The sequence below is a fragment of the Paenibacillus sp. MSJ-34 genome, assembly GCF_018918005.1.
Lineage (GTDB): Bacteria > Bacillota > Bacilli > Paenibacillales > Paenibacillaceae > MSJ-34.
In genome coordinates this window covers 56,017-113,687 of sequence record NZ_JAHLPR010000011.1, presented here as the reverse complement: position 1 = coordinate 113,687, position 57,671 = coordinate 56,017, and the positions used below count along the sequence as shown (strand labels likewise).

Genomic DNA, 57,671 nt, shown 5'->3' with positions numbered 1-57,671 from the left:
GAGGATATCGGCGAATAATACACTTTACTTTTGGTGACGACGATGGATTTCGCTTCTTCTTCTCCGATCATTTCCGCGTGTTTATGTTGATGCGCATGCGCTAAATATTGTTTCGTCAATTTAGACGATTTCTCAATCGTAATATCGAAAATGGCGATAAGCTCCGAGCTGCGAATGACTTTTTCTCCGCCTAAATGTATATACACCGCGCTTCACTCCTAACGCATCACATGCCCTTGCCGGACATGATAAATATTGGCATCCTTCAACTTGCTCGCGTTAATGCTTTCTATGCCGGTCGTCGTAATGAAAGTTTGCACTTTGTTCTGAAACGTCTCGATAAGCTGCGTTTGCCGATATTGATCCAGCTCCGACAGAACATCGTCCAAGAGCAAAATCGGATATTCGCCGATTTCCTCGTTAATCAGCTCGATCTCCGCCAATTTCAACGATAAGGCCGTCGTCCGCTGTTGGCCTTGCGAACCGTACGTCTGGACTTCTTTATCGTTAATATAAAAGGACATGTCGTCGCGATGCGGCCCAACAAGCGTCATTCCGCGCCTCATCTCTTGTTCCTTCATTTGTGATAACTTTAACATAAAATGATCAAATAGAACAGTTTCATCTTCCTCTTCCGCGCGAAAGGACGGCAAATAAGCCATCGAAAACGATTCTGCCCCGTTCGTAATCCCATGGTGTATCGTCGTTGCCCAATGTTGCAGTTTTTTTATAAATTGTTTCCTTTTCAACATGATTTTAACACCGTTTGCCGCAAGCTGTTCGTTCCAAACGGCGAGCAATTCCGATTGATGCCCGCCGTTTTGTTTCAGCATGTTGTTGCGCTGAATCAATATTTTCTGATATTGCTGCAAATGGTACAAATAACTGGGCTGCACTTGCCCGATCTCCATATCGAGAAAACGCCGCCTTATCCCCGGGCTGCCTTTCACGATCTCCAAATCTTCGGGAGCGAACATGACGACGTTGAGCGCGCCGATAAAATTGCTCAGCTTCTTTTGTTCCAGCCCGTTGATTTTCGCTTTTTTCCCTTGCTGCGAAATGGACAGATCCAATGCGACAGCTCCGTATTTTTTGTCGATCGCCGCATGCAGTTTGGCTGCGTCCGCCTCAAACCGGATCAGTTCCTTGTCTTTGCCGGTGCGATGCGATTTCGTCAACGCCAGCACGTAAATCGCTTCCAGCAGATTCGTTTTGCCTTGCGCATTTTGCCCGATAAATATATTCACTTTCTGATCGGTATGAAGTTCCACTCGCTCAAAATTGCGATATTGCTGTAAGTCGATCTGTTTTAAAAACACAACCCGGCCTCCTGCAGTTCAAGTCCGACCGTCCTTTACCCTTGCACGACCTGAAACTCGCCGCATCCTTCCACATGCACGATATCGGACGGATACAGCTTTCGTCCCCGCCGATTTTCCGGCTCTCCGTTCACGCGAACGGTACCTTCCTGCAAGAACGCTTTGGCATGGCCCCCGGTAGCGATACAGTCGGCCAGCTTGAGAAACTGTCCTAACGTAATATATTCGGTTTGAATTTCAACCTGGTTCATCTCGGCAATTCCTTTCCGACCGCAGCCGCCGATCTAGTTCGTCGTACGGTACGGCAATATTAAATGCAAGCTGTCGCTATGTTCCTTCGGAATAATAATAATCGGACTCATCGCCCCCGTGAAGCCTAGAAATATATATTCGCTGTCGATGACTTTTAATACGTCGAGCATATATTTGGAGTTGAACGAAATTTTGAGCGGTTCTCCGGTAAATTCCTTGACATCAAGCTGCTCCGTAACTTTGCCGAGCTCCGACGAGCTGGACGAAATTTCGATCGTACCGTCTTCTTTCGTCATCAGGCGGACGATATTCGTTTTCTCTTCGCGCGACAATAAATAAGCGCGGTCGATCGCATCCGTCAATTTTTTTGTATCCAAAGTTAGTTCTGTTTTGTAGTTTTGCGGAATAACTTTAGAAACATCGGGGTATACTCCGTCCAATATGCGCGAATAGAACAATACGCGATCGATTTTGAACAAAACTTGATTATCGGAAACGACAATTTCAACCAACGTATTTTGATCCGGCACGATTTTGCTTAACTCGTTTAACGTTTTACCCGAAATGACGACATTGTTGAATTGCACGTCCTCATTCGTGTCGAGCCGGACGGAACGGCTGGCTAGCCGAACGCGGTCCGTTGCCATAAACTTCAATTCATTGTCTTTCAGCGTCCATAATATGCCTGTCAGTATCGGCGTGCTTTCATTGGTCGAAATGGCAAACACCGTTTGCTTAATTACCGTTTTCAATAAATCCCCATTAATGGTAATCGTTTGATTTCCTTCAATCGTCGGCAAGACGGGGAATTCTTCCGGATCGAGCCCGACCATTTGAATATCGGTGGAGCCGGAGCGAATAAACGTTTGAAAATGTTCTTTTACTTCGATTTCGACATCTTCCAAAGGAAGCTTCTTAATAATGTCGACAAAAAACTTGGCCGGTAAAACAACGCTTCCCGTTTTTTCGATCCGGGCGATCGTCCGTTTCCCGTCTTCAAGCGGTATGAAGCTTTGAATCGAAATATCGGTATCGCTGGCGGTTAATGTTACGCCTTGATGCGTGACATCGATTTTGATTCCATGCAGGATCGGGATTGTCGTACGGCTCGTAATCGCTTTGGAAACATGCTGTATCGCTTCGTTTAATTCGTTTTTGTAGATCGTTAATTTCATAAAATTCACTCCTCGGTTCCTGTTGTGAGTATCAGTCACACTCAACTCCCGTATATAGTAGATGATTCTTTTAAAATCTTATTAGTAATAGCAGTAGGCACACTGAATATGTGGATAAGCCCTTGAAGCATTCATAAAGGAAGCCTATCCACATGTGTATAGATTGTGCATAGGCTTTTTATTTGTTCACCGTCGTTTCAAGTTGTCGGATTCTTAATTTTTTCGGTTAAATTGTTAATAATTTTATATAAGTTCTCGTCCGTCTCCAGCGTTTGGCTAATTTTCTCATGCGCGTGAATGACGGTCGTATGGTCGCGGCCGCCGAACGCTTCGCCGATTTTCGGCAACGAGTAATCGGTCAGCTCCCTGGATAAGTACATGGCGATTTGACGCGGGAACGCGATGGCTCTCGTTCGTTTCCTCGCCTTGAAATCTTCCAGCTTCAGATTGTAATACTCTCCGACCTTCTGCTGGATATGTTGGATCGTGATCATTTTCGGCCGGCCGGAAGGGATAATGTCCTTGAGCGCTTCCGCCGCGAGATGGGATGTAATGTCTTCGTTAATTAGAGACGAATAGGCGACGACACGGATTAAAGCGCCTTCCAACTCACGGATGTTCGTATCGATTTGATTGGCGATGTACATCATCGCCTCGTTCGGGATATCGAGGTTTTCCGCTTTCGCTTTTTTGCGAAGAATGGCGATTCTCGTCTCCAAATCGGGCGGTTGAATGTCGGTAATGAGCCCCCATTCGAACCGGGAACGCAGCCGCTCCTCGAGCGTCGGTATTTCTTTAGGCGGCCGGTCGCTTGAGATGACGATTTGCTTCCGCGCTTCGTGCAAGGCGTTGAACGTATGGAAAAATTCCTCCTGCGTCTGCTCTTTCCCGGCCAAAAATTGAATGTCGTCGATCAGCAAAATGTCGATATTGCGATATTTGTTGCGGAAACTTTCCCCTTGGTTGTCGCGGATCGCGTTAATAAATTCGTTGGTGAACTTCTCCGAAGAAATGTAGAGCACTTTCGAATTAGGGTTATGTTCCAAAATATAATGTCCGATCGCATGCATTAAGTGCGTCTTCCCCAATCCGACGCCTCCGTACAAAAACAGCGGATTATACGCTTTGGCCGGCGCTTCCGCGACCGCGAGCGACGCGGCATGGGCAAAACGGTTTCCGGCTCCGATGACGAATGTGTCGAATAAATATCTTGGGTTCAACATATGGCCTGCCGGCTCGTCGTGGACGACAGGTTTCGCAGGAGGCGCTTGCGACGGCGCTGCGGCCGGCTCGGCATGCTTCGGCTCGTCAATGACAAAGAAGACCTCGACTTGATTCCCTGTGTACTCCATAATCGTCGAGGCGACCAACTTGGTATAACGGCTTTCGAGCCATTCCACGGCAAATGTTGTCGGTGCGGAGATCGTAACGGAGGAATCGGTAAATTCGACGGCCTTCGTCGCTTTAAACCAAGTATCGAAACTCGGTTTGCTTAATTTGGTTTGAATGCCAGATAAGATCTGTTGCCATAGTTCGTTCGTATGGCTGCTATCCACAGATTGTCAACTCCTTTAATATTCAAATGTGGCGTAGCCATGGGCGATCATTGTCGAAAATCTGAAGAACGATGCGGTATATATCCACATAATTCAACTTTCGAAAAAGTGAATTATCGAGATGGATCGAATTTTGTTCACAAAGTTATCCACAGGTTGTTAATAAGTTTGGGGATTAATCTATCTATTCACAACGAAAAGTAATCTAATCATAGCAAAAGAAGGCTTGTTTTTCAACGGAAATGCGCATATTATCCACAAATTCAATAGGTTGTGTATAAGAAATATCTACACCACAAGATATTGTTTATAACTTGTTGAAATTTCGACAATGATCGCCATTCTTCACTTTTTTTTATTCACAGGCTCTTTTTTGTGGATGAATTTACATGTTTTTTTGCGAGAGAGCGGGAGGATCATTTCGGTTGACTTTTTAAGGCCGGCGTGATTTAATGTAAAAAGGTGTTTTATGCAGAAGTATGAATGGGATTCCCCTTTGAGGAGGTGCAAGATAGATGAAACCGACTTTCAAACCGAATGTGAGCAAGCGTAAAAAGGTTCATGGTTTCCGTAAAAGAATGAGCACGAAAAACGGCCGCAAGGTGTTGGCTGCTCGTCGTCAAAAAGGCAGAAAAGTATTGAGCGCGTAAGCCGAAGAATAACCTTCGAACTTTTAGACGGCTTTATAGACCACTGAAGTGGTCTTTTTTCATATTCTCTTTAGAGATCCACCATTTTTAAGGTTATTTTGTTTATCGCGCAATTCGCTTGCGTATACTTGAAGTATGGTCGTCTTGCGTGTCCATTCCATCATCGGGTTGGGGAGTTTGTCGTGCAAAAAAAGTTGCGTTTGCGGAATAGGGCCGATTTTACCCGGGTATACCGTCACGGGAAATCTTTTGCGAATTACCAGTTTGTCGTTTACTGGTTTCATAAGCCGGAAATCGAACGGTTTCGCGTCGGCATTTCGGCCAGCAAAAAAATAGGTAATGCCGTCGTTCGCAATCGGATGCGGCGTCTGGTGAAAGAAATCGTGCGCGCGCACGAGGCGAAGATCGCCGATCATGTCGACCTTGTCTTTATTGTAAGAAAAGGGGCGGTCGGACTGTCTTACGCGGAGCTGGAAAAGAGCGTGCTGCATGTCTTGAAAAAAGCGGCGTTGACGAAGCGCCGGGAAAGTCGAAATTAGGCGGTTTATTTTTTGGACAACCTCTTGGGCGGACTGTTTCTTTGTTCTGCCAAATATGATATATTTACATTGGAATCGTGACGGATAAGAGAGGAGTTTTGAAATTTGTTCCTGGACAAGCAACGGAATCGGAAATGGATACTGATCATCGCGCTTGTCGTCCTGGCGGCTGTCGCATTGGCGGGCTGTACGCCTACGACGACAACGACGACGACGGAAGATATGAAACAGGGCGGATTCTGGCAAGCAAACGTCGTGTATTATTTCTCGCTTGCTTTGGACACGTTTGCAAAATGGTTCGGCGGTGAATACGGATTATCCATTCTATTACTAACCATTATCGTTCGATTGATCATATTGCCTTTGACAATCAAACAAGTACGCAGTTCCAAAGCGATGCAGGCGATTCAGCCGGAAATCAAGAAACTGCAGGATAAATACAAAAACGATCAACAGAAGCTTCAGGAAGAAACGATGAAGCTGTTTCAGAAACATCAGGTCAATCCGCTCGCAGGATGTTTGCCGCTGGTGGTGCAAATGCCGATTTTCATCGCTTTGTATAACGCGATCTATATGAATTCGGAAATTCGCGATCATACCTTCTTATGGATGCAATTGGGCACGCCGGATCATCTGTTCATTTTGCCGGTCATCGCCGCGATTACGACGTTCATTCAATCGAAAATGATGCCGACGCAAGCAACCGGCCCGATGCAAGTGATGTTCTTTATATTCCCGGTGCTCATCTTCATTATGTCGATGCAGTTTCCGGCCGCGCTTCCATTATATTGGGTATACAGCAACATCTTTACGATCGTTCAGAACTATTTTCTATATAGAAAAGGGTCGAATGATAAGGAGGTACTCCCGGCGAAATGAGAAAAGTCGTTGTATCAGGAAAATCGATCGAGGATGCGGTAAGGAACGGTTTAGCCCAATTGAATACGACAAGAGATCGCGTTACCGTCGAAGTATTGGAACAGCCTTCGAAAGGGTTGTTCGGATTGATCGGTTCGCGAGAGGCGAAGGTCGAAGTTGCATTGCTGCCTGACCCGGAACCGATTCCGGAACCGGCGCCCGAAGATTCATCGGCCGCTGAGCGTCGTCCGGTGGACGAAGCCATCCGGTTTGTGAAAGAAGTGGCGCAATCGATGAAGGTAGACATCGCGATTGAAGAGCAGACGGAGAAGGAAGGGACGATCCTTAATATATCCGGATCCAATCTCGGATTGTTGATCGGACGTCGCGGACAAACGCTGGACTCTTTGCAGTATTTAACGAACATTGTCGCAAATCGTTATTCCAAAAACCATCTACGAATCATTCTTGATGCAGAACAATTTCGCGCTCGCCGCAGGAAGACGCTTGAATCGTTATCGGATCGTTTGGCGGGACAGGTGATCAAGAACCGGAAAGATGTCGTTCTTGAACCGATGTCGCCGCAAGAACGGAAAATTATACACTCCAAGCTGCAGGATCACCCGAAGGTGAAAACGTACAGCGTCGGAGAAGAACCAAACCGCAAAGTTGTAATTACGTTGAAATAATATAGAATGCAATGACTCTAATGATTAGTGCGAGTTCAAAAAGTCACCTTCCAGGCATGCATCGTGATCCAAAGGGGACTTTAGGACAACCTCTACGAGAGTCATTGCTTTTTTTCTAGATGAGAGGTGTATGATATGACACATGATACGATTGCCGCCATCTCTACGGCTGTAGGGGAAGGGGGCATTGCTGTAATTCGGGTCAGCGGTCCGGAATCGGTGCCGCAGGTGGAACGCATATTCAAATCGAAAACGAAATTGACCGATGCGGCGACGCATACGGTCCATTACGGGTTTATCGTCGATCCCGATTCGGGCGAACGAATCGAGGAAGTGCTCGTTACGGTGATGAGAGCTCCGCGTTCGTTCACGATGGAAGATGTGGTCGAGATCAGTTCGCATGGCGGCGTCATTTCCGTGAAAAAAATAATGGATTTGCTGCTGCAGTTGGAAATTCGTTTGGCCGAGCCGGGCGAATTTACGAAGAGGGCGTTCTTGAACGGGCGCATCGATCTGTCGCAGGCGGAAGCGGTCATCGATTTGATTCGTTCGAAATCGGACCGCGCTTTTTCGATTGCGCTCAAGCAGGTGGGGGGGACGCTGTCGAGACGGATTCGCGAATTGCGTCATACGTTGATCGAAACGATGGCGCACATCGAAGTGAATATCGATTATCCGGAGCATGACGTGGAATCGCTCACCAGCGCCTTTATCCGCGAGAAGTGCCAGGCGGTGATGGCCGAGATCGAGCATTTGTTAAAAACGGCGAATGAAGGCAGAATATTAAGAGAAGGAATTGTGACGGCCATCGTCGGGCGTCCGAATGTCGGCAAATCCTCCCTGTTGAACGCGCTGGCCCAAGAGAGCCGGGCGATTGTGACGGATATACCGGGGACGACGCGCGACGTCATCGAAGAGTTCGTGACGATTAACGGGATTCCCCTGAAACTGCTCGATACGGCCGGCATTCGGGAAACGGCGGATGTCGTGGAACAAATCGGAGTGGAGCGATCGCGCTCGGCGCTGCAAGAGGCGGACTTGATTTTGTTGGTGCTCAATCATAACGAGCCGCTGAATGAAGATGAGATAAAATTGATCGAACAAATCGGCAGTAGACAAGTGATTGTCATTATTAATAAAATGGATTTACCGCAAAAATTAGATCTGGATACGGTTCGCGCCCATTTCAACGACGACCGGATCGTGCAGATGACCATTGCCGAACAGAAGGGGATGGACGATTTGGAGAGAGCGATCTCCTCGATCTTCTTCAGCGGTAAAGTGGAATCGAACGATCTGACATATGTCAGCAATGTTCGCCATATTGCGCTATTGAAAAAAGCGCATCGTTCGTTGCAAGATGCTTATGAGGCGACGGAACAGCATATCCCGATCGATATGATTCAAATCGATGTTCGTTCCGCGTGGGAGTCGCTTGGCGAAATTATCGGCGACGCGGTCGGCGATTCATTGATCGATCAAATCTTTTCGCAATTTTGTTTGGGCAAATAATCGACATGCCGTATCGAACATGTCGATATCATTGATTAAAGCGAGTTGAAAAAGTCGACTTTTTGAACAACCTCTATAGAAAAATGGCAAAGGAGGCAATGGAATGAAAGAATATGCAGCCGGTGAGTATGAAGTAATCGTGATCGGCGCCGGCCACGCAGGCTGCGAGTCGGCGCTTGCGGCAGCCCGCATGGGCTGCAATACGCTTCTGCTCACAATAAATTTGGATATGGTGGCGTTCATGCCGTGCAATCCTTCGATCGGCGGACCGGCGAAGGGGCATGTCGTACGCGAAATTGACGCTTTGGGCGGCGAGATGGGCCGCAATATCGATAAAACGTTTATCCAAATGCGAATGCTGAACACGGGGAAAGGCCCGGCCGTTCATGCGCTTCGTGCGCAAGCGGATAAATTTCTGTACCAGCATACGATGAAAGAAACGCTCGAGAAGACGGATAATCTTACGCTCCGCCAGGGGATGGTGGAGGAATTGATCGTTGAAGACGGACATTGCGTCGGCGTTCGCACGAAGACGGGCGCGGAATACCGCGGCAAAGCGGTCGTGCTCACAACGGGCACCTATTTGCGCGGCAAAATTATTATGGGAGAGCTGAAGTACGAGAGCGGCCCCAACAATCAGCAGCCGTCGATTAAACTGTCCGATTCGCTTCGCAATCTTGGATTCGAACTGGTTCGTTTCAAAACGGGGACGCCGCCGCGGGTGCATCGGGATACGATCGATTTCTCCAAGACGGAGATTCAGCCAGGAGATGAAAATCCGAAATTTTTCTCTTATGAAACGAAATCATCCGATAACGAGCAATTGCCATGCTGGCTGACCTATACATCGGAAGAAACGCATCGCATCATTAACGAAAACTTGCATCGGGCGCCGATGTTTTCCGGATTGATCGAAGGGACGGGCGCGCGCTATTGCCCATCGATCGAAGATAAAATCGTCCGGTTCAGCGACAAGCCGAAGCATCAAATTTTCTTGGAGCCGGAAGGGAAGACGACGGCGGAATATTATGTGCAAGGGCTGTCGACCAGTATGCCGGAAGATGTCCAATTGCGCATGCTTCGTTCCGTCCCGGGTCTGGAAAACGTCGAAATGATGCGTACCGGCTATGCGATCGAGTACGATGTCATCGTACCGTCCCAATTGTGGCCGTCGTTGGAAACGAAGCTGGTACCCGGGTTGTTTACGGCGGGGCAAATTAACGGAACGTCCGGGTATGAAGAAGCCGGAGCGCAAGGCATTATGGCGGGAATTAACGCGGCACGCAAAGTACAAGGGAAAGAACCGGTTATTCTGGACCGTTCCCAAGGATATATCGGCGTGCTCATCGACGATCTCGTGACGAAAGGAACGAACGAACCGTACCGGCTATTGACGTCGCGGGCGGAATACCGTTTGCTGCTTAGACATGACAATGCCGACCTGCGGCTCACCCCGATCGGATACGAAATCGGATTAATATCTGAAGAACGGTATGCTGCATTTATCGATAAGAAGAACCGGGTGGAGCTTGAAATCGAACGATTGAAATCGACGAAAATTCAACCGTCCGAAGTCCAAGCGCTGCTTGCCGAACTCGGGTCCGCACCGCTGCAAAACACGAGCGACGCGATGTCGTTATTGCGGCGTCCCGAGATCACATACGCTCATCTGGAGTCCATTTCGTCTTCTCCTTACGAATTAAACGATGAGATGAAGGAACAAGTCGAAATTCAAATTAAATATTCGGGATATATCGAAAAACAGTTATTGCAAGTGGAACGGTTGAAAAAGATGGAGAAAAAACGGATTCCGGAAGATATCAATTACGACGATATCCACGGCATTGCGACGGAAGGAAAACAAAGGCTCGCCAAAATTCGCCCGATTTCGATTGGGCAAGCGTCCCGTATATCCGGCGTTAATCCGGCCGACATATCCATTCTGCTCGTTTACTTGGAGCATTATAACCGCGTGACCGCAGCGAAAGGATCGTAAGATGGACCAGATACAATTGCAATTCCAGCAACGTTTGCACGAACAGGGGATCGACGTAAGTAACGAGCAATTGGAACAATTCGAAACGTATTACCGCGAGTTGGTCTTGTGGAACGAAAAAATGAATTTAACCGGCATCACGGAAAGAGAGCAAGTGTACACGAAGCATTTCTTCGACTCTGTCTCTCTTTCCTTCTTCATCGATATGAACGAAGTGAAGTCCATAGCGGATATTGGATCGGGAGCCGGTTTTCCGAGCTTCCCTTTGAAAATTTGCTTTCCTCATCTCCAGGTAACCATCGTCGACTCTTTAAATAAACGAATTCAATTTTTGCAGCATATTGCGTCTCAGCTTACATTGCACGATGTGGAATGCATTCATGGAAGGGCGGAAGACGTAGCGCGTAACGACGCTTATCGCGATCGTTTCGATCTTGTGACCGCCCGCGCAGTTGCGCGTTTGTCGGTATTGAACGAATTTTGCCTTCCTTTTGCTCGAAAAGGGGGACAATTTGCCGCAATGAAAGGCTCCGATCCAACGGATGAAATTCGAGAAGCGAAACGAAGTTTCAAAGAATTAAAGGGAGAGTTGAAGGGAGTTTATCCTTTCACATTGCCGGTGGAACAATCGGATCGCCATATCATCTTGATCACGAAAACGGAGAAAACGCCCGCAAAATATCCCCGCAAAGCAGGTATGCCGCTTAAATCGCCAATCGTATGACGGCGATAGCGGACATACCTTTATGTTTCACGTGGAACATTCCATCTCATGAAATATTTATTTTTCACGATTTGTTCGGCAGGAAAATGGGGATAGATTGGAGAATATATAATAGTAATAGGTAGAGCGGAACTAGCCCGTGTACCGTGGCAAATCGCGACCGCAATGAGAAAACCTCTATCGAGGCCTTTCGAAGATGAGCGACCGCGTTCAGCGGCAGGTTTTATCGCCAAATAGAATTTGGTATCTCCTCAGGTTTGGGAAACTTATAAATTCTATTGTGGTTGAAAAAGCCGCTTTGGCAACCTTTTGCTAAGCATAACAACGGCGTAAGCTTGCAGCTTTGAATGCGTTTATTGCCGTCGATTGGAATGCCGATTGAAAGCGGAATGATAGATACATAGAGTCTCAAACTAACGGATAACGTCACAGTTTTAGAATTTTTTTCTTGTTGTGCATGTTTAAAAAGTTGGCGTATTCTATAAATGCGACGAGTTCATTGACATCAATTGAACACTCTCGGTCTGTGAATCGAAGAATCGTTTTCTAAAAGATTACGCTTTTTTTAACACGCATTCCAGTACTTTAAGGTGGTATAATACGGAATGAAAGAACAATTTTCAAGATTGTTTGGTTTGCAGGAACGAAACAACCAAGAAGAAGTGAAACAAATCTCCGTTGATGAAATCGTTACCAGTCCTTATCAACCGAGAACGGTATTTGACGATGAGAAAATTGATGAACTATGTCAAACGATTAAGACGCATGGCATTATTCAACCGATTGTCGTTCGCGTTCGAAATGGCAAGCATGAGATCATAGCGGGGGAAAGACGTTGGAGAGCGGTGAAAAAGCTCGGCCTGACGACGATTCCCGCGATTATACGCGAAATTAACGATTCGCAAGCCGCATCCATTGCATTGATCGAAAATTTGCAGCGGGAAGGATTAACCTCGATCGAAGAAGCGATCGCCTATCAAAAATTGATCGACTTGCATCAATTGACGCAAGAAAGTTTGGCGCAGCGATTAGGGAAGAGCCAGTCCACTATTGCCAACAAAATTCGGTTATTGCAATTGCCGGAGCAAGTCAAAGTCGCTCTTATGGAACGCAAAATAACAGAACGGCATGCCCGCGCGTTGTTGTCGCTCGATTCGGAAGAGCTGCAGTTAAAAATATTGAACGATATCATCGCGAAAGACTTGAATGTGAAGCAAACGGAGGCGAGAGTCGCCTTTTATAAAGAGTCGGTCAAAACAAAGAAAGCGAAAAGAATCTCTTTTACGAAAGACGTCAGGCTTGCCGTAAATACGATTCGCCAATCAATCGAGATGGTAACGGGATCGGGATTGAACATTAAAACAGACGAGAAAGATCATGAAGACCACTACGAGATTGTTATTAAAATCCCAAAAAGATAACAGCAACTTACGCTCAAGGGCGGCTGAGTGAAGCCGCTCTTGAATAACCTAAAAAGCAAAAACAGTACGTCAATAGACGTTTTTTTTGCGCCTTTTTAAAAGATTGAGGTGAATTGATTTGTCTAAAATAATTGCAATAGCCAATCAAAAGGGTGGCGTCGGAAAAACAACGACTTCCGTTAATTTGGGCGCAGGGCTTGCAACTCTTGGAAAACGCGTTCTGTTGGTCGATATCGATCCCCAAGGAAATACGACTAGTGGAATCGGGATCAACAAAGCGGATGTCGTTAATTGCATTTACGATGTAATCATTAACGACGTACATCCCAAAGACGCGTTGCAAGAGACGAATATAGAAGGACTGCATATTATCCCGGCAACGATTCAATTGGCCGGCGCGGAAATTGAGCTTGTTCCTACGATTTCCAGAGAAGTTCGGTTAAAAAAATCGCTGCAGTTAATCAAGCATATGTACGATTATATATTGATCGATTGTCCGCCTTCGCTCGCCATACTGACGATCAACTCATTGACGGCGGCGGATTCGGTTCTAATACCGATTCAATGCGAGTACTACGCGTTGGAAGGGCTCAGCCAATTGTTGAACACGGTTCGTCTTGTTCAGAAACATTTGAACACATCGTTGCAAATTGAAGGCGTGCTGTTAACGATGTTTGACGCGAGAACGAATTTGGGCATTCAAGTGATTGAAGAAGTGAAAAAATATTTCCAGCAAAAGGTGTACCAAACGGTGATTCCGCGTAATATTCGGTTGAGCGAAGCTCCGTCGCACGGCCAATCGATTATTACGTACGATCCGAAATCGAAGGGTGCGGAAGTCTATTTGGAGCTTGCAAAGGAAGTGATTTCTTATGAGTAAACGTTTAGGCAAAGGGTTAGACGCATTAATTCCTTCGTTGGCGATTAACGATGACGACAAAGTCGTAGAAATCCCCTTGAGTCAGTTGCGCGCCAATCCTTATCAACCGCGTAAATCGTTTGACGACGAATCGATCCGCGAATTGGCGGAATCGATCAAACAACATGGCGTCATCCAACCTATTATCGTGCGGAGCATTTTGAAAGGCTTTGAGATTATTGCCGGAGAACGGCGTTTCCGCGCTTCCCAATATTGCGGGAATGCTACGATTCCGGCGGTCGTTCGAAATTTCACCGATCAGCAAGTGATGGAGATTGCATTAATCGAAAACTTGCAGCGCGAGAATTTGAACGCCATTGAAATTGCCGTCGCCTATCAAGGTTTGATGGACCAGTTTTCATTAACGCAGGAAGAATTGTCGATGAAAGTCGGTAAATCGCGTTCGCATATCGCAAACTTTTTACGATTATTGCAATTGCCCGAGGAAGTGAAGGATAATGTTTCACGTGGAACATTGTCGATGGGACATGCGCGTGCGATTGCCGGAGTGAAAGATACGGCTACCGTAAAAGAGTTGGCGAAACTAACGATCGAGAACGAGTGGAGCGTACGGGAGTTGGAAGAGGCGATCCAAAAGCTTGACACGAAAGGGAAAGACCGTGCGAAACCGAAAACGAAGAAAAAAGACCCTTATATCGACGGCGTGGAAGAATTGTTGAGAGAACGTTTTAAAACGACCGTTAAAATTAAACATAATAAAGATAAAGGGAGAATTGAGCTGCTGTATTACAGTAAGCAAGATTTGGAACGGTTGCTCGAAATGTTGCAATAACTTTTCTTATCTGAATTGTAATGTAGCGATCTCGCATCCATGGATGCGAGATTTTATGTATCTGCCAATCGTTTGGTTTCATGCATAGAGGACGGTGCAAGATTTGGGATGTAGAAAGAACAGGGGGGTGGGAGAATGGGGCATGAAGTTATTCGTTATTTCGACCATGCGGCGACGTCCTGGCCAAAACCGCCGCAAGTCATCGAAGCGATGCAAAAGGCGATGCTCGATTATGGAGCGAATCCGGGCAGAGGAAGTCATGCGATGGCGGTGCAGGCGAGCAGGGTGATCTATGAAACGCGCCGTCATTTGTCCCAATTGTTCGGCGTTCGCAATCCGATGGATGTTATATTTACACTCAATACGACGATGGCGTTGAATTTGGCGATTAAAGGCATCGTCAGGCCGGGCGATCACATCGTTGTTACCGGGATTGAGCATAATTCGGTTCGCAGGCCTGTCGAATATTTGCGACGGATTTGGAATTTGGACGTAACCTATATTAAAGCGAATCGCCAAGGTGTCGTAGATCTGCGCGAATTGGAACAATCGTTTCGCCCGCATACCAAATTGGTCGCCTGCTCCCATAGTTCGAATTTGTTGGGGACGATTTTGCCGGTTGGCGAAGTTGGAGAAATGACAAGAAAACGCGGCGTAAAATTATTGGTCGATGCGGCGCAGACGGCGGGAACGATCCCGATCGATGTGGCGTCGATGGGCATTGATATGCTGGCTTTTCCGGGTCATAAAGGCTTGTTGGGGCCTCAAGGTACAGGCGGATTATACATTGCGCCCGATATGGAATTGGAGCCGTTGTTGCACGGAGGAACAGGGAGCCAATCGGATGCGGTTGAACAGCCAGGCGTTCGTCCGGACCGATACGAAGCGGGAACGCCGAACACGGTCGGCCTGGCCGGATTGAACGAAGGCGTGAAGTTCATTCTGAATGAGACCGTTGAAAAAATTCATACTAAAGAATGGAAGTTGACGCAGCGGATGATGGATCAATTGCGTCAACTTCCAGGTATCGAATTGTTAGGTCCCGATCTGGGGGAAGATAAAACGGGAATCGTCTCCTTTACCGTAAAAGGAGCGGATAACGCGGAAATCGCGTTCCGATTGGATCGCGAATACGGCATAGCCGTTCGAGCAGGTTATCACTGTACTCCGCTGGCGCATGATGCTGCCGGTACGACGCGAACGGGAGCGGTACGGGCGAGCGTAGGGTATACGACAACGGAAGAGGACGTGAATGCGTTTCTTGACGCGATGCGTGATATTCAAACACATTCGAAATAGGGCGGGGGAGAGTTCGTTAACGTGAATGAATTAATATTGGAACAGATGCAGTGGATCGTCGCCGGGTTTGTCGTCATATTGATTGTGATGTTGGTCTTGATCATCGCACAAGGCGTGAAGTTATCCAAACTTCGGCGAAGTTATCATCAAATGATGGAAAATAGCGGCGTACCGAATTTGGAAAATGTAATTATTTCAATGAAAGAAAATATAGCCGAAATGCAGAAAGGGCAATCGACCCTAGTTTCGGAAATGCGGGGCATCACGGAAAGATTGTTGAAGATGAAGGCGAAAATCGGCATTATTCGTTATAATGCCTTTAGCGATACCGGAAGCGATTTGAGCTTTTCCTTGGCGATTTTAAATGAAAAACAAGACGGCATCGTTTTGTCTGCACTACATAGCAGAGATAATTCCTATGTGTATGCAAAGCCCGTCCAAGGAGGCAGCTCCAATTATTCTCTTTCTCCAGAAGAGAAGACGGCGATTAGTCTCGCCGCCGAGCAGGAGTAGCGCCGGCAAGATGCCATCGCTTTACGGCAATATATAAACTGTTCGCAATAATGTCGGACAATTTCATGACCAGGCTTAACCGGGTGTTTTGCAACACGAAGTATTCCATAAAACCGCCGACGTTTACGATGCCCGTAATGTGGATATCGCCGACCGGCGGTAATTCTTTATGTACGCCCGCGCCCGGCCGTACCGGACCGAAACCGACTTGAATATTGCCGACGCTTGACGTTTGGCCGAGACAAGCATCGATCCCGACGATAAAAGGGTCGGTAAAGTTGTTATGGATATGTTGAAGCGTGTCTTTTAAATTGACGGCATGGACGGGTTCGTCCAATGTGCCGAATAAGTGAAACAAAGGGCTGTTATATTTGGACAATGCGGTTCCGACGAGCGGGCCGAGACAGTCTCCGGTCGAACGGTCGGTGCCGACGCATACGACGACCAAACGTTGCTCGGGCTCGATGAATTGAAAATGTTCTACCAATCGGTTCGTGACGGCGGTATGAATATGAGGTTCGGTATGAGACAATTTTAGAGAAGGCAAAGCTTTTAATACATGATGATCAATGGAAGATGGCATGACATTCAACCTCCGTCTATGATTTGTATTCCTAGTATATGGATGTTGAAACCAATTTATACTTGCGAGATTCATATTTTGTGGAAGTTGCGCGGAAAGTTCGCGCAGCGGATCAAAATGATCTGCCAGCGAAGGAAGGACCGAAAGCGGATGGATTCGGATATGTTGCTTATTGCATTCGATTCGACACAACAAGCTTTACGCGCGGAGATGCTCTTGGAGTATGCCGGCATCGAAATCGATATTTGCCCTACGCCGAAGGAAATTACGGCCGGTTGCGCTCTATCGATCGAATTCCCTGCCGCAAGCTTGGATCGGGTGAGGGAGATGATACAAAGCGAGCGGGTTGAGATTAGAGGGATCTATTTTAAAAATGAAAAAGAATATGTTACCATCGAATCATGACCGAACCGCACGACTGGAGGGTTGATTCGTGTACAAGTTTCATGAAATGCCATTGGCCGAATCGTCGAATATAGAAGCGGAAATTCAAGAGAAGCTGAACGTGTTTCAACAATTTTGGAATTATGTGACGAGTTCGGAGACGTGGGGAGGATATTTATGGAGCTTGATTGATATTGTCATCATATTTATCGTAACCCGCGCAGTCATAGCGATCGTACATCGCATCATCGATCATACGATGAGCAAAAAGGAAAAGATGCGCCTAAACGTCAATTCGAGAAGAATGGTTACGGTCGCCAAGCTGCTCAAAAACGTGACTTCCTATACATTGAATTTTATTATGTTATTGCTGGTGCTGGCCGAATTCAATATTAATTTGGGTCCGCTGCTGGCGGGAGCCGGCGTCGTAGGGCTGGCGATCGGTTTTGGCGCCCAAAGCTTGGTAAAAGATGTGATCACCGGTTTCTTCATCATCTTCGAAGACCAATTCGCCGTCGGAGATATCATCGAGACCGGGAAATTCAGAGGTACGGTGGAAGTGATCGGTTTACGGTCGACGCGCATTAAAAACTGGACGGGAGAAGTCCATATTATTCCGAATGGAATGATTAATGAAGTGACAAATTTTTCGTTGGAAAATTCGATCGCGGTAATCGATATAGCGGTCGCGTACGAAGAGGATGCGGAGCGAACGATTCAAATCATTAAAGAAACCGTCGAGCCGATGGTTGCTGAAATAGAAGATTTGTTGAAAGTGCCGGAAGTGTTAGGGGTACAAACGTTTGGTTCGACGGGAGTAACGATTCGCGTAATTGCCGAATGCAAACCATACACGCATTATGGAGTGACACGGATCATCAATGCGAGATTGAAAAAAGCGCTCGATGCGAAAGGGATCGATATTCCATATCCGCGGCTCGTCACGTATCAAAGAGCGGGTAAAGGGGGGATGAACGATGGAACGTAAACAATTCGAACTTGGGGATGTCGTACAAATGAAAAAGCCGCATCCTTGCGGCTCTAATGAAATGGAAATCATACGTATGGGGATGGACATCCGGATTAAATGCGTCGGCTGTCAGCATAGTGTTCTCATTCCCCGGGTGAAATTCGAGAAAAATATGAAGAAGGTGTTGCGGTCCGCCGCAACGCAGAAGGAAGAAGGAAACGCGACGTAGAGCGATGATACTCGCTGCGTACATTTCCATTCGTTAGACAGGGGGGAACTGGGAAGTTCCCCGGATTTTTACACTTTAAAAATTGTGTTGCAATATTCGATAGACTGTGATAATATTATTTTTGCTGTGGAAAGGTACCCAAGAGGTCCAAGGGGGCTGACTCGAAATCAGCTAGGCGTCATCAGGCGTGCGTGGGTTCGAATCCCACCCTTTCCGCCATACATAACGTTACATCACCTCTTACGTGAGATCGTAGGAGGTTTTTTGATTGTTGAAGTTTTGACGTTCCGCGCAACAGCAACTGCAGAAATCCAGCTATTTCTCGGGAAAAAGGCCTTTATTGCGCCTATAAAAGGGGATAGAACCCTATTTCGAAGGCGATCCGCTCTAACCTACGCTCCTTGTTTGGCGCTAACGAAACTGACCATCCTTATTGGGCAAAAAATGAGGACGTTGCCAATCTAACGAAAGTACGTATCGGTATTCATTGGAAATCGGCGCTTTTATCGCCTTTTTCCCCTCATTAGCGTGTTTCAGTTTCGTTACACCAGCAACAGGGTCATTTACAGGCTATTAGCGTGTTCTAGTTTCGTTAGCCCACCCTGCGGGTCGTCACGGTTTTTTGCCGGCCAATCTGACCTTAATTGATGAAACGCCCAGTACCAAATCGGGCGATTCAATGGATTTTTGCACTTACATACGAGGGAAACATCAATGAATATTCGCGCTTACGCGCCGGAGTCACGTCATCGAGCCTCCGAACGCCAAAAGGGCCCTTTCGGACCCTTCGCTGGTTGACGGCGTTTGATTGTTGGAATTCTTTACTCAAAGCATGTTAAAGCTCGGTGTATTGAAAGATCAATACGCATGTGTTGCAGACAAGTGTCTTTGGCACATTCCTCCGCTTTTATGCCGTGTAGCCAAGATCTCCTTGCGGTTGTTGCGCTGTCACGTTCAACGGAACCACACCTCTCTATACGCCGTCGGAGTTACTATGCGCGAATTGCCGCGATAATATACATCACTTCAGCGCATTCCGCTTGCTCTTCCATTTTCGGTTATGATTCGACGTTTCCGGGAATCGTTCGCCTTTCCGCAAACGAATCTGTTTCGGATCGTTTATGCCCATATGAAAATCGGCCTCGCCCACCTCGATATAGGTCGCGTCGTTCGGCGCTTTGTCGCCCGGTTCGAACTCCGTCTGTTCGCCCAATACGTTCACCTCCGATAAGCTTGAATGAAAATGGCTGTTCCACCATATTGTTTGCCGGGACGGTACCGAACATAAGTGTGAAAATATTTCCGCAAGCGCCGCCTTGACTTGTCATCGGACCTAGGTTTTGATATATTAGTTAGGTGCGAGTTTTCCTCGTACCCCTTGCTCCCAACATGATTGGGGGCCGTTAGTCCAAGAGGAGGTGAAAGATATGCGCAAATATGAAGTGATGTACATTATTCGTACCGACATTGAGCAGGAAGCTGTTCAAGCGGCAGTCGAAAAGTTCCAAGGCATCATCTCCAACGGTGGTGAAATTACGAAGCACGATGTGCTCGGCAAACGCCGTCTTGCGTATGAGATCAACAAGTTTCGCGACGGAATTTATGTCCTGGTCAACTTTACGGCAGAGCCTGCAGTTGTAGCGGAACTTGAGCGTGTAATGAAGATTTCCGATGAAGTCATTCGTTACTTGATCACGCAAGATGTTGCTTAATCGAAACATTGGGCTTTTGTAATGATCGTTGAAGGAGGGGATTCGATTGTTAAACCGTGTCATTCTGATCGGACGCTTAACCCGCGATCCGGAGTTGCGTTATACTCCTTCGGGTGTCGCAATAACCCAGTTCACCCTGGCGGTGGATCGTCCGTTTACAAGCCAAGGCGGCGAACGGGAGGCGGATTTTATCCCTGTCGTTACGTGGAGGCAGCTCGCCGAGACATGCGCGAATTACTTGCGCAAAGGCCGTTTAACGGCGGTGGAAGGTCGCATTCAAGTACGCAATTACGAGAATAACGAAGGAAAGCGCGTTTACGTGACGGAAGTTATTGCAGATAATGTGCGTTTCTTGGAATCGGCTAACCGCGATGGCGGCGGCGCTCCGCGCGAGGAATCGGGCTTTGGCGGCGGCGGATTCGGGGGCGGCAGCGGCTACGGCGAAGGCGGACAGGGCAACCGGAATTCGGGAGTTTCGCGCAACAACAATCAAGATCCTTTTTCCGATGACGGAAAACCGATCGATATATCGGATGATGACTTGCCATTTTAAGAACGAAAGGACTGAATACGGATGAGCTTCAAGCAAAGAGAAGGCAATGAAGAGCGCGGCGAGAAAAAATTCGGAGGCCGCCGCGGCGGACGCAACAAACGCCGTAAAGTGTGCTACTTCACAGTGAACAAAATTACTCACATTGACTATAAAGATACGGATTTGCTTCGTAAATTTATTAGCGAGCGCGGAAAAATTCTTCCTCGCCGCGTCACTGGAACAAGCGCGAAATATCAACGCTTGCTGACGATCGCCGTGAAACGCGCGCGTCAAATCGCATTGTTGCCGTACACAACGGAATAATCGATACCCAATCAAGGGACTGTTCCTGCAGGTCTTTCCATGGACTTGAGGGACAGTCCTTTTTTGTTGCGCTCAGCGGCGCTTCTCAACCCTTGTTTATTCAAGGGTTCTTTTTTTATAATTAGCAAAATGTTAGGTGGTCTCGACAACACAATCTCCTCGAATTATGATATTATTAAAAAATTATAACTGCCGCATAATTTTTTATTGTCATTTTGTTAATGTGCGAAATGGAAAGCGCTTGCACCAATCAAATGCCTATGATCGTAAAGGAGACCTCCCGCTATGAAGTTTACGAATCTTCTAAGGTTGATATCGCCTGCATTGAGCATTCAAGGAAAAATATTTCTCGCATTCGGCCTCGTCACCCTTCTCTCGATCGTCTCTATTACCGGCATCGTCTATATGAACATGCGCGAGACGATCAAGCATAACGCGGTTACTTCGGTAGCGGACAGCATCCGGCAAGCGGATGAGTCGCTCAATGTGATGCTGGAGGAAATAAACCGGTTGAACACGGTCGTTGTGTCCAGCAAAAATACGGTCATCGATACGGTGTTGAGCCCTACGGAGGAGATCAGCTACGAATGGTTTCAAGAGCAGAAGCGGATTAATGAATTTCTATCGGGCTTAATCGATTATAAGCCGTATATTACACGGATTGCCGTTGTCGGCTTGAACGGCAAAGTATTCTTCACCGGAGGCCCATGGATCGACCGTACCGTGCTCGGAACGCCGATGATGGATTATATGCTCCGCAACGGTTCGCGTCACGCCTACTTCAAGCCGACAGGCGGGGAGATGGAGGCAATCACCGTCGGCCGCGAGATTCGTTATAATCGCGAGACGATCGGCGTGGTCATGGTGGATTTGAATTATGATTTCATCAAAAAAACGTATGGCGTGAAGCCGACCGCAGACAGCATGCTGTATGTGTTGGACGAGGAGAACGGATTCGTCTACCAATCCGAATCGGCGCCATCCTCTTACGCTCCTTCCATCGAGACCGTTGTCAACATTAATCAGGAATTTGCGGGAATCGGCCACGCGGTAGAAAAGATGATCGAAGGAAGATCCTACATCGTCGTCAGCCGCATATCCGATTATACAGGCTGGACTACATTGGCGCTCATTCCGATGGATTCCCTGCTTAGCGAATCTACCAGAATCCGCAATTTGATGGCGGAAATATCGATCATCGTTTTTATCGTCGTCTTGATCGGATCGCTGCAGGTGTCGTCCCGGATCACGATCAATATTCGGCGGCTGAGATCGATGATGATGTTCGTGAAAGACGGAAATTTGACGTTCCCGAAAACGGAAATTAAAACGAAGGACGAGGTCGGGCAGTTGTACCGTGTCTTCGTCAGTATGGTGGAAGAACTGAAGCGGCTGCTGGAAGGGATCCGGATTAGCGAGAAAGAGAAGCGCGAGGCCGAACTAACCGCGCTGCAGGCGCAGATTCGTCCGCATTTTCTCTATAATTCGCTCAACACGATCAAGTATTTGGCCAAACTGAATGGGGCCCCCAATATCGAAGAGGTGTCCGGCTCGTTAATCGAATTGATGCGGGGCGTACTCGGAAATTCAAATGAATTTATTACGGTGCGGGAAGAGTTGGACTATGTATCCAGCTATGTATCCATCGAGAAGTACAAGTATATGGAGCCGATCCAGGTGTACACTCAGGTCGAGGACGAAGCCTTGCTGGAGTGCCGCGTGCTGAAGCTGATGCTGCAGCCTCTCGTGGAGAATGCAATCATTCATGGAGTCGGCCCGTCGGAGGATGGGGGATTCGTGCTCATTCGCGTCTACGAGGAGCATAACGATCTTAAAATCGAAGTGAACGACAACGGCCAAGGCATGACGCAGGAGCAAGCGGATCTTCTGCTGGGGGACACGGACAAGAAGGAGATTCCGTCGCGCTTCAGCGGCATGGGAATTCGCAACGTGCACGAGCGGATTGTTCGCATGTACGGCGAGCGGTATGGCATGAAGCTGTATAGCGAGCCGGGACGGTATACGAAGGTGGAGGTTACATTCCCTAAACTATCGAGTATGGATCAATCGGATAAAGAAGAGGTGGTCTGAGCATGTTTCAAGTGATGCTGATTGATGACGAACCGTTGGTGCATAACGATCTAGGGACGTTATTGGATTGGAGAAAGCATGGCTTCGAGATATGCGGCGAAGCGTATAACGGAGCAATGGCATTAACAATGATCGAGCAATCTCCGCCTCATATCGCCATCATTGATGTGAATATGCCCGACATGAACGGTGTCGAGCTCCATCGAACGATTCGGGACAGGTTCCCTTCCGTGAAGACGATCATGCTTAGCAGTTACGACGATTACGATTATGTGCGGGAGAGCTTGAAGAACGGAGCCGTCGATTATTTGCTGAAGCATCGCTTGGACGATGCGACGCTGTTAACGATGTTGAACAAAGCGGTCCGGGATCTGCAGCAGGAGGATCGGATGCATGAAAGCCGTGCGGCCCACAAACAATTAGCGGAGAGAATGAGTCCCGTCCTCATCCGCGACTATATAGCGGATCTCGTGAGAGGGAAGGCGGATGCGGCGACGGAGCTGGAAGCCTATGCGCGGAAGAACGGCTTGTATGCACAAGCGGTCGGCTACGCGGCGGCGGCGGTGCAGATCGTGCCGTTCCTGTTGCTCACGAAATCCTGCAGCGATGTACAGACGAACCGGCTGGTTCAACAAGCCGTCGACATGATGCAGCAGGGCTTGGGCGATATTCACGAGCGGTCTGTCGCTTATATGGGGGACGGTCGCTTGGTTGTCGTGTTCTCGTTCAAGGAGCGCAGCGAACATGCCGCCGCAAGCGAGGCCGGGAGACTGATGAGCAAGCTTCGGCATTCGCTTGAGCTATTCTTGAATTTGAAATGCATCTATGCCGTCGGGCATGTGTGCGGCAGCTTGCCGCAGCTTGGCTCCAGCTACCGCTCGGCCGAACGGGCGCTCGACCTCCCCCCTTCTGCAGAGCGGTCTGCGCCTCATAGGTCTTCCGAGAAACCGGATCAAGCGGAAGGAAGGGGAACGAGCGTCTTTACTCAACGCGTTTCCTTGACGATCGAGGAGCAGAAGCAGCTTCTGCTCGCCATCGAAAGGCTGGATAAGGAAGGCATGCACCGATTGATTGCTTCCGTCTTCGTTTCCATTCGCCATCAGCCGATCCATTCCCATACGGTGCAGATGGTCGTCGGCGAGTTGTTGCATATCGGCGATAAAGCATGGAAGAGAGGGATGCCGACGGCTTTGGCCGAAGCCGTTACGGGGGAGCTGCCTTCCCGCAGCGATTTGGGGAAGATCGATAATATAGGCGAACTGGAGCAATGGCTGCAGCGCTATTACGACTGCTTGCTGAAACTGCTGCGGCAGCAGCGTGCGATCGGACCCTATTCCCGCCACGTGTCGCAGGCGATCGATCTGATTCTGGAAAAGTATCCGGGCTACATTACGTTGGAACTGGCGGCAGGCGCCATCGGCCTGAATCCCTCGTACTTAAGCAGAATATTCAAAGAAGAGACGCAATCGACCTTTTCCGAATATGTAAATCGAGTCCGCATCGAGGCGAGCCGCAAGCTGTTGGAGAGCGGCCAGTATACAATCAAACAAGTTAGCGGTCAAGTAGGCTTCTCTACGCACAACTATTTTTTCAAAGTGTTTAAGGAAGTAACCGGGATGACGCCGCATGCGTATCTGAACGGCTTGGGCGGGGGGAAGGCGGAGTGAAGCCGTCCGCGACCGCGGAAAAGAAGCGGCACGGAGTCGAGGGATTGTAAAAATTGTAGAGTAAATAGTCATATTATTATAATTTGCCCCCATTTCTGATGACTTATAATAATCACACGCCAACGGAAAACGCTTACAGCGTTGTTGTTTGGCGAATACGAAATATGGGGGTTACAAATTCATGCGTAAACGCTGGGGAAGATATGCACTCGTCATGATGATCGCATCCGGTTTGATCGTGTCAGGATGCAGTTCCAATGCCGGTACGACCAAAGAGGGCGAGCCGGCCGCTCAAACCGGGAATGCCGTCAATGCAACCGGATTTCCAATTGTAGACCAGCCGGTCAAACTGAAAATGTTCACTCGAATCGCGCCCGTTAACGGTCCGTTCAAGGAAATGCCCGTTTTCCAGGATTACGAGAAAATGAGCAATGTGCAGGTGGAATTTATCGAAGCGCCGACGGACGGCTTCCAGGAGAAGAAAAACTTGCTGTTCGCGTCGAACGAGCTTCCCGATGCATTGTTCCGTTCCGGCATCTCGCCGCTCGAGGCGGTCCGCTACGGATCGGCAGGTCAATTGATTCCGCTGGAGGATTTGATCGATCAATACGCTCCCAATCTAAAAAAGCTGATGGAGGAATACCCGGAGATCCGTGCGGGGATCACGACTCCGGAAGGCCATATCTATGCCATTCCGGGCATTGTAACGCTCGGAGCGGCGCGTACGGATAAGAAATGGATCAATAAGAAATGGTTGGATAAGCTCGGCCTGAAGGAGCCGGAGACGACGGAAGAGCTGTACGAGGTGTTGGTTGCGTTCCGGGATCAAGATCCGAACGGAAACGGAAAGCCGGATGAAATCCCGATGACCGCACGGGCAGGGTTGCCGATCGTTCATATGATGAGCGGGTCGTTCGGACTGGATCTGCAGCTCGGTTACAATATCAACCTTGAAAACGACAAAGTCAACATTTGGATGGGCAACGACCGGAACAAAGAGCTGCTGATGTATCTCAACAAGCTGTACAAGGAGAAGCTGCTGGATCCGGAGGTGTTCTCGCATAAAGAAGCGCAATATTTGGCCAAGCAAGGGTCGGGCAATGCGGGATTCTTCTTCGACCAGACGAATAATAACTTCTTGTCGATCCAGGATCAGTATGTCGGAATCGCGCCGCCGGCAGGCCCGCACGGGGACCGGCTGCAAAGCCAGGCATTGCCGATCGCGCGCGATTTCGGAGCCTTTGCCATCACTTCCGTCAACAAATATCCGGAAGTCACGATGCGTTGGATCGATTATTTCTATAGCGACGAAGGCTCGACCATGCTTAGATTCGGCCGGGAAGGCGAGCATTATGAGCTGAGGGACGGAATTCCGTACTATAAAGAAGATTTTCTGGAGGACATTACGAATCAAGCGAAAATTACGCCGTACGCCGGAGGAGGGGCGCCGCACATTATTAGCGACAAGGTTGCCTCGTTTATTAATCCTCCGCAGGTACAAGAAGCGCAAAACAAGCTGGATCCGTTCATGCCGAAGGTTAAGTACGCGGCGCCGGTGTTTGACGAGCAAACCGCGCAGCAAGTGAACGTCTTGCGCAACGATATCGACAAATATTACGAGGAGCAAAGTACGAAATTTATTGTCGGTTCGCTTAGCTTCGATAAATGGGACGAATTCCAGGCGACGCTGAAGAAAATGAAAATCGACGAGCTGGAGAAGCTGTATCAGGACGCCTATGACAAGATGCAGAAATAATGCCGATCCCATCACGCATAAGGAGTAGATTCCCATGAAGAGCGCGCAAGCCAATGCGACGGCCGCTCCGCCTCGAACCGCTTCGAGACGCGGGGCGCGCCTGTTCAGACAGATGGCGAAACGGTATGACCTGTACCTCATGCTGCTGCTGCCGATCGCCTGGTATTTGGTCTTTCACTACGGCCCGTTGTACGGGCTGCAAATCGCGTTTAAAAATTTCAATCCGGCCAAAGGAATATTCGGCAGCGCCTGGGCGGGCTTCGAACACTTCGAACGGTTTTTCGAATCGTATTATTTCTGGAGGCTCTTATGGAATACGTTGTCCATCAATTTATTTTCGCTGTTGATCGCTTTTCCGATACCGATCTTGCTGGCATTGATCATTAACGAAATTCGCAGCAAAACATTCAGCAAAGTGCTGCAAAACATCACGTACATCCCGCATTTTATTTCGGTTGTCGTCATCGTCGGCATATTGACGGTATTCCTCTCGCCCACAAGCGGTCCCGTCAATAAGCTGATCGAGTTGTTCGGCGGCACGCCGATTCGTTTCATGGAGGAAGCGGGTTGGTTTAAAACGATCTTCATCGGATCGAACATATGGCAAAATATGGGGTGGCAATCGATTATTTATATCGCAGCCCTCAGCGGAGTGAATCCGCAGCTATACGAGGCGGCCAAGATGGACGGGGCTACGAGGCTGCAGCGCATATGGCATGTTTCCATGCCGGGGATCGCTCCCGTCATCGTCATTCTGCTCATCCTGGATATCGGAAATTTCATGAACATTGGGTTTGAGAAAATTTTGTTGATGCAAAATAATTTGAATTTGGAAGCGAGCGACGTCATCTCCACATTCGTCTATACGACGGGGATTTTAAAGGGGGAGTACAGCTATACCGCTGCGATCGGGCTGTTCAACTCGCTCATCAATCTAACGCTGCTGCTGCTCGTCAATCGTTTTGCGCGCAGAACGTCGGAGACGAGCTTATGGTAAAGGGAGGGATCGAGCGATGTCCAAGCAAGCAACAATAAGAAGCGCTTCGAGCGAACGGGTATTCGATGCGATCGTGTATGCCATAGCGGCAGTGATTATCGCTATTGTGTTGTATCCGCTGCTCTTTATTGTCAGCGCTTCGTTCAGCGATCCGGCGAAGGTGTTGAACGGGGAAGTATGGCTGCTGCCCAAAGGGGTCAACTTGGACGCCTATACGAATATTTTGCAAAACGCAAAAATTTGGACCGGATACCGCAACACTATTCTCTACACAGCGGTCGGCACAGTCATTAATATCATCATGACGGTCTTGGCGGCGTATCCACTATCGAGGCCGGATCTTCCCGGACGCAATGCAATCATGGTGTTCATTACGCTTACGATGTTTTTCGGCGGAGGGCTGATTCCAACCTATTTGTTGGTCAAAAACTTGGGGATGGTCGATACGATGTGGGCGCTCATCGTTCCCGGCGCGATCGCCACGTACAATCTGATCGTGATGAGGACATATTTTCAATCGAGCATTCCTTGGGAACTGCAGGAAGCCGCCCATATAGACGGTTGCTCGAATTGGCGGCTGCTCACGCACATCATTTTGCCTTTATCGAAACCGATTCTGGCGGTTATGGTTCTGTTCTATGCGGTAGGCCACTGGAACTCGTTCTTTAACGCGCTCATCTATATCCGGAGCGAAGATTTGCATCCGCTTCAGCTTGTGCTGCGCGAAATTTTGATGATCAGCCAGTCCGATGCGGTGGACGCAAACGTCGGATTGGAGGATAAAATTTTGCTCGCCGAAAGCATCAAATATGCGGTGATCATCGTCTCCAGTTTGCCTGTCCTGGTTATGTATCCGTTTGTGCAGCGTCATTTTGTGAAAGGCGTCATGATTGGGTCGATCAAAGGATAAATCCGCCGTTGTTTGCGAAACGCAGCCAATATTACTAACGAACTTATGGAGGCTTTTATTTTGAAAACGAACGCGACGATTACAATTGATTGCAGCCGAACGAGCGAGCATACGATCAATCCTTACTTGTTCGGGCATTTTGTAGAGGACATTCGGGACCATATGGACGCGATGCTCGCTTTTCCTGTGAAAGACATGGATTTCGAGAGCGAGGCCGAGACGAAGAGAGCGGTATCCGGAAGCTGGGTTGCCTATACGAACGGGCGCAATACCGAATACGCCCTGGAAGCGCCGGCCCCGAGACATTCGGGCCGCGCGCAGCGGATCCGCTTGCTGAGCGACGACGAGGCCTACGCCGGCATTGCGCAGAAGGTTGCCTTGAAGGGACCGATGGAGTACACGGTCCAACTTGTCGCACGGGCTTCCGTCGAGCTTCGCTACTTGTTCGTCGAAGCGGCGGACCGGCGCACGGGGGATACGCTCGGCCGGGTGCGCGTCGAACTGGTCAGCCATAACTGGCGGGAATACGAGGCGCGTCTGCCCGTATCCCGCGTATGCGCCGACGCCGAGCTTCGGGTATATATTCCGGCCGAGCACCCAAGATGGGCCGATCACGTCTCGACCGGCATGCTCTGGCTTGACCATGTGTCGCTCTTGCCCGCCGACAGCATCGGTATGGTCAAACGCGAGGTGGTAGAGATGGCGCGCGATCTGAACGCAGGGATGATGAGAATCGCGGGCAATTACATTAGCGCCTATCATTGGGAGCACGGCATAGGCCCCGTGCTGGAGAGACCGGTCATGTACAACGAGGCGTGGGGAGGGTGGACTTCCAAATATTTCGGCACGGACGAATTTATCCGCTTTTGCCGGGAGCTGCGGGTTGAGCCGCTCATCTGCGTCAACGACGGATCGGGTACGCCCGAGGAAGCCGCGCAATGGGTGGAATATTGCAACGGAAGCGTCGATACGCCGATGGGAGCGCGGCGGGCGGCGAACGGCCATCCTGAACCGTATCAGGTCCGGTATTGGGAGATCGGCAACGAAGTATGGGGTCCGTGGCAGGTCGGCACTTGTTCGGCCAAGGAGTTCGCGGAACGATGCGTTTCCTTCGTGCAAGCGATGAAGGAGGCCGACCCTTCCGTCTCGATCTTGGCTTGCGGGCATACCGACCAGGAATGGAACAAGGCTGTACTTGATATCGCGGGCGAGCATATCGATTATTTAACGCTGCATTTATATCACGGCTACGGACCTTTCGGGATGAACCGGGACACTCCGGCGGAGGAGCGTTATAAGGCGATCGCATCTTTCCCGGAGTGGACGCGCTACCATATTCGGCAGACCGTGGAGCATATTCAATCGAATGCGAAGCATCGCCATGTGAAGCTGGCTATCACCGAGTACAACACGATGTACTATCCGAATACGATTCGCAAAGGGCTGCCGAACGAGCATACGCTTGGCGCAGCGGTTGCCAACGCCGCCAACTTGAATGAAATGATTCGCTTAAGCGATACGGTGCATATCGGCAGCTTCTCCGATTTGGTGAACGGCTGGCTCGGGGGATGCATCCGCGTAGGCGACTATTATGCCGATCAATATTGCGGGAAGGAGGCCGGTTGGAGCGGGTTACCGCTTGCCGTATACGGAACGCCGACCTATGAAGTGCTGAAGCTTTACGCCAATCGGGACATCCGGCATCTTCTTCCCGTCGATGTCGAGTGCGGCACCTTCTCCGTCCTGTCGAATAAGCCGACGCCGATCGGGATGGATGCGCTTCCCGATTTGGACATCGCGGCCTGTACGAATGAGGACCGCAGCGTCGTCACCGTCTTTATCGTCAACCGCAGCTTGCAGGAAGTGAAAGCCGAGCTTCGATTGCAGTCTTTCGAGGCTTCCGCGGAAACGATCTTATACGAAATAACAGGCGATTCCTTCGACGATATCAATTCGGTATTCGAGCCGAATCGTATCGCCTGCAAGGCCAACCTTGTCCCTGCCGCCGCATGGCAGCGAGGATACCCGCTGCGGCCCGCATCCGTATACGCGCTTGAAATTAAGGCAAAGCATGCGTCGGGAGGTGCGGTATGACAACGAAAGCTTATACGAAGGATTACCCCAGACCGCAATTCGTACGCGATCATTGGTTGAATTTGAACGGCGAATGGAGCTTTCGCTTCGATGACGACAATGCGGGGGAGCGGGAGAAGTGGCAAGAGAAGTTTGCCGGCACCCACACGATCACCGTGCCTTACACATACGAAACGAAGGCGAGCGGGATCGGAATCGAAGCATTTCATCCGCAAGTATGGTACGGCAAATCGGTTCATATTCCGAAGGAGGCGGAAGGCAAGCGGGTGATCTTGCATTTCCAGGCGGTCGATTATATCGCCAAAGTGTGGGTCAACGGCGCGATGGCGGGCCGGCACCAGGGCGGCTATGCGGCTTTCTCTTTCGATATTACCCCGTATCTCGTCTTCGGAGCCGACAACGAGATTACGGTAAAAGCGGAGGACAGCGACAACTGCACCCAACCGCGGGGCAAGCAGCGTTGGATTAAGGACAATTTCGAATGCTTCTATGTCCAAACGACCGGCATATGGCAGACGGTATGGTTGGAATATGTGGAGGAGCAGCGGCTGGACGCCGTCAAGATGACGCCGGACATCGACCGTCAGGCCGTCCGTTTCGATTACGAAGTGACCGGGGTGGATGCGGGCAAGGAGCTGAGGCTGGAAGCGATCGTCACCTTGAAGGAGAAGCCGGTGAAGCGGGTAAGTCTGGCGGTGGACCGACCGTGCCTGACGGTGGAGGTCGACTTGATCCACGAGGCGAACGGGCCGTGGAAGAAATGCCTGTGGTCGCCCCAGCGTCCGAATCTGTACGATGTCGAGTTTGTGCTGTATGCGGACGATCGCGTGGTCGACAGAGTATTCTCCTACTTCGGGATGAGAAAGATCTCCATTGAAAACGGGAAGGTGCTGCTCAATAATACGCCGATATACCAACGGCTCATTCTGGATCAGGGATATTGGACGGAGAGCCATTTAACGCCGCCGAGCGAGGAAGCGATCATCGAAGATATCGACAACATGTTGGCGATGGGCTACAACGGCGTTCGCAAACATATGAAAATCGAGGACGCCCGTTTTCTATACTGGTGCGATGTGAAAGGGCTGCTGGTATGGTCCGAAATGGCCGCAACCTTCGAGTTTCACGATCGCGCGGTCGAGGCGTTTACGCAGGAATGGCTGGAAATCGTCCGGCAGCAATACAACCATCCGAGCATTATCGCCTGGGTGCCGTTCAACGAATCGTGGGGCGTTCCGACGATTCTCCGCGACCGGAGGCAGCAGAAGTTTACCGAGGGCATCTATCATCTGACAAAATCGATCGACCCGTATCGTCCGGTTATTACGAACGACGGTTGGGAGCATACCGTGTCGGATATTGTGACGCTGCATGATTATGTCGAGACCGGGGACGGATTTTTGAAGCGATATGCGAACAACAAAGATGCGATCGTGAACAATGAAACGACTTGCAATCAATGGAAGTATGCCATGGCCGAAGGGTACGGGTACCAAGGGCAGCCGATCATCATTAGCGAGTTCGGCGGGATTGCGTTCCAGTCGGATCAAGGCTGGGGCTACGGCCGTCAAGTTTCATCGGAAGAGGAATTTGTGAAACGGTTCGGCGGCCTCACCCAAGCGATCAAGAGCGTGGATTATATTTGCGGCTATTGCTATACGCAGTTGGCCGACGTCCAGCAGGAAATCAACGGCCTTCTAACGGAAGACCGCAAACCGAAAATTCCATTGGCCAAAGTGAAAGAGATTAATTTATCTTAAACTCATGAAACGCCAATCAAGGGACCCCGCTTGCAGGTCTTCACCGACCGCAAAGGGGTCTCTTTTTCGCTTATCGGACATCTTTCCTAAAAACAGTATAAATTTCTTTTGAAAACGGTTTATAATGAGGGTAAACGGGGACGGGAGTCCTATTCTTATCGCGGCAAAACATTTATGATTTGAGGTGAACCGATGATTGTAAGCGTTATCATCAAGTTGATGGAAGAAGACCGGAAAATTTACGAATTGCTGAAGCATTGTCCCTACGAGATTATGCGGCAATGGAAGCTATGCGAATACCCCGGCGGAGAAACCGTATTCCGGCAAGGCGATGTGGTAGACCGTCTCTACATTATTGTGGAAGGATCGGCGGATATTAACATTGTGGCGGAGAACGGGCGGGAATATTCGCTTGCCGTTTATCGGAAGGGAGATATTATCGGCGAACTGGAAATTTTCGAACGGAAACCTTTCGTTTGCAACGTAGAGGCGCTTACCGATCTGAAGCTGATCGGTTTGGAACGAGAAGCCTTTTTCCAATGGTTGGAATTGGACATGAACGTCAATCGTCAATTCATCAAGTATTTGTCCAAATTATTTTATAATCTGTCGCAAAAGGCGGGTGATGACACACTTTATTCCCTATATCACAGAGTTTGCGGTTATTTGGTCGAATGTTTGGAGCAAGGCGGCAAACGAGGCGGCGAAGTGCAAATCAATGTGAATAAAAACCAGCTCAGCAGCCGGTTTGCCGTCACGCAACGCAGCGTCAACCGGGTATTGCAAAGCTTGAAGGAGAAAGGAATCATCGAGATCCGCAGTCAAGATATTATCATTCGCGAGATCGCGAAATTAAGAGAAGAGGAACGAACGAGCAAAATGCAATAACGCCAACACGGACAGCTTGAAAGTAGGTGGCATCATTCGTGACAAACTTCATTCAACCCCATATTCGCATCGGAGCGGACAGCGGCGCCGAGTATGCGATTTTGCCCGGCGATCCGGGACGGGTCGCGACCGTGGCGCGATTTCTGGAACGGCCGCGGGAGCTGATGGTTAACCGCGAGTACCGCACCGTATCCGGATGGTACAAAGGGGTGAAGGTGCTTGTAACGTCGACAGGGATCGGCGGCCCTTCGCTGGGCATCGCGGTAGAGGAACTGAAAAATATCGGCGTTACGACGATGATTCGCATCGGCAGCTGCGGCGCGCTGCGGCAAGGCTTGCGCTTGGGCGATCTCGTCATCGCCGCCGGAGCGGTCAGGGACGACGGAACTTCCGCCGCCTTTGTGGAAAGCTCGTATCCGGCGATTCCCGACTACCGTTTGCTGCATCGGCTCAATCAGGTTTCCGCCGAGCTGCATGTCCCGCGCCATTGCGGAATCGTCCGCAGCCACGACAGCTTCTATACGGAGAGGGAGGATGATATTTGCCGGTATTGGGGCAGCCGAGGGGTGCTGGCAGCCGATATGGAAACCGCGGCTTTATTCGTCATCGGCGGTATAAATGGACTGCGAGTCGCATCCATATTAAATGTAGTCGTAGAAGCCGGAGGTGATGTGGAGAAGGGAATTAACGAATACGTCAATGCGGATGAGGCGTGCAAGCAAGGAGAAGAGCGGGAAATTGAAGTCGCGCTGGAAACGATAGCGTCAATCGACAAATTGAAATGATATGAAAATTCGATGAGGAGGCAGTAACCATGAATACGAAACAAAACGTTTGGTCGTTTCGCTTCTCGACGGCGGCGTTAGTGTTGATTCCCGTAGCGGTCGGCATCAACTATATCGGCAAGCTGTTCGCCGGCGTGTTGAAATTGCCTTTATGGCTCGATGCGATCGGCACGGTATTATCCAGCATGTTGGCGGGACCGATTATCGGCGCTATATCCGGGCTGATCAACAACATTATTTACGGCTTGACCGTCGATCCGATTTCTTTCATTTATGCGCTGACGAGTGTATTTATGGGCCTGGTCGCAGGTTATATGGCTATGAAAGGATGGATCGGCAGTTGGGGGAAAGCGATCGTGGTCGGCTTGACGGTCGGCTTGACGGCCGTCGTCATCTCCACGCCGTTGAATGTATGGTTCTGGGGCGGCCAGACGGGCAATATTTGGGGAGACGCGCTGTTTACGTATATGATGGCGCAAACGGGCTCCATCTGGCTCGCTTCTTTCCTCGACGAGCTTGTGGTCGATTTGCCCGATAAGCTCATTACCGTGCTGGCGGCGTACGGCATTTACCGCCTGCTGCCGAAGAGCTTGACTTTGCTGTACAAAAACAACAATAGAACGGAATCGATCGACTAGAACGCGGGTTCACGGCAACAAGACAGAAAGACGGTGAAGTCCTTGAAAGCAATGAGTTTATACGTAAGCCGCCGGTCGGCGGTGCATGACGTTGATCCGATTACGAAACTGTATTATGTGGCGATGGCGATCGTTCTTCCGTTTATCATCCCTTCCTTCCATGCGGCATGGGTCTGTCTGCTGGTTAGCGCAGCACTGCTGCTGATTGGCAAAGTATTGCGAAACGCCCTGCCGATGCTGGGCTTCGTCGCCTTCGTACTGTCGACGGTGATCGTCATTCAATCGTTATTTTATCCCGGCAACGAACACGCGATGTTCTATATCGGTTCGCTCGGCTGGTATGAAGAAGGGTTCCTGTACGGACTTGGAATCAGTTTCCGCGCGCTCAATATCGTATGCGCATTTGCCATTCTCGTATTGACGGCCAAGCCGTCCGATCTGGTAGAAGCGCTTGTGCGCAAAGGGTTGTCTCCGCGCATCGGCTACGTGATGAGCTCCGTATTTCAAATTATTCCGCAAATGGTGGCGACGATGGGGACGATTACCGATGCGCAGCGGTCGCGGGGCATGGAGACGGAAGGAAATTTGCTGGTGCGGACGAAGGCTTTCCTTCCGCTGCTCGGCCCGGTCGTATTAAGCTCCTTGCTGAATACGAAGGAACGGGCTCTCGCCCTGCAAGTGCGGGGATTTAACGCCTCGGGCGCCAAAACCTTTCTATACGAACAACAATCATATCGTTACAGTACGCATCTGCGCTGGGCTTTCGCCGGCATCGTGCTTATAGCGGTCGTTTGGAGGATTGTAGCATGAACAAAATCGTCGTAGAGCATTTGAAATACCGGTACCCTCTAACGGAGAAGCTCGCGCTTGACGATTTATCGTTCGAAGTGGAAGCGGGACAGTTCATCGGTCTCGTCGGTCAAAATTTGGCGGGCAAATCCACGCTGTGCCAGGCGTTAACCGGGCTTGTGCCTCATTTCTACCACGGCGGGTACGGCGGGAAGGTCATCGTGGACGGCCTGGAAGTCGGCAAGTCGGATATCAACGATATCATTCAGAAAGTCGGCATCGTCTTTCAAAATCCGTTTACGCAGGTTACCGGCTCCAAATTGACGGTATACGAAGAAATCGCGTTCGGTTTGGAAAATATGGGCGTTCCCCGCAAAGAGATGATCGAACGAATCGATCATGCGCTGGATCTGCTGGACATCGAACCTTACAAGGATCGCGCGCCCTTCGATTTATCCGGCGGCCAAATGCAGCGCATGGCCATTGCCGGCATCATTGCGATGCGGCCGCAAATTATCGTGCTGGACGAACCGACGTCGCAGCTCGATCCGCAAGGCTCGGAGGAAGTGTTCCGCGCGATTCAAAGCTTAAGCCGCCAAGGAATGACCGTCATTATGGCGGAGCACAAAATGGAGAAGGTCGCGCAATATTCCGACCGCATCCTGTTGCTTCACGAAGGGCGGCTGATCGATGACGACAAGCCGGAGAAGGTATTCTCCAGGGACGATCTGGCCGCGTACGGCGTCGCCGCCCCTGTATATACCCAAGTATGCAAGGCGCTGCAAGCGAAACCGGCGGCTGAGCCCTCTTATCCGGCCACGCTGGACAAAGCTTATGAAGCGTTGGCAGGTGATGCGTCATGACGAATATTCGCGTGGAGAACGTTTCGTTCGCTTACGGCAGAGGAGCCGACATGATTAAGAAGATCGACCTGGAGTTGGATCATCGGTCGACCGCGTTGATCGGCCAGAACGGAGCGGGCAAAACAACGCTGGTCAAATTGTTGAAAGGGCTGCTGAAACCGGGCACGGGCGACATATTCGTCCGCGGGATCAATACGAAAGAAAGCACGGTCGCGCAGTTATCCCGGCATATCGGGCTTGTGTTTCAAAATCCGAACGATCAACTCTTCAAACGAACGGTGCTAAGCGAGGTCATGTTCGGGCCGATCAATTTGGGGCAGGCCGAACAAGAGGCCAAGCAACAAGCGCTGCAAGCTTTGGAGCGGGTCGGCCTCGGAGACAAGCTGGAAGTGAACCCGCATGATTTGGGCCTATCGGAGAAAAAGCTGGTCAGCATCGCTTCCGTCGTCGCGATGAATACCGATATTATCATATTGGATGAGCCTACCATCGCCCAGGATTTCTCCGGCAAAGAGCGGATCAGGCAGATCATCCAATCGTTGAAGGAGGAAGGCAAACTCGTTCTGACCATTATTCACGATATGGATTTTGTGGCCGAAAATTTCGAAAGAACGGTCGTATTGAATCAAGGAACCGTGCTGTTGGACGGGGCGACCCGGGACGTGTTCTCGCATAAGGACTTGCTTCGGCAAGCTTGCCTGGACATTCCGTACGTTACGCAGCTAGCGGAAATGTTGGGCGCACCCCGTACGATGCTTACCGTCCAAGAGCTGATTGAATGGAAAGGTCAATCGAGCGAACGGAGGGTGAACGAAGTCAAATGAGAACTTATGTGAAAACATGGCTCGTCTCGTTAGTCGCCGGCTTGTTGATCGCAGGCGCCGCCTTGCCTTTGACCGGACAGGCCGCGGCTTCTCCTGCCGGGGGGGCGGCGGGAGCGCTGAATTTCGTGGGGGAGCGATATGAGAAAAGCGCGCATCCTTTATCCGAGACGACGCTAACGATTATTCACGACTCGCATTTTCACGGTAATTTCTATACCGCAGACGATGCGCTGAATATTGCGAATTATTTCGGACTTATCAATCATATTCGGGAGAAAGCGCCGCATTCGCTCGTGATTTTCAACGGCGACGATACGGCCACCTCGCTGTTGTCGACCGCTTTTCAGGGCCAGCATATGATCGACGCGTTGAATGCGATGAAGATTGACATCGACACGTTCGGCAATCACGATTTCGATATGGGGCCGGACCAGCTCAAAAAATTGGTCGGCGCGAGCAAATTCCCTTGGGTCAGCGCCAATGTCGTCGATAAGGACGGGAACATGTTCGCCCATGCGGAAGGGGCCAAACCGTATATCGTTAAGGAAGTGAACGGCGTGAAGGTCGGTCTTACCGGATTGATTACGGAGGAAACGCCGGCCATCACCACCGTCGGCGACAACGTCGTCCTGAATCCGGTGGAAGCGATGAAGCAAGTGGTGCCGCAAATGAAGAAGGATGGCGCGGAGCTGATTATCGTCGCTTCGCATTTGGCCAGTCCGGAGGCTAGAATCGTGGCGCAAGAGGTCGACGGCATCGACTTGATCGTCGGCGATCATGCGGCTTTCGCCTACGAGATGCCCGAGAAAATTAACGATACGCTGCTGTGGTTTATCGGCGACGAGTATACTTATTTGGGCGAAATCAACCTGCAAGTGAAGGACGGCGGCATCGCCGATTTCAATTACCGCCGTTATACGCTGGAGGACGAAGTGAAGGAAGAAGGATTTAAGCCCGATCCTGCCGTGCTGAACATCATGAACGATTATAACGGGCGGCTTGAAAAAGAACTTGAAACGGTCATCGGCAAGACGGACGTCGAATTGAATATGATGAAGGCCGTTCAACGGCAAGGCGAAACGCCGATCGGCAATTATGTGGCCGATACGGTTCGGGAATATATTCAGGCCGACGCAGTCATCGTCGGCGGCGGGGATATTCGGGCGGACTATGTGCTGCCTCCCGGACCGATCACGAAACGGAATGTGATGGAGACGCTCCCGTTCCAGAATTACTTGGTGAAGCTGGAGTTGACCGGCGAAGTGTTGCGGCAAGCGCTTGAGAACGGAGTTAGCGAGATTGAGTCCGGAGCGGGACGGTTCCCGCAAGTGAGCGGCATCGAGTTCAGCTTCAATCCGAACTTGCCGCAAGGATTCCGCGTCGTCGACGTGAAGGTGGGCGGCAAGCCTTTGGATCCGAAGGGCGTTTACACGCTTGGCACGACGGATTACCTGGCCGAGGGCGGAGACAGTTACGATATGCTGACGAAAGCGAAAGTGCTTGTCGACGGCCATGCCGGTCCGCTGATTTCGCTCCTCGTGCTGGATCGTATTCAAGAGCAGGGCGCGATCGCGCCGAAGATCGAAGGCCGGATCGTTCGCACCCACCGCAAGCCTGAAGGATATCCGGCATTTGCCGATATCGAAGGCCATCCTTACTTGCCGAGCATTGTGAAGCTGTACGCGCAAGGGGTGGCGAGAGGGCAAAACGATACGGCGTTCGCTCCCGACGAGCCGATTACGCGCGCGCAATTCGCCGCGCTCTTGACTCGAATCGTGGGCCCGGGAGAAGCGATCGAACCGTCCGCTCCGCTGCCGTACCAGGATGTGGAGAACGGCGACTGGCATTACGAGGCGATTCGGGACGCTTACCGCCAAGGACTGATGCAAGGCGTGACGGAGGATCGATTCGCTCCGGCGGATCCGATCACGAAGGATGAGCTGCGGCTGATCCTGCAGAACGCGCTGAAAGTGTTGCATATCGACGCCGACGCGGATTCGCTCATGGAGGCGCTGAAGGATGCCGAGGCGAAGGACCGTATGACGCGGGCGCAGGCGGCCGCGGCATTGGATCGATTGATTGGGGTGCTTGATTCCAAGTAAGCTGCAGAGCATAAGGGAGAACGGCTGTGGCCGTTCTCCTTTTTTTGCCGTTCCATGTTGATATTCCGATAACAATTGTTTGGTATGCTGGTTGCGAAAGCGCAAAGAGGAGGGGAAAAAGTCAATGAGCTCAACCTTGTTGAAGCATATCGGTTCCAGCCCGATTATTCCCGCGGTGCGGAAACCGGAAGATTTGCAGGCGGCGTGCGCGAGCGCCCGGCCGGTGGTGTTCCTGCTGACGGGCGATCTGTTTACGGTGGGGGACTATACAAACCAGGCGATTGCCGCCGGCAAAAAAGTATTTCTGCATGTCGATTTCATCGGCGGGCTAGGCAACGACACGATCGTGATGAAATATATTGCGGAGCGCGTGCGGCCCGCCGGAATTATTTCGACCAAGCAGCATTTTGTTAAGCAAGCGAAAAAATGCGGCCTTGCCGCGATTCAGCGCTTATTTCTGATCGATACGTCGGCTTTGCACCAAGGAATAACGAACGTGCTGCAAAGCGAGCCCGACGCCGTCGAAATTATGCCGGGTTTGATCCCCCGGGTCATTCGGGAGTTGAGCGAGCATTTGCCGATCCCCATTATCGCCGGCGGGCTGATCAAAGAAGAGGAAGAAATTCGGGCCGCCTTGGAGGCGGGGGCCAGCGCCGTATCGATGGGCAATAAATCGTTATGGGAGAGCGGCATCGTCCGGCAGCAGGCCCGCAAAATTAACACGGCGTTAACGCGGAGTTAATATTCCGTTGATCTTCTTCTGTTAAATTGGTTATGGAGTTGGAAATTGAATAGCAGGGTATGAGAATAGGAGAAAACCCTAGGTTGCCATGGAACTGAACCGCGCGCTCGGCTGGCGGGAACTTCGGTTTGTTGTGGGATAGGGTTTTTTGTGTTTGTTTCATGCCGAAGGAGTTGATCGGAAATTGCCGGAAGCAGCTGGCTTTCAAGCTTACTTTTTTGATTTGGACGGGACGATTTTTTTGGGGGACAGGTTGTTGCCCGGCGTGCGGGAGACGCTCGCTCGGTTGAGAGAGCAAGGAAAAGAGATGATGTTTCTCAGCAATACGACGACGAGGACAAGAACGGAATGTTTGGACAAATTGCGCGGCCTTGGGCTGGAGGCGTCCTTGGATGAAGTCGTGACGGCAGCTTACATGGCAGCCGTTTATTTAAGCGAACGGTCGCCCGCGGCGAACGTGCTTGCGATCGGCGAGCACGCTTTGTGCGCCGAACTGGACGAACGGCATGTGCGGCGCACGACGGATCCTGCGGAAGCGACCCATGTGCTGGTCGGCATGGACCGCCGGTTCGACTACGGCAAAATCCATCTGGCGATGACGGCGATGCGCAACGGGGCGCTCTTGATCGCCGCCAATCCGGACCCGTACTGCCCGCTCGACGGCGACGCCGTTCCCGACACATGGTCGATGGTCAAAGCGATCGAAGCCGCCAGCGAGGGAACAGTGCAAACGGTCATAGGCAAACCGTCCGCTTATTATGCGAACAAAGTGCTGCAATGGGGGAATTGGCGGCGCGGGCACTGTCTGATGGTGGGCGACCGCTATGAAACCGACATGCTGCTCGGCATCGAGAACGGCATCCCGACCGCATTGGTCCTGACGGGCGTAACGTCCGCGAGCGATCTGGAGCGTTACCCGGACGAGCCGGATTACGCGATCGGTTCGCTGGACGAACTGCTCGCCTTGCAACCGCGGCGTTATAACGGTTGATTGCAAAATGACAGGAAACGAAAAAGGAGAGATGAAAGAATGCGTTCGTTTACGAAAACGATGTTGTTGTTATGTTTATGTCTTACATTGATCGCCGGTTGCGCCAAATCGGCGCCGACCGCGGAGCCGTCAAACGGTACGAGCGGCAATGCCGGCCAAGAGGAGCAGCAAGGCGCGAAGGAGGAACAAGTGGAGCTTACCTTCTATTATCCGATTGCCGTCGGAGGACCGCTTACCGCCACGATCGAAGGCATGGCCAAGGAGTTTATGGAGCAGAATCCGAACATCGTTGTGAAACCCGTCTATACGGGCAGTTACGCCGACACGACCGTGAAGACGCAGGCCGGCGTACAAGGCGGCAATCCGCCGGATGTCGCGGTATTGTTATCCACCGAATTGTACAGCATGCTCGATATGGATGCGATCATTCCGCTCGACGAGTTTATCGCGCAAGAAGGCGGGGAGGCCTATTTATCCGATTTCTATCCGGCCTTTATGGCCAATTCGCAGACGGAAGGCAAGACGTACAGCATTCCGTTCCAACGGAGCACGATCGTGCTTTATTACAATAAAGAAGCGTTCCGAGCGGCCGGCCTCGATCCGAACAAGCCGCCGCAAACCTGGGAGGAAATGGCCGAGTATGCGAAAAAGCTGACGAAAGAAGGGCAGTGGGGCCTGGAAATCCCGGTTTCCGGATTTGCGTATTGGATGATGCAAACATTCGCTTTGCAAAACGGCAAAAACTTGATGTCGGAAGACGGCAAGCAGGCGTTCTTCGATACGCCGGAAAATGTGGAAGGGCTGCAATATTGGGTCGATCTGGCGAAAAAAGATAAAGTCATGCCGGAAGGCGTGATCGAATGGGGCACGGTGCCGTCCGACTTCCTGGAGGGCAAGACGGCGATGATGTACCATACGACCGGCAACCTGACGAATGTGAAGAACAATGCGAAATTTGACTTCGGCGTGTCCTTCCTGCCGCAGAAGAAAAATTACGGAAGCCCGACGGGCGGAGGGAATTTCTATATCTTCAAAGGGATCGACCGGAAAAAGCAAGAAGCGGCATGGAAGTTCGTCAAGTTCATGACGGAAACCGAGCGCGCCGCTGAGTGGAGCATCGACACGGGATATGTAGCCGTGAAGAAATCGGCGTATGAAACTGAACGGATGAAAAAATATACGGCAGACTTCCCGGCTGCGGTCGTTGCCCGCGACCAGTTGGAATATGCCGCCGCCGAATTGTCGACGCACAATAACGGCAAAGTGACCAAAGCGCTCAGCGACCAATTGCAAGCGGTCTTGACCGGCAGCGTCTCGCCTGCCGACGCGTTGAAGAAAGCGCAGGAAGAAGCGGACAAGGCATTGCAGCCTTTCAACAAGTAGGCGGCAGCAGCAGAGAGGGATACCGTTGCCGAGGCGCTAGTGCGCCCGGCATAAGGTTCCCTTTCCTTGTCTGAACATTACACCGGATTCGGTAGGGAGGTTATCATCATGGGGAGGAAATTTCGCATTCGCCTGCAAACGAACGCTTTTGCCTGGCTGCTGCTGCTTCCGTCGCTGTTCTTTTTATTTCTGTTTACGTTCTATTCCATTGCCCGCACGATTCGGCTTAGCCTGTTTCAAGCGGACTTGGCCACTCCGCTGCCCTTCTTCGTCGGATTGGAGAATTACGGGAATATGTGGAAGGATCAAGTGTTCTGGCAAGTCATGAGCAACAACTTATGGTTTGCGCTTGGAACGGCGCCGACCTCGATCGCGCTCGCGCTTCTCATGGCCGTTTACTGCAACAAGGCGTTGCGGGGCCAAGGCGCGCTGCGTACGGCGTTTTTCTACCCGACGGTCGTGCCTATGATCGCCATCGCCAATATATGGCTGTTTATTTATACGCCGGAGTACGGGCTGCTGAGCCGCGCGGTCAAGTGGATCGGACAAAGCGATGCGAATTGGCTCGGGACGCCGGAGCTGGTCATGTGGGCGATGGTGATTATGATCGTATGGAAGGAAGCGGGATATTTTATGATTTTTTATTTGGCCGGATTGCAAAATATTCCGCAGGACCTGTATGAAGCGGCGCAAACCGATGGGGTCGGAGCCTGGACGACGTTCCGAAAAATTACGTTTCCGCTTTTGATGCCGACGACGCTGTTCGTCGCGATCGTGGCGCTGACGAATTCGTTCAAATTGGTCGATCATCTGTGGATTATGACCAAAGGCGGCCCGAACAATGCGAGCAGCTTGCTGCTGTACTACATTTACGAAGCCGCGTTCAGCTTCTGGGATCAAGGGATGGCTTCCGCGCTGACGGTCGTTATGATCGCCGTGCTGCTGCTCCTGGCCGCTCTGCAGTTTTTCGGACTTGATAAGAAAATCCATTACCATTAACGCGCGGTTGCGACGGCGTCCAACGCCTTCCTTCGCACGGGAGGAGAAAAGCGAAATGTTATCCCGAATCTTGATGAAAATGAGCTATGTCTTCATGTATTTGATTGCGGCGATTTGGCTCATTCCGCTCGTATGGGTCGTAGCGACGGCATTCCGGCCGAAGGAATCGGCATTGTCGGCCGTCTTCTCGCCGGAGTTTACGCTGGACAATTTTACGAAGGTATGGGCGGCGGCGCCGTTTCCCCAATATTTCTGGAATACGCTCATCATTGTCGTCTGCGTATTGGCAGTGCAGATGTTTACGGCCACGATGGCGGCCTTCGCATTCGCGAAAGTGAATTTCTGGGGCAAGGGCGCCGTGTTCCTGCTGTTCCTGGTGCAAATTATGATACCGGCGGATGTGCTCATTTTCCCGAACTATAATGTGTTGAAGCAACTATCGCTGCTCGACACGAAGCTTGGCATTATGCTTCCGTATCTCGCTTCTTCTTTCGGCATCTTTTTGCTGAGGCAGATGTTTAAGACGATCCCGCCCGAGCTGGAAGAAGCCGCCGTCATGGAGGGCGCTTCCAAGTGGAGAATTATGTGGCGCATTTATTTTCCGCTCGCCCGATCGACTTATATCGCGTTCGGCCTCGTCTCGGTCAGTTATCAATGGAATAACTTCTTATGGCCGCTTATTGTCACCAACTCCGTGAACAACCGGCCGTTAACGGTAGGACTGGCGATTTTCGCGCAATCGTTCGAGACGGGAGCGCAATGGACGGAGGTTAGCGCGGCGACGCTTATGGTCATCGCTCCGCTTCTGCTCGCATTTATCCTGTTTCAACGGCAATTCATGAACAGTTTTATACATTCCGGCATTAAATAATTTGTCCACGGGACGAAGGAGTAGGCGAATCGATGTAGAATGTTCTTAAGATACAGCAAACGGGAGTGAACAACGACGAAATCAGGAGGTCATGTATGACATATCATAATCGTTATTCCGTTTCAACCTATGCAATGATCGAAGAACCGCTTGAGGATGCCGTCCATTGTCTTGTCAACGAGGGGTGGAAGGCGATCGAAATTATGGGGGAAGGCCGGCATGACGAGCTGCTGGAATGGCCGCAGGAACGCCTCCGCTCACTGCAAGAGATCGGGAAGGCAAACGGCATTTCCTGGACGATCCATACGCCGATTACGGCCTGCAATCCGGCGGCGGTTACGCTTGAAGAGGTGGCTGCCAGCATGAATATCATGCTGCGGACGCTGCGGATCGCCGATTTGCTGGGCTGCGATTTCGTCGTTCTCCATGCCGGCAGGCTGGACGATCTTGGAGAGGATGCGGCGCAACCCGCGGGGACGATCGGCGGGGAAGACGAGCTTGCTGCGGTGGAGCGGGTGGCTGCCTTCGTGCGCAGGGCGCTGGAAGAGACCGCCGGCTCGAAGGTGAAGATTGCGCTGGAGAACATTCCTCCTTACCCGAGGTCGCTGGGCGCGGACGTCGAGTTTCTGCTCCGCGTACTGGAACGGGTCAATTCGCCCCGCGCAGGCATCGTATTCGACGCCGGACATGCGCATCTCGTCGGCGAGGGATACTGCTTGGAAGCGCTGCCACGGGTATTGCCGCATGCCGTCGCTTTGCATTTGAGCGATAATCGCGGGGAATACGACGACCATTATGCGATTGGCCAAGGATCCGTTCCGATCGGGCCGTTGACGGAGATGGCGGTGGAGTACGGTTATGCCGGCGCATGGATCTTGGAGATGCATAGCGTTGCGGATGCCGATGCGTCGGCGCGGGTGTTGGATCGGATGCGGACCGCCTCGATTGCGGCGATTGCCGACCGGCAGGGCGAGGAACGGTAGCATAAATGCCGACCGGCAGCGCGAGGAACGGTGGCATAGATAGCCGATCGACAGCGTAGGGAACGTAGCATAGATGGCCGATTGGCAGCGTGTGGAATGGTAGCGTAGATTGCCGACCGGCAGGGTAGGGAGCGGTGGCATAGATAGCCGATCGACAACGTAGGGAAAAGTGGCATAAACTGCCGATCGACTCCCGCATGGTGAATCCGGGCAAGAGAATAGCGGCTGCGGGAATCTTCGTTTCGCGTTTGCAGTAACTGCAAAAATCCAGTTAATGGCGGCGAAATGACAATATTTTGATCGAATAACTGCAAATATCCAGTTAAAAAGCCTGATATTCTATAGAAAGGGCGGTTTATGCACGGAGTAACTGGATTTTCGCAGTTGCAACGGTAAAATGGGGCCAGTTAAGCGGTTATAACTGTATATTTGCAGTTGCTCGCGATGAATACGCTGTTACTGAGAGCAGTTTCAACAGCACTCAACAAAGACCAGGCCGGAATATCATCCGGCACCGGTCTTTTTTAATGTCCGTGTTCGGTGAGCGCTCGTACATGATTAATAGCGAACAAATGTACCTTATTAGTACTCGGAAATTCGCAAATGATGGAAGAAAACCGCTCTTTTTATGCAGATAGGGAACGAAATTGCTTTATTAGCGAATGTACATTCGTTCATAAGGTATATGCGTTCCTTATTTTCTTTTTTGACGCGAAATCTGGCATAAATTAGGACCGTTTGATGTCTTGTTAAGGGTACTTTTGTTCCCAATCGGCTTCTGGACGCGACGAGGGTGATGCATTTACTGGACACGATGTGGGGGTGCATCGATGCGGATGGTGCATTTAATTGATGCGCCGCGGATGGCTCATTTCCGACGGAGAAGGCTTCGCCCGGGTCCGGAGGGGCGAACATATGACATCGAGTGAACCGCCATGGATGCTGCGCCGTCAGGCGTTTTTCTTGCACCGCCGGTCAAGTGTATTTATCACGCGGTAAAAGGGAATTTGTAACAAATTAGAAACAAATCGTCTGAGCGTTGTGATAAAAATCACATTTTCGTCAAAAAGCAAACTTTATAGTTATGTCAAGAGCAAACCTCACAAAACGTTAAGGAGGGACGAAGATGGCAAATCCGATCGTTACCGACGAGAAAACGGGCAAACCCGAGACGAAGCAAACGGGGACGGAGACCGAACATTCGTTGAAAGGAACGTTTGCGTCCGTCATGATCTTGGGCGCATTCATCATCGTCGCATGGGTGCTTGTATTCGTTCTGTTTATGGCCCGCAATTAACCGCGCAAAGGGGAACAATCGATTAACCAACGATTTTGGGAAAAGAGGGGAAAGCGATGCATATTCATCGACTGGAGAAAATTTGGCTTGGCTTCGGTGTTGCGATGCTTGCCGTGTTTCTGGTAGTGATCGGCATATCCGGCTTTGCCATGGGCATGAATCCGCCTTCGGGCCACGCCCATACGATCGATCCGCAGCAGGTGGACGTTACGCCGCCGTTTGACAAACCGGGGATTCGGCAAGTCGGAGACAAGGAATACGAAGCCGTCATTACTTCTTTCGCATTCGGATTCGATCCGAACGAAATGGAAATTCCCGCAGGATCGACGGTTCACTTTATCATCACGAGCAAAGACGTCGTGCACGGTTATCAGATCGTCGGGACGAACGTCAATATGATGGCCGTACCGGGGGAAGTGAACCACTTGTCCTATACGTTCGACAAGCCGGGCGAATACTTGATTCTCTGCAACGAGTATTGCGGCATCGCCCATGAAATGATGAAGGCGAAGATCGTCGTATCTTAACCGAAACGAGAGGATGAACAATGTGGGAGGGTTTTCGATGAAAGAGAAGCGATTCGATCCGAGAGACGGGAGCTTGGTGCTGGCGCATATCCTATTCGCTTTCGGGGCGCTGCTGGCGGGAGGCATCGCCGGCATGCTGCAAGGTCTGGTGCGCGGAGCGGGCTTGACGTTGCCGGCCGGAATCGGGTATTACCAGTTGCTTACGGCGCACGGCGTATTGATGGCGCTCGTCTTTACAACATTTTTTATTATCGGATTTCTCTATTCCGGAATATCGGCCACGCTGGGCGGGTCGCTCGTTCCGCTGGCCCGCAGGCTCGGCTGGAGCGGGTTCGTACTGATGTCCCTTGGAACCGTCGTAGGCGTGATTTGCATTCTGCTGAATAAAGCCTCGGTGCTATATACATTCTACGCGCCGATGAAGGCGTCGCCTTATTTCTATATCGCGCTCGCCTTGGTCGTCGTCGGAAGCTGGCTGTCGGGCTTCGGCATATTCGTCAATTACCGGTTTTGGCGCAAACGCAACAAAGGGAAAATTTCACCGCTATTCGCATTTATGACGGTCGCTACGATGCTGCTGTGGCAAATTGCGACGCTCGGCGTAGCCGTTGAAGTCGTCGTGCAGCTTATTCCATGGTCGTTCGGATGGGTTGAAACGGTCAACGTGCTGCTGAGCCGGACGCTGTTCTGGTATTTTGGCCATCCGCTCGTTTATTTCTGGCTCATGCCGGCCTATATTTGCTGGTACGTCGTCATCCCGAAAGTGATCGGGGCGAAAATCTACAGCGACGCGTTAGCCCGATTGTCTTTCGTACTGTTCGTTTTGTTCTCGATTCCGGTCGGGTTCCACCATCAATTGATGGAGCCGGGGATTTCTCCGTTCTGGAAATATCTCCAAGTCATTCTGACTTTCATGGTCATCGTACCGTCGCTTATGACGGCGTTCTCGATGTTCGCCACGTTCGAGATTTACGGCCGGTCGAAAGGAGCGAAGGGGCTGTTCGGCTGGTTCAAAATGCTGCCATGGAAAGACGTCCGATTCTTCGCGCCGTTTATGGGGATGCTGCTGTTTATTCCGGCCGGCGCGGGCGGCATCATTAATGCGAGCAATCAGATGAACGCGGTCGTTCACAATACGATGTTCGTCACAGGCCATTTCCATCTGACGGTCGCTACGTCGGTCGCATTAACCTTCTTCGGCATTATATACTGGCTCATCCCGGTCGTGACCGGCAGAACGCTGACGCTGAAGCTGCATCGTCTCGGTATCGTACAGACCGTGATTTGGTGCTTCGGCATGCTGTTCATGTCAGGCTCCATGCATTGGATCGGATTGCTGGGCTCGCCTCGCCGCACCGCGACAACGGCGTACTATGACAGCGCGGCGGCTTCCGCTTGGGATCCGTACCAAATGGTGATGGCGATCGGCGGCGTCATTTTGTTCGTCGGTATTTTGCTTCTCGTTTATAATATTGTCGCGCTCATGACATCGCCGAAGGGAGAAACGGAATATCCGATCGGCGAACCGCTGGATACGGCGGCCGAAACGCCGAAAGTGCTGGAGCGCTGGAGCTTATGGGTCGGCATCGTCGTCGTGCTCATCCTGGTCGCGTATACCGTGCCGGTGCTGGATATGTTTGGCGGCTCCATACCGGGGTCGCCCGGATATCAAACGTGGTAATACGGCAATGAAGCTACATCCCGTCACGCTGTTAAGGCGCGGCGGGATATTTGCGTTATTGGAAATTTCATGCGGCCAGGTAAGGGACAAGACTAGCAATTTTGAAATGGAAGGGAGATTGCATATATAATAGAGATGAGAGGAATCATTGTCGCAATAAACGAAATCGATGAAATGCTGGCAAACGTTGCGGCATATAGATGTAGAGGGAGGTGGATTGCGACCTTTATTTAGCATTGTACCCATCAACCGACTAAAATAAATGCCGTCGATTCTATGGTACAATAAAAAGAAAAAAGGGAAGGCCAACATGAAAAACAAGAAATTATATATTATACTTCTGGTTGTTGTTTTGCTGGGAGCTGGGGGATATTTATTCCGTAAAGAACTGGCTGTATTAGCTTTTGATATATTTTTATCCAATCAGGTTGAGAAAAAACTTGAAAATTCTTTCCAACCGATCGAAGGACAAGAAAATGAGAAGAAGGAACCGAAGATCGGGCCTTTCTCCACGCTGTTGCTGGGAACCGACGCACGCGGCAACGAGCGAGGGCGCTCCGACACGATTATTTATACGGTCGTTCGTCCGGAAGCGGGGAAAGTGCTTATGATCTCCATTCCGCGGGATACGTATGCCGAAATTGTCGGCAAAGACAAAATGGACAAAATTAATCACGCTTTCGCTTACGGCGGCGCACAAATGAGCATCAACTCGGTGGAGAAGCTGGTCGGATATCCGGTGGACCATTATGCGACGGTCAATTTCGAAGGATTTAAGGAATTGGTGGACGCGCTTGGCGGCATTAAGCTGCCGATCGAGGAAGATATCGTCAATAAAGGGGCCGGCCACGAGAAATTTACGGTCAAAGCCGGCAAACCGCTATATTCCGGTCAGGAAGCTCTTTATTTCGTCCGCTATCGCGAAGACGATCATATCAACCGCGCAAGCCGCAATATGATTTTTCTGAAAGCGGTCATGGATCGAATGACGGGACTGGATCAAGTGACGAAAATTCCGGAATTGATCGAGTCGATGGGGGATAATTTCAAAACCGACATTCCTCCGAAGGATATGATTGAGATCGCGAAGAAATTTTATAAGCATACAGGTTACAACGTATATAACTACACGCTTCGCGGGGAAGGCGGAATGACTCGCGGCGTCTGGTATTACATGCCGGATGAAGACGATGTGCAATACATTCAGGAGCTGATCGCCAATTGGATGGATCCGAATGTATCGTCGCAAGACCTGATGCTTCCGAAAGCGTAACGAAAAAGCGTCATGGCGGGAGGATGAACGGATGAACATCGCTTTTTTCTTGCTTCCGAAACAAGAGGTCATATGTCTAACGTTGGACAGCACGTTGCGGCAGACGTTGGAACGTATGGAGTATCACAGGTTTACGGCTGTGCCGATCATTAACGATGCCGGCGAATACGTCGGGACGGTGACGGAAGGCGATCTTCTGTGGCATATGAAAAATTCGAACGGTAAGATTACATTTGAAAATGCCTCCAAGTTCTTACTGCAAGACGTGCCGTTAAATATGAGAAACGAGCCTGTGCGCATTGATGCCAATATGGACGACTTGATCAAGCTGGCCAAAGTGCAAAATTTCGTCCCGGTCGTCGACGATATGAACCGGTTTATCGGCATCGTACGGCGCAGCCATATTATCGAGTATTGCGAACAAATCGTATTTGCCAACTCAAGAAAATCGGGCTGAATATCCGCCCGGCAGCGGAAGCCGCATCGATGCAGATGCGGTTTTCTCTTTCTTTTTCTGCAACCTCCGGATATTTGACCTTGTCCCCGGTTTATGCGATATAATGAATCTATACCATATGGAAAATGTTGCTACTTTACCCATTGGGAGGTTATATGCAAAGACAAGGTCGTTTTACACGGAAAAAAAGCAGGAGGCCGGCCGTATGGCTTGCGGCGATCGTTTCCGTGCTTCTACTGGGCGGTATAGCGTATTGGGCATTCACGCACAATAATACCCGTACGAACGGAGAAGGGAATGTCGAAACGAGCGACAGGGTTGCGGCGCGGACGACGGCGAAGCTAAGCACGGAAGGCGAGGGGACGAAGGTGGAGCCGTCTTCGCCCGTCGCGGATGAACCGGCCGGCATGCCCGATACCGGCGATGTGAATCAAACGTACGATCTCGTCATTCGCAACGGACGAGTCATCGATCCGGAAACGCAAACGGACCGGGAAGGGTTGAATGTCGGAATCGTCGGCGGGAAGATCGAGGCGGTCACGTCCCAACCGATCGAAGGCCGGAAGTTGATTGACGCGAGCGGACTCATCGTGTCCCCCGGGTTCATTGACAATTTGTCTTACGATCCGAATCCGCTTGGGGTATGGAATAAAATTGCCGACGGCGTCACGACGAATATTGCGATGCACGGGGGCACGTCGACGCCGGTCGCGTGGTACAGGCATTACGAGGGTGAACGCCCGCCGGTTAACTTCGGCGCCTCCTTCTTCTATACGGAAGCGCGCAATACGTTGAAGATCGGCAGGTACAGCCGCGCGACGCCGGAGCAAATCGAGAAGCTGAAAGAGATGGCGGTGAAGGCGCTGGAGAACGGCGTGCTCGGCATTTCGTTCAGTCTGGAATACGTGCCGGGCATTACGGCCGAGGAAGTCATTCCGCTAATGAAGGTGGCGCAGCAATATAATGTGCCCGTTTATTTTCACGGAAGGTATTCGGATATGGAAGAGCCGGGCACGAATATCGACACGATGAACGAGCTGATCGGTTATGCGCGCGCTACGGGAGCGGCGGTTCATGTGGATCATATTAACAGCACGGGCGGTACTTTTTCCATGAAACAATCGCTCGCGATGATGGACAAGGCGATCGCCGAAGGGCTCGATATGACGGCTTGTACGTATCCGTACGATTATTGGGGAACGTATTTGAATTCGGCCCGGTTTGACGAAGGCTGGCAAGAACGGTTCCGCATCTCCTACGAAGATTTGCAAATTGCCGGAACGGGCGAACGATTGACGAAAGAGTCGTTTGCGAAATACCGCAAAGAGGGCAAATTGGCGGTTGCATACGCGATTCCGGAGCAGGATATTATCGATTCCTTCGGATCGCCGCATGTGATGATCGGCAGCGACGCCATTCTGGAACCGGGCCATAATAATCATCCGCGCGCGTCGGGGACATTCGCGCGAACGATCGGCCTGTATGTGCGCGAGCAACAAGTAATGACGCTTATGGACGCCATCGCCAAGCAGACGCTGCTTCCGGCGCAGCGGCTCGAGAAACAAGCGCCCGCGATGAAATATAAAGGGCGATTATCCCCCGGATCGGACGCGGATATCGTACTGTTCAACTTCGAAACGATCCGCGACCGCTCTACGGTCGAGCAGCCCGATTTGCCGTCGGAAGGCATCGAATACGTATTGGTGGGCGGACAAGTGGTGAAAGATCCCAGCAGTCTGCATAAAGACGTTCGCCCGGGCATAGGAATCAAAAGCGAATTTGTGCGCGTCGAGGAGGCCGGCGCAGCGGTCGATTGGTACGGGCTTAGCGTGCCGACGTTGGAATACCGCGGGCAAAGCTATTTCGATATTCGCTGGTTGGAACAGAAAGGCTATACGATCGCTTGGGATAAGCAGAGCCGGCAATATACGGCTGCGAAAGGCGAACCGGAAGAAACGCCCGCCGTTCCGCCACCGGCGCCGGAAGGCGAGTTGATATTGGAGCGCGGTTACCGGATGTCGGTTGGCGATCGGTCGTTCGAACTGATCTCGATCGGCGAGGAAGCGTTTGCTCCCGTAACGTTACTGCGGGAGATGCTGTAATTGCAGAAGGCGCCGTCGTGGGAGCGACAACGGCATCATCCGCCGATTCGTTCCAAGCGGCGCCGCATGCCGCTACGGCGAAAAGAATCGGACTTTGCCCCCAACCCGTTCGGGACATAGGGATTTCCTTATGCTATAATGGAAAATAAGTTTTTTGTAGGGAGAGGTCCGCTTGACAAAGATGGAAAGAGAAATGGATTTGGCCAAACGCGCCAAAGTGATCGAATGGTTGAAAACCGAAGTGCTCGATCATGTTTCCCGTTTATTCAAATCTTTGTGGGAAGGCAGCACGACACGGGTCGTCGACAGCTTGGCGAGTCTCGTCGTCAGCAGCTACATATTGGGCAGGCGTCTGGGGGTATCTTATCGGGAACTGGATGAAAGCGTCCTGGCGAAATTAAGGAAGCACAAGCAGGAAGGGCATCAGCTCGAAGACTGGTATCAGGATATTTCCGCGTTGGAAGAACATTTACGTAAGAGGTGAGCATAATTGAGAACGCGCTGGACATCAGTCGCATGGAGCGTTGCCGCATTATTAATGATACTTTCTTTGTTTACGCCGCTGCAGCTTATCACCGTTAGTTTCGCTATCGTGCCGCTGGTCGTTCTATATACCACATTGAAAGTAAGGACTTTTGCGATTCATGCCGCGGCTATCGCCTTGATCGCCTTTTTGCTTATGGGGGCATACGGTTCGGCCGCCATTCTGTTTTTATGTTATTTGATGATTCCTGCGATCGTGATCGGACATTTGTATAAGAGAAAATCTCAAGCCTTGACGGTGCTTGCGGCGGGGACTTGCACGATTTTGCTGGAGTCTTTGGTGCTGTTGTTCATTCTATCGACATTTTTGGACTTTCAATTGAATACGTTTATTGCAGATAGCATACGCGCCAGTCTGCAAATTATGGAAGCGTCGGGAATTCAAATGCTCGAGCCTTCGCCGGAAGCGATCCAGGCCGTTACCCAACTGGTTCCTTTTGCGCTTACCGTCAGTTCCTTGTTTTTCGCCTCCGTTACGCATGCGATTGGCCGGCGTATTCTTACCGCCATGGGGCAGCCGAACATCCCCGCTTTTAAACCGCTAAAAGAATGGATGCTGCCGAAATCGTTCGTTTGGTACTATTTTGTCGCCGTTATCATAAACATGTTTCTCATAAACAGCGAGAGCTCTTACTTTACGATTATATTGGCGAATTTGATCCCGTTATTGCAGCTGGCTTTCTCGGTGCAAACCGTTTGCTTCATCTTCTATGTGGCAAGCGAGCGCAAATGGGCGAGGGCAATACCGTATCTATTTATTTTGCTCGTCTATATTTTCCCGCCGCTGCGAATTATCGGCATATTGGATATCGCATTTCCGCTTCGCCAAAGCTTCGTCAAACCAAAGATGTAGGGTGAGATAACATGCCTAAATTTTTATTGCAACGTTGGCACGGCCTGCATGTGATCTGGACGTTTGCGGTCATGCTGCTGCTCATTATCGCCTTGGCCTTCTTTGCATGGCCTTTGGCGGTAGCGGGCGCGATTCTCGCCGCCGTTGTCGGTTATTTTATACTGGCCGCGGAGAAGGCGTTTCGCAAAGACTTGCACAACTACATTACGACGCTATCCTACCGGATCAGACGGGTGGGAAACGAAGTGATCGGCGAATTGCCGTTCGGTATTATTTTGTACAGCGACGATAAAACGATCGAATGGCATAATCCGTATGTGGCGAAAATGCTGGGGCGCGAGTCGCTCGTCGGCACGCCGCTCGGGGAATGGTTTCCGACTTTGCTGCAGTCCAAGGAGAAGGAAAAGGATAGGGACAAGGAGAAAGAGAAGGATCCGTATGTGGAAGTCGAAATCGGCGACCGCATTTACCATACGCTGGTGAATCCCGGAGAGAGGCTCATCTATTTCCGGGACATCACGGAATTAAGCCGTCTCCGCGAAAGGTACGAGGCGGAAAAGTTAGTCATCGGCATCGTCATGATGGATAACCTGGAAGAACTGACGCAAGGAATGGACGACCAGCAGCGGGCGATGCTGCTGGCGCGGGTGACGACGCATATTACCGAGTGGGCGCAGGATTATAATTTGTTCCTGAGACGGCTGGCGTCGGACCGGTATCTGATCATTCTCGATCAAGAAACGCTGCGCCGCCTGGAGCAATCGCGGTTCGTCATCCTGGATGAAGTGCGCGAGCTGACGATGGACAATAAGCTGCCGATGACGCTAAGCATCGGGATTGCCGGCGGGGAGGACAATTTCGCCGAGCTCGGCCAGCTTGCGCAAACGAGCCTGGATATCGCGCTCGGGCGGGGCGGCGATCAGGTCGCGGTCAAGGTTGGCGAGCATCTGTCCTTCTATGGAGGCAAGTCGAATGCGGTGGAGAAGCGGACGCGCGTCCGGGTTCGCGTCATTGCCCACGCTTTGCGCGATTTGGTAAGGGAAAGCGACCAGGTGCTGGTGATGGGGCACCGGATGCCCGATACGGATTCCGTCGGCGCGGCGATCGGCGTCATGAAGGCGGCGGAAGTGTTCGGCGTGGGCGCTTCGATCGTATTCGAAGGCGTTAATCCGTCGATCGACCGGATGATGGAGCAGATTCAGGGCGTAAAGCCGCTATGGGACCGGTTTATTACGCCGGAGCAGGCGCTGCACCGGTTGACGCCGAAGACGCTCGTTGTCGTGGTGGATACGCATAAGGCGTCGATGGTGGCCGAACCGAAGCTGCTGCAGCATGGCAACCGCAAAGTCGTCATCGATCATCACCGCCGAGGCGAAGAGTTCATTAACGACGCAGTGCTTATCTATATGGAGCCTTATGCGTCGTCGACATGCGAGCTGGTGACGGAACTGCTGCAGTATGTTCACGACCGGGTCCAGTTTCATATGCTGGAAGCGACGGCGCTGCTCGCGGGCATTACCGTCGACACGAAAAACTTCTCCCTGCGAACCGGTTCGCGCACGTTTGAAGCGGCGGGATACTTGCGGCGCAACGGTGCCGACACAATTCTCATTCAGCGAATGCTGAAAGAGGATTTGAAAGAGTATATCCAGAAAGCGGAAGTGATGAAGCATGCGAAAATGCTGTACAATCATATTGCGCTCGCCGTCGCCGAACCGGGGCGGAAATTCCCCCAGTTGCTCATTGCTCAAGTAGCTGATACATTGTTGAATATGACCGATGTGACGGCCTCGTTCGTCATCGGGGAACGTCCGGACGGGCTGATCGGCATTAGCGCGCGGTCGCTGGGGCAGATCAATGTGCAGGTCATTATGGAGCGGATGGGCGGAGGCGGACATTTGACGAACGCGGCGGCTCAACTGGAAGGAACGTTGGAAGAGGCCGAAGCGAACTTGAAGCAAATTTTGGCTGAAATTGATGCGGAAGAGGGGTTTTCTGAATGAAAGTCATCTTTATTAAAGATTTGAAAGGCCAAGGCAAGAAAGGCGAAGTGAAGGACGTATCGGAAGGATACGCTCAAAATTTCTTGATCCCGCGCGGGTATGCGCGCATTGCGTCCGAGGGGAACATGAAGACGCTGGAACAGCAAAATCTATCCGAACAGAAGAAAAAAGCGCAGGAAAAGTCGGATGCCGAAGCGCTCGCGAAAACATTGAACGAGCTGACGGTTGTCATTAAGGCCAAAGCCGGGGAAGGCGGCCGGTTGTTCGGGGCGATTACGAGCAAGCAGATTGCCGAAGCGCTGGAAGGGCAAAAGATGAAAGTGGACAAACGCAAAATCGAGCTCGGCGAACCGATTCGCACGCTTGGCGTGACGCAAGTGCCGGTGAAGCTGCATACGGATGTGAAGGCAACATTAAAGGTTCAAGTCGTGGAGGAATAACATGAACGAGGGCCAGTTTTTCGACCGCATTCCGCCGCAGAACCTGGAGGCGGAGCAAGCGGTGCTCGGCGCGGTGCTGCTGCAATCCGAAGCGCTGATTACCGCGATGGAACGCGTTCGCTCCGAAGACTTCTATTTGACCGAGCATCAACTGATCTTCGAAGCGATGGTCCAACTCGGCGAGGAGAATCAACCGATCGATCTGGTGACGTTGACGACCAAGCTGCGGGACAAGCAGCAGTTGGAGGATGTCGGGAACGTCACCTATCTAACCAAGCTGGCCAACGCGGTGCCGACGGCGGCGAACGTAGACTATTACGCGCAGATTATCGAGGAGAAATCGATGCTCCGCCGCTTGATCCGTACGGCGACGCAAATCGTAAGCGACGGCTATGCGGGGGGCGAAGATGTCGGCGGGATGCTGAGCGACGCGGAACGCCGCATTCTGGAAATATCGAATCGCCGTTCGGGGAGCGGATTTATCGCCATACGCGACGTGCTGATGGAAGTATTCGAGCGCGTTGAGTTTCTCAGTGCGAACAAAGGCGGCATGACGGGCATCCCGTCCGGATTTCCCGATCTGGACAAAATGACGTCAGGCTTCCAGCGCAGCGATTTGATCATCGTGGCGGCCCGGCCGTCCGTGGGGAAAACGGCGTTCGCCCTGAACATCGCGCAAAATGTCGGCGTTCGCGCCAAGGAGACGGTCGCGATCTTCAGTCTGGAGATGTCGGCGTCGCAGCTCGTGCAGCGGATGCTATGCGCCGAATCGAACGTCGATGCGGGCCGCATGCGCACGGGCCAGTTGGAGAACGACGACTGGGAGAAGCTTACGATGGCGATCGGAGCCTTATCGGAAGCGAAAATCTATATCGACGATACCCCGGGCGTTACCGTTGCGGACATCCGCGCGAAATGCCGCCGCCTGAAGAAGGAGCAAGGGCTCGGCATGATTCTGATCGACTACTTGCAGCTGATTCACGGCCGGGGGAAGCCGGGCGAGAACCGCCAACAGGAAGTATCGGAAATATCCCGGACGTTGAAGCAAATCGCGCGCGAACTGGAAGTGCCCGTCATCGCGTTGTCGCAGCTTAGCCGCGGCGTGGAGCAGCGCCAGGACAAGCGTCCGATGATGTCCGACCTGAGGGAATCGGGCTCGATCGAGCAGGATGCCGACATTGTCGCGTTCCTATATCGGGACGATTACTACGACAAGGAATCGGAGAAGAAAAACATTATCGAGATCATTATCGCCAAACAGCGGAACGGCCCGGTCGGAACCGTGGAGCTCGTCTTCTTGAAAAATTATAATAAATTCGTCAGTTATGAACGAAATCATCAAGAGCTTGTCGCCGGAAGTGCATAATTGCGTTCATATTTGTCCTATTTCCGAACAATCGCCCAATTACTGGG

The 57,671-nt window shown here is 51.1% G+C and carries 56 protein-coding genes and 1 tRNA gene (1 of these 57 running past the window's edge); 50 read left to right on the top strand and 7 right to left on the bottom strand.

Annotated elements, in window-relative coordinates:
* From remB to dnaA, 5 genes are all read right to left on the bottom strand, one after another.
* Positions 1 to 206: the 5' portion of an extracellular matrix regulator RemB gene (gene remB / locus KQI79_RS08005; protein ID WP_216537702.1), read on the bottom strand. 46 nt of this gene lie to the left of the window's left edge; the window shows 206 of its 252 coding nt (coding positions 1-206); it begins with the start codon at positions 204 to 206; the stop codon falls past the left edge of the window.
* A gap of 12 nt (positions 207 to 218) precedes the next feature.
* The gene (gene recF / locus KQI79_RS08000) at positions 219 to 1,319 is read right to left on the bottom strand and encodes a DNA replication/repair protein RecF (RefSeq protein WP_216537701.1); all 1,101 of its coding nucleotides are present in this window, start codon (positions 1,317 to 1,319) and stop codon (positions 219 to 221) included.
* Positions 1,320 to 1,354: 35 nt separating this feature from the next.
* A complete protein-coding gene (gene yaaA / locus KQI79_RS07995; protein WP_216537700.1) occupies positions 1,355 to 1,570 on the bottom strand; it encodes a S4 domain-containing protein YaaA in 216 nt (71 codons plus the stop codon).
* Positions 1,571 to 1,603: 33 nt separating this feature from the next.
* A complete protein-coding gene (gene dnaN / locus KQI79_RS07990) occupies positions 1,604 to 2,746 on the bottom strand; it encodes a DNA polymerase III subunit beta (protein WP_216537699.1) in 1,143 nt (380 codons plus the stop codon).
* Positions 2,747 to 2,943: 197 nt separating this feature from the next.
* Positions 2,944 to 4,302, bottom strand: coding sequence for a chromosomal replication initiator protein DnaA (gene dnaA, locus KQI79_RS07985; RefSeq protein WP_216537698.1), 1,359 nt, complete (start codon positions 4,300 to 4,302; stop codon positions 2,944 to 2,946).
* 515 nt (positions 4,303 to 4,817) lie between these two features.
* Between dnaA and rpmH the strand changes: the two genes are divergently transcribed.
* The 12 genes from rpmH (at position 4,818) to KQI79_RS07925 (ending at position 16,215) form a co-directional block, all read left to right on the top strand.
* A complete protein-coding gene (gene rpmH / locus KQI79_RS07980) occupies positions 4,818 to 4,952 on the top strand; it encodes a 50S ribosomal protein L34 (RefSeq protein WP_040735642.1) in 135 nt (44 codons plus the stop codon).
* Positions 4,953 to 5,134: 182 nt separating this feature from the next.
* The gene (gene rnpA, locus KQI79_RS07975) at positions 5,135 to 5,491 is read left to right on the top strand and encodes a ribonuclease P protein component (RefSeq protein WP_216537697.1); all 357 of its coding nucleotides are present in this window, start codon (positions 5,135 to 5,137) and stop codon (positions 5,489 to 5,491) included.
* 105 nt (positions 5,492 to 5,596) lie between these two features.
* Complete coding sequence (locus KQI79_RS07970) at positions 5,597 to 6,370, top strand: YidC/Oxa1 family membrane protein insertase (RefSeq protein WP_216537696.1); 774 nt, start codon at positions 5,597 to 5,599, stop codon at positions 6,368 to 6,370.
* A complete protein-coding gene (jag, locus tag KQI79_RS07965; RefSeq protein WP_216537695.1) occupies positions 6,367 to 7,038 on the top strand; it encodes an RNA-binding cell elongation regulator Jag/EloR in 672 nt (223 codons plus the stop codon). Before KQI79_RS07970 ends, jag begins: the two co-directional genes overlap by 4 nt.
* A gap of 135 nt (positions 7,039 to 7,173) precedes the next feature.
* The gene (gene mnmE, locus KQI79_RS07960; protein WP_216537694.1) at positions 7,174 to 8,550 is read left to right on the top strand and encodes a tRNA uridine-5-carboxymethylaminomethyl(34) synthesis GTPase MnmE; all 1,377 of its coding nucleotides are present in this window, start codon (positions 7,174 to 7,176) and stop codon (positions 8,548 to 8,550) included.
* A gap of 103 nt (positions 8,551 to 8,653) precedes the next feature.
* On the top strand, positions 8,654 to 10,546 hold the full coding sequence (gene mnmG / locus KQI79_RS07955) for a tRNA uridine-5-carboxymethylaminomethyl(34) synthesis enzyme MnmG (protein WP_216537693.1): 1,893 nt from the start codon (positions 8,654 to 8,656) through the stop codon (positions 10,544 to 10,546).
* A gap of 1 nt (position 10,547) precedes the next feature.
* Positions 10,548 to 11,270, top strand: coding sequence for a 16S rRNA (guanine(527)-N(7))-methyltransferase RsmG (gene rsmG / locus KQI79_RS07950; RefSeq protein WP_216537692.1), 723 nt, complete (start codon positions 10,548 to 10,550; stop codon positions 11,268 to 11,270).
* 605 nt (positions 11,271 to 11,875) lie between these two features.
* Positions 11,876 to 12,691 (top strand): nucleoid occlusion protein, encoded by an 816-nt coding sequence (noc, locus tag KQI79_RS07945; RefSeq protein ID WP_216537691.1) that lies wholly within the window; start codon positions 11,876 to 11,878, stop codon positions 12,689 to 12,691.
* Positions 12,692 to 12,809: 118 nt separating this feature from the next.
* Entirely contained in the window at positions 12,810 to 13,571 is a 762-nt protein-coding gene (locus tag KQI79_RS07940) for a ParA family protein (protein WP_216537690.1), read from the top strand.
* Positions 13,564 to 14,403 (top strand): ParB/RepB/Spo0J family partition protein, encoded by an 840-nt coding sequence (locus KQI79_RS07935; RefSeq protein ID WP_216537689.1) that lies wholly within the window; start codon positions 13,564 to 13,566, stop codon positions 14,401 to 14,403. The genes KQI79_RS07940 and KQI79_RS07935 overlap by 8 nt, the downstream gene beginning before the upstream one ends.
* 135 nt (positions 14,404 to 14,538) lie before the next feature.
* Complete coding sequence (locus KQI79_RS07930; protein WP_216537688.1) at positions 14,539 to 15,702, top strand: aminotransferase class V-fold PLP-dependent enzyme; 1,164 nt, start codon at positions 14,539 to 14,541, stop codon at positions 15,700 to 15,702.
* Positions 15,703 to 15,723: 21 nt separating this feature from the next.
* Complete coding sequence (locus tag KQI79_RS07925) at positions 15,724 to 16,215, top strand: DUF4446 family protein (RefSeq protein WP_367398150.1); 492 nt, start codon at positions 15,724 to 15,726, stop codon at positions 16,213 to 16,215.
* Here KQI79_RS07925 and yyaC read toward each other — a convergent pair.
* Positions 16,190 to 16,798: a spore protease YyaC gene (gene yyaC / locus KQI79_RS07920; protein ID WP_216537687.1), complete on the bottom strand. Its 609-nt coding sequence runs from the start codon at positions 16,796 to 16,798 to the stop codon at positions 16,190 to 16,192. The two genes, KQI79_RS07925 and yyaC, sit on opposite strands and share 26 nt — an antisense overlap.
* Before the next feature lie 150 nt (positions 16,799 to 16,948).
* Between yyaC and KQI79_RS07915 the strand changes: the two genes are divergently transcribed.
* The 4 genes from KQI79_RS07915 to KQI79_RS07900 all read left to right on the top strand — a co-directional run bounded on the left by KQI79_RS07915 (position 16,949) and on the right by KQI79_RS07900 (position 18,600).
* Positions 16,949 to 17,203, top strand: a complete 255-nt coding sequence (locus KQI79_RS07915; RefSeq protein ID WP_230192911.1) for a putative Se/S carrier protein — start codon at positions 16,949 to 16,951, stop codon at positions 17,201 to 17,203.
* Positions 17,204 to 17,231: 28 nt separating this feature from the next.
* Positions 17,232 to 18,170: a mechanosensitive ion channel family protein gene (locus KQI79_RS07910; protein ID WP_367398149.1), complete on the top strand. Its 939-nt coding sequence runs from the start codon at positions 17,232 to 17,234 to the stop codon at positions 18,168 to 18,170.
* Positions 18,160 to 18,381: a DUF951 domain-containing protein gene (locus tag KQI79_RS07905; protein ID WP_216537686.1), complete on the top strand. Its 222-nt coding sequence runs from the start codon at positions 18,160 to 18,162 to the stop codon at positions 18,379 to 18,381. The genes KQI79_RS07910 and KQI79_RS07905 overlap by 11 nt, the downstream gene beginning before the upstream one ends.
* Before the next feature lie 128 nt (positions 18,382 to 18,509).
* A tRNA-Ser gene (locus KQI79_RS07900) sits at positions 18,510 to 18,600 on the top strand.
* 802 nt (positions 18,601 to 19,402) lie between these two features.
* Here KQI79_RS07900 and KQI79_RS07895 read toward each other — a convergent pair.
* Complete coding sequence (locus KQI79_RS07895) at positions 19,403 to 19,594, bottom strand: YjzC family protein (RefSeq protein WP_216537685.1); 192 nt, start codon at positions 19,592 to 19,594, stop codon at positions 19,403 to 19,405.
* A 214-nt stretch (positions 19,595 to 19,808) separates the two neighbouring features.
* On the opposite strand from KQI79_RS07895, the gene rpsF reads away from it, so the two are divergent.
* From rpsF to dnaB, 34 genes are all read left to right on the top strand, one after another.
* Positions 19,809 to 20,093 (top strand): 30S ribosomal protein S6, encoded by a 285-nt coding sequence (rpsF, locus tag KQI79_RS07890; RefSeq protein ID WP_216537684.1) that lies wholly within the window; start codon positions 19,809 to 19,811, stop codon positions 20,091 to 20,093.
* 46 nt (positions 20,094 to 20,139) lie between these two features.
* Positions 20,140 to 20,646: a single-stranded DNA-binding protein gene (gene ssb / locus KQI79_RS07885; RefSeq protein ID WP_216537683.1), complete on the top strand. Its 507-nt coding sequence runs from the start codon at positions 20,140 to 20,142 to the stop codon at positions 20,644 to 20,646.
* Positions 20,647 to 20,667: 21 nt separating this feature from the next.
* Positions 20,668 to 20,949, top strand: a complete 282-nt coding sequence (gene rpsR / locus KQI79_RS07880) for a 30S ribosomal protein S18 (protein ID WP_216537682.1) — start codon at positions 20,668 to 20,670, stop codon at positions 20,947 to 20,949.
* Between the two features lie 285 nt (positions 20,950 to 21,234).
* Positions 21,235 to 23,040 (top strand): sensor histidine kinase, encoded by a 1,806-nt coding sequence (locus KQI79_RS07875; protein ID WP_216537681.1) that lies wholly within the window; start codon positions 21,235 to 21,237, stop codon positions 23,038 to 23,040.
* Positions 23,041 to 23,042: 2 nt separating this feature from the next.
* Positions 23,043 to 24,707, top strand: a complete 1,665-nt coding sequence (locus KQI79_RS07870; protein WP_216537680.1) for a response regulator — start codon at positions 23,043 to 23,045, stop codon at positions 24,705 to 24,707.
* Between the two features lie 181 nt (positions 24,708 to 24,888).
* Positions 24,889 to 26,463, top strand: coding sequence for an extracellular solute-binding protein (locus KQI79_RS07865; protein WP_216537679.1), 1,575 nt, complete (start codon positions 24,889 to 24,891; stop codon positions 26,461 to 26,463).
* 34 nt (positions 26,464 to 26,497) lie between these two features.
* Positions 26,498 to 27,460, top strand: coding sequence for an ABC transporter permease (locus KQI79_RS07860; protein ID WP_216537678.1), 963 nt, complete (start codon positions 26,498 to 26,500; stop codon positions 27,458 to 27,460).
* Positions 27,461 to 27,476: 16 nt separating this feature from the next.
* The gene (locus KQI79_RS07855; protein ID WP_216537677.1) at positions 27,477 to 28,370 is read left to right on the top strand and encodes a carbohydrate ABC transporter permease; all 894 of its coding nucleotides are present in this window, start codon (positions 27,477 to 27,479) and stop codon (positions 28,368 to 28,370) included.
* Positions 28,371 to 28,430: 60 nt separating this feature from the next.
* Positions 28,431 to 30,464 carry an alpha-L-arabinofuranosidase C-terminal domain-containing protein gene (locus KQI79_RS07850; RefSeq protein WP_216537676.1) on the top strand — a complete coding sequence of 678 codons (2,034 nt, stop codon included), beginning with the start codon at positions 28,431 to 28,433 and terminating at the stop codon, positions 30,462 to 30,464.
* A complete protein-coding gene (locus KQI79_RS07845; protein ID WP_216537675.1) occupies positions 30,461 to 32,224 on the top strand; it encodes a glycoside hydrolase family 2 protein in 1,764 nt (587 codons plus the stop codon). Before KQI79_RS07850 ends, KQI79_RS07845 begins: the two co-directional genes overlap by 4 nt.
* Before the next feature lie 192 nt (positions 32,225 to 32,416).
* Entirely contained in the window at positions 32,417 to 33,112 is a 696-nt protein-coding gene (locus KQI79_RS07840) for a Crp/Fnr family transcriptional regulator (RefSeq protein ID WP_216537674.1), read from the top strand.
* 38 nt (positions 33,113 to 33,150) lie between these two features.
* Complete coding sequence (locus tag KQI79_RS07835; RefSeq protein ID WP_216537673.1) at positions 33,151 to 33,897, top strand: nucleoside phosphorylase; 747 nt, start codon at positions 33,151 to 33,153, stop codon at positions 33,895 to 33,897.
* A 29-nt stretch (positions 33,898 to 33,926) separates the two neighbouring features.
* On the top strand, positions 33,927 to 34,535 hold the full coding sequence (locus KQI79_RS07830) for an ECF transporter S component (RefSeq protein WP_216537672.1): 609 nt from the start codon (positions 33,927 to 33,929) through the stop codon (positions 34,533 to 34,535).
* Positions 34,536 to 34,577: 42 nt separating this feature from the next.
* Positions 34,578 to 35,345 (top strand): energy-coupling factor transporter transmembrane component T family protein, encoded by a 768-nt coding sequence (locus tag KQI79_RS07825; protein WP_216537671.1) that lies wholly within the window; start codon positions 34,578 to 34,580, stop codon positions 35,343 to 35,345.
* Positions 35,342 to 36,187 carry an energy-coupling factor ABC transporter ATP-binding protein gene (locus KQI79_RS07820; RefSeq protein WP_216537670.1) on the top strand — a complete coding sequence of 282 codons (846 nt, stop codon included), beginning with the start codon at positions 35,342 to 35,344 and terminating at the stop codon, positions 36,185 to 36,187. Before KQI79_RS07825 ends, KQI79_RS07820 begins: the two co-directional genes overlap by 4 nt.
* Positions 36,184 to 37,011 carry an energy-coupling factor ABC transporter ATP-binding protein gene (locus KQI79_RS07815; protein ID WP_216537669.1) on the top strand — a complete coding sequence of 276 codons (828 nt, stop codon included), beginning with the start codon at positions 36,184 to 36,186 and terminating at the stop codon, positions 37,009 to 37,011. The genes KQI79_RS07820 and KQI79_RS07815 overlap by 4 nt, the downstream gene beginning before the upstream one ends.
* Entirely contained in the window at positions 37,008 to 39,113 is a 2,106-nt protein-coding gene (locus KQI79_RS07810) for a 5'-nucleotidase C-terminal domain-containing protein (protein ID WP_216537668.1), read from the top strand. Before KQI79_RS07815 ends, KQI79_RS07810 begins: the two co-directional genes overlap by 4 nt.
* A gap of 124 nt (positions 39,114 to 39,237) precedes the next feature.
* Complete coding sequence (locus KQI79_RS07805; protein WP_216537667.1) at positions 39,238 to 39,855, top strand: glycerol-3-phosphate responsive antiterminator; 618 nt, start codon at positions 39,238 to 39,240, stop codon at positions 39,853 to 39,855.
* 184 nt (positions 39,856 to 40,039) lie between these two features.
* Positions 40,040 to 40,846 (top strand): HAD-IIA family hydrolase, encoded by an 807-nt coding sequence (locus KQI79_RS07800; RefSeq protein WP_216537666.1) that lies wholly within the window; start codon positions 40,040 to 40,042, stop codon positions 40,844 to 40,846.
* Positions 40,847 to 40,885: 39 nt separating this feature from the next.
* Positions 40,886 to 42,229 (top strand): ABC transporter substrate-binding protein, encoded by a 1,344-nt coding sequence (locus tag KQI79_RS07795; protein WP_216537665.1) that lies wholly within the window; start codon positions 40,886 to 40,888, stop codon positions 42,227 to 42,229.
* Between the two features lie 108 nt (positions 42,230 to 42,337).
* Positions 42,338 to 43,228, top strand: a complete 891-nt coding sequence (locus tag KQI79_RS07790) for a carbohydrate ABC transporter permease (protein WP_216537664.1) — start codon at positions 42,338 to 42,340, stop codon at positions 43,226 to 43,228.
* Between the two features lie 55 nt (positions 43,229 to 43,283).
* Positions 43,284 to 44,099 carry a carbohydrate ABC transporter permease gene (locus KQI79_RS07785; protein WP_253298010.1) on the top strand — a complete coding sequence of 272 codons (816 nt, stop codon included), beginning with the start codon at positions 43,284 to 43,286 and terminating at the stop codon, positions 44,097 to 44,099.
* Between the two features lie 95 nt (positions 44,100 to 44,194).
* Entirely contained in the window at positions 44,195 to 45,082 is an 888-nt protein-coding gene (locus tag KQI79_RS07780; RefSeq protein WP_216537663.1) for a sugar phosphate isomerase/epimerase family protein, read from the top strand.
* Between the two features lie 1,126 nt (positions 45,083 to 46,208).
* A complete protein-coding gene (locus KQI79_RS07775) occupies positions 46,209 to 46,379 on the top strand; it encodes a cytochrome c oxidase subunit 2A (protein WP_216537662.1) in 171 nt (56 codons plus the stop codon).
* A 56-nt stretch (positions 46,380 to 46,435) separates the two neighbouring features.
* Entirely contained in the window at positions 46,436 to 46,906 is a 471-nt protein-coding gene (locus KQI79_RS07770) for a cytochrome c oxidase subunit II (protein WP_216537661.1), read from the top strand.
* A gap of 37 nt (positions 46,907 to 46,943) precedes the next feature.
* Entirely contained in the window at positions 46,944 to 48,587 is a 1,644-nt protein-coding gene (locus tag KQI79_RS07765) for a b(o/a)3-type cytochrome-c oxidase subunit 1 (protein WP_216537660.1), read from the top strand.
* A gap of 310 nt (positions 48,588 to 48,897) precedes the next feature.
* The gene (locus tag KQI79_RS07760) at positions 48,898 to 49,860 is read left to right on the top strand and encodes an LCP family protein (RefSeq protein ID WP_216537659.1); all 963 of its coding nucleotides are present in this window, start codon (positions 48,898 to 48,900) and stop codon (positions 49,858 to 49,860) included.
* A gap of 31 nt (positions 49,861 to 49,891) precedes the next feature.
* The gene (locus KQI79_RS07755) at positions 49,892 to 50,317 is read left to right on the top strand and encodes a CBS domain-containing protein (RefSeq protein WP_216537658.1); all 426 of its coding nucleotides are present in this window, start codon (positions 49,892 to 49,894) and stop codon (positions 50,315 to 50,317) included.
* A 155-nt stretch (positions 50,318 to 50,472) separates the two neighbouring features.
* Positions 50,473 to 52,419, top strand: a complete 1,947-nt coding sequence (locus KQI79_RS07750) for an amidohydrolase family protein (protein WP_216537657.1) — start codon at positions 50,473 to 50,475, stop codon at positions 52,417 to 52,419.
* A gap of 181 nt (positions 52,420 to 52,600) precedes the next feature.
* The gene (locus KQI79_RS07745; RefSeq protein WP_216537713.1) at positions 52,601 to 52,903 is read left to right on the top strand and encodes a MazG-like family protein; all 303 of its coding nucleotides are present in this window, start codon (positions 52,601 to 52,603) and stop codon (positions 52,901 to 52,903) included.
* A 6-nt stretch (positions 52,904 to 52,909) separates the two neighbouring features.
* Entirely contained in the window at positions 52,910 to 53,815 is a 906-nt protein-coding gene (locus KQI79_RS07740; protein WP_216537656.1) for a DUF2232 domain-containing protein, read from the top strand.
* Between the two features lie 11 nt (positions 53,816 to 53,826).
* Positions 53,827 to 55,818: a DHH family phosphoesterase gene (locus tag KQI79_RS07735; protein ID WP_216537655.1), complete on the top strand. Its 1,992-nt coding sequence runs from the start codon at positions 53,827 to 53,829 to the stop codon at positions 55,816 to 55,818.
* Complete coding sequence (rplI, locus tag KQI79_RS07730) at positions 55,815 to 56,258, top strand: 50S ribosomal protein L9 (RefSeq protein WP_216537654.1); 444 nt, start codon at positions 55,815 to 55,817, stop codon at positions 56,256 to 56,258. Before KQI79_RS07735 ends, rplI begins: the two co-directional genes overlap by 4 nt.
* 1 nt (position 56,259) lies before the next feature.
* Positions 56,260 to 57,624 (top strand): replicative DNA helicase, encoded by a 1,365-nt coding sequence (dnaB, locus tag KQI79_RS07725; protein ID WP_216537653.1) that lies wholly within the window; start codon positions 56,260 to 56,262, stop codon positions 57,622 to 57,624.
* Positions 57,625 to 57,671: the final 47 nt, after the last annotated feature.

Coding starts and splice junctions, on each gene's coding strand:
- yaaA (WP_216537700.1), bottom strand. CDS start 1,570: ATGAACCAGGTTGAAATTCAAACCGAATATATTACGTTAGGACAGTTT.
- dnaN (WP_216537699.1), bottom strand. CDS start 2,746: ATGAAATTAACGATCTACAAAAACGAATTAAACGAAGCGATACAGCAT.
- rpmH (WP_040735642.1), top strand. CDS start 4,818: ATGAAACCGACTTTCAAACCGAATGTGAGCAAGCGTAAAAAGGTTCAT.
- jag (WP_216537695.1), top strand. CDS start 6,367: ATGAGAAAAGTCGTTGTATCAGGAAAATCGATCGAGGATGCGGTAAGG.
- mnmE (WP_216537694.1), top strand. CDS start 7,174: ATGACACATGATACGATTGCCGCCATCTCTACGGCTGTAGGGGAAGGG.
- mnmG (WP_216537693.1), top strand. CDS start 8,654: ATGAAAGAATATGCAGCCGGTGAGTATGAAGTAATCGTGATCGGCGCC.
- rsmG (WP_216537692.1), top strand. CDS start 10,548: ATGGACCAGATACAATTGCAATTCCAGCAACGTTTGCACGAACAGGGG.
- noc (WP_216537691.1), top strand. CDS start 11,876: ATGAAAGAACAATTTTCAAGATTGTTTGGTTTGCAGGAACGAAACAAC.
- KQI79_RS07935 (WP_216537689.1), top strand. CDS start 13,564: ATGAGTAAACGTTTAGGCAAAGGGTTAGACGCATTAATTCCTTCGTTG.
- KQI79_RS07930 (WP_216537688.1), top strand. CDS start 14,539: ATGGGGCATGAAGTTATTCGTTATTTCGACCATGCGGCGACGTCCTGG.
- yyaC (WP_216537687.1), bottom strand. CDS start 16,798: ATGCCATCTTCCATTGATCATCATGTATTAAAAGCTTTGCCTTCTCTA.
- KQI79_RS07915 (WP_230192911.1), top strand. CDS start 16,949: ATGGATTCGGATATGTTGCTTATTGCATTCGATTCGACACAACAAGCT.
- KQI79_RS07905 (WP_216537686.1), top strand. CDS start 18,160: ATGGAACGTAAACAATTCGAACTTGGGGATGTCGTACAAATGAAAAAG.
- rpsF (WP_216537684.1), top strand. CDS start 19,809: ATGCGCAAATATGAAGTGATGTACATTATTCGTACCGACATTGAGCAG.
- rpsR (WP_216537682.1), top strand. CDS start 20,668: ATGAGCTTCAAGCAAAGAGAAGGCAATGAAGAGCGCGGCGAGAAAAAA.
- KQI79_RS07875 (WP_216537681.1), top strand. CDS start 21,235: ATGAAGTTTACGAATCTTCTAAGGTTGATATCGCCTGCATTGAGCATT.
- KQI79_RS07870 (WP_216537680.1), top strand. CDS start 23,043: ATGTTTCAAGTGATGCTGATTGATGACGAACCGTTGGTGCATAACGAT.
- KQI79_RS07865 (WP_216537679.1), top strand. CDS start 24,889: ATGCGTAAACGCTGGGGAAGATATGCACTCGTCATGATGATCGCATCC.
- KQI79_RS07860 (WP_216537678.1), top strand. CDS start 26,498: ATGAAGAGCGCGCAAGCCAATGCGACGGCCGCTCCGCCTCGAACCGCT.
- KQI79_RS07855 (WP_216537677.1), top strand. CDS start 27,477: ATGTCCAAGCAAGCAACAATAAGAAGCGCTTCGAGCGAACGGGTATTC.
- KQI79_RS07845 (WP_216537675.1), top strand. CDS start 30,461: ATGACAACGAAAGCTTATACGAAGGATTACCCCAGACCGCAATTCGTA.
- KQI79_RS07840 (WP_216537674.1), top strand. CDS start 32,417: ATGATTGTAAGCGTTATCATCAAGTTGATGGAAGAAGACCGGAAAATT.
- KQI79_RS07830 (WP_216537672.1), top strand. CDS start 33,927: ATGAATACGAAACAAAACGTTTGGTCGTTTCGCTTCTCGACGGCGGCG.
- KQI79_RS07820 (WP_216537670.1), top strand. CDS start 35,342: ATGAACAAAATCGTCGTAGAGCATTTGAAATACCGGTACCCTCTAACG.
- KQI79_RS07815 (WP_216537669.1), top strand. CDS start 36,184: ATGACGAATATTCGCGTGGAGAACGTTTCGTTCGCTTACGGCAGAGGA.
- KQI79_RS07810 (WP_216537668.1), top strand. CDS start 37,008: ATGAGAACTTATGTGAAAACATGGCTCGTCTCGTTAGTCGCCGGCTTG.
- KQI79_RS07805 (WP_216537667.1), top strand. CDS start 39,238: ATGAGCTCAACCTTGTTGAAGCATATCGGTTCCAGCCCGATTATTCCC.
- KQI79_RS07795 (WP_216537665.1), top strand. CDS start 40,886: ATGCGTTCGTTTACGAAAACGATGTTGTTGTTATGTTTATGTCTTACA.
- KQI79_RS07790 (WP_216537664.1), top strand. CDS start 42,338: ATGGGGAGGAAATTTCGCATTCGCCTGCAAACGAACGCTTTTGCCTGG.
- KQI79_RS07785 (WP_253298010.1), top strand. CDS start 43,284: ATGTTATCCCGAATCTTGATGAAAATGAGCTATGTCTTCATGTATTTG.
- KQI79_RS07780 (WP_216537663.1), top strand. CDS start 44,195: ATGACATATCATAATCGTTATTCCGTTTCAACCTATGCAATGATCGAA.
- KQI79_RS07775 (WP_216537662.1), top strand. CDS start 46,209: ATGGCAAATCCGATCGTTACCGACGAGAAAACGGGCAAACCCGAGACG.
- KQI79_RS07770 (WP_216537661.1), top strand. CDS start 46,436: ATGCATATTCATCGACTGGAGAAAATTTGGCTTGGCTTCGGTGTTGCG.
- KQI79_RS07765 (WP_216537660.1), top strand. CDS start 46,944: ATGAAAGAGAAGCGATTCGATCCGAGAGACGGGAGCTTGGTGCTGGCG.
- KQI79_RS07760 (WP_216537659.1), top strand. CDS start 48,898: ATGAAAAACAAGAAATTATATATTATACTTCTGGTTGTTGTTTTGCTG.
- KQI79_RS07755 (WP_216537658.1), top strand. CDS start 49,892: ATGAACATCGCTTTTTTCTTGCTTCCGAAACAAGAGGTCATATGTCTA.
- KQI79_RS07750 (WP_216537657.1), top strand. CDS start 50,473: ATGCAAAGACAAGGTCGTTTTACACGGAAAAAAAGCAGGAGGCCGGCC.
- KQI79_RS07745 (WP_216537713.1), top strand. CDS start 52,601: ATGGAAAGAGAAATGGATTTGGCCAAACGCGCCAAAGTGATCGAATGG.
- KQI79_RS07735 (WP_216537655.1), top strand. CDS start 53,827: ATGCCTAAATTTTTATTGCAACGTTGGCACGGCCTGCATGTGATCTGG.
- rplI (WP_216537654.1), top strand. CDS start 55,815: ATGAAAGTCATCTTTATTAAAGATTTGAAAGGCCAAGGCAAGAAAGGC.
- dnaB (WP_216537653.1), top strand. CDS start 56,260: ATGAACGAGGGCCAGTTTTTCGACCGCATTCCGCCGCAGAACCTGGAG.